48 protein-coding genes (1 of these 48 cut by a window edge) are annotated in these 57,671 nt (G+C 66.0%); 27 read left to right on the forward strand and 21 right to left on the reverse strand.

Features of this window, described 5'->3' with window-relative positions; genetic code table 11:
• Positions 1–60 precede the first annotated feature (60 nt).
• The 5 genes from DZC52_RS08885 to DZC52_RS08905 all read left to right on the forward strand — a co-directional run bounded on the left by DZC52_RS08885 (position 61) and on the right by DZC52_RS08905 (position 4,212).
• On the forward strand, positions 61–621 hold the full coding sequence (locus DZC52_RS08885) for a MarR family winged helix-turn-helix transcriptional regulator (RefSeq protein WP_116650784.1): 561 nt from the start codon (positions 61–63) through the stop codon (positions 619–621).
• Between the two features lie 43 nt (positions 622–664).
• The gene (locus DZC52_RS08890; RefSeq protein ID WP_116650785.1) at positions 665–1,864 is read left to right on the forward strand and encodes an aspartate kinase; all 1,200 of its coding nucleotides are present in this window, start codon (positions 665–667) and stop codon (positions 1,862–1,864) included.
• Positions 1,854–2,360, forward strand: coding sequence for a diaminobutyrate acetyltransferase (gene ectA / locus DZC52_RS08895; protein ID WP_116650786.1), 507 nt, complete (start codon positions 1,854–1,856; stop codon positions 2,358–2,360). Before DZC52_RS08890 ends, ectA begins: the two co-directional genes overlap by 11 nt.
• Positions 2,361–2,394: 34 nt before the next feature.
• Positions 2,395–3,681: a diaminobutyrate--2-oxoglutarate transaminase gene (gene ectB / locus DZC52_RS08900; RefSeq protein WP_116650787.1), complete on the forward strand. Its 1,287-nt coding sequence runs from the start codon at positions 2,395–2,397 to the stop codon at positions 3,679–3,681.
• Between the two features lie 138 nt (positions 3,682–3,819).
• The gene (locus DZC52_RS08905; protein ID WP_116650788.1) at positions 3,820–4,212 is read left to right on the forward strand and encodes an ectoine synthase; all 393 of its coding nucleotides are present in this window, start codon (positions 3,820–3,822) and stop codon (positions 4,210–4,212) included.
• A 173-nt stretch (positions 4,213–4,385) separates the two neighbouring features.
• On the opposite strand, the gene alkB is transcribed toward DZC52_RS08905, so the two are convergent.
• Positions 4,386–5,054, reverse strand: a complete 669-nt coding sequence (gene alkB / locus DZC52_RS08910; RefSeq protein ID WP_245960793.1) for a DNA oxidative demethylase AlkB — start codon at positions 5,052–5,054, stop codon at positions 4,386–4,388.
• Between alkB and DZC52_RS08915 the strand changes: the two genes are divergently transcribed.
• Complete coding sequence (locus DZC52_RS08915; RefSeq protein WP_116650790.1) at positions 5,053–6,081, forward strand: serine hydrolase domain-containing protein; 1,029 nt, start codon at positions 5,053–5,055, stop codon at positions 6,079–6,081. The two genes, alkB and DZC52_RS08915, sit on opposite strands and share 2 nt — an antisense overlap.
• 15 nt (positions 6,082–6,096) lie before the next feature.
• Here DZC52_RS08915 and hemF read toward each other — a convergent pair whose 3' ends face one another.
• From hemF to DZC52_RS08940, 5 genes are all read right to left on the reverse strand, one after another.
• Complete coding sequence (gene hemF / locus DZC52_RS08920) at positions 6,097–7,008, reverse strand: oxygen-dependent coproporphyrinogen oxidase (RefSeq protein WP_116650791.1); 912 nt, start codon at positions 7,006–7,008, stop codon at positions 6,097–6,099.
• A gap of 85 nt (positions 7,009–7,093) precedes the next feature.
• Positions 7,094–9,517 (reverse strand): DNA topoisomerase I, encoded by a 2,424-nt coding sequence (locus tag DZC52_RS08925; RefSeq protein WP_116650792.1) that lies wholly within the window; start codon positions 9,515–9,517, stop codon positions 7,094–7,096.
• A 224-nt stretch (positions 9,518–9,741) separates the two neighbouring features.
• Positions 9,742–10,218, reverse strand: a complete 477-nt coding sequence (locus tag DZC52_RS08930; RefSeq protein WP_116650793.1) for a Smg family protein — start codon at positions 10,216–10,218, stop codon at positions 9,742–9,744.
• A 12-nt stretch (positions 10,219–10,230) separates the two neighbouring features.
• Complete coding sequence (gene dprA, locus DZC52_RS08935) at positions 10,231–11,379, reverse strand: DNA-processing protein DprA (RefSeq protein WP_245960794.1); 1,149 nt, start codon at positions 11,377–11,379, stop codon at positions 10,231–10,233.
• Between the two features lie 10 nt (positions 11,380–11,389).
• A complete protein-coding gene (locus DZC52_RS08940) occupies positions 11,390–12,580 on the reverse strand; it encodes a LysM peptidoglycan-binding domain-containing protein (protein ID WP_181918863.1) in 1,191 nt (396 codons plus the stop codon).
• Between the two features lie 102 nt (positions 12,581–12,682).
• Here DZC52_RS08940 and def point away from each other — a divergent pair, with 102 nt between their 5' ends.
• The 9 genes from def to DZC52_RS08985 all read left to right on the forward strand — a co-directional run bounded on the left by def (position 12,683) and on the right by DZC52_RS08985 (position 22,757).
• On the forward strand, positions 12,683–13,198 hold the full coding sequence (gene def, locus DZC52_RS08945; RefSeq protein ID WP_116650796.1) for a peptide deformylase: 516 nt from the start codon (positions 12,683–12,685) through the stop codon (positions 13,196–13,198).
• Positions 13,199–13,213: 15 nt separating this feature from the next.
• Entirely contained in the window at positions 13,214–14,131 is a 918-nt protein-coding gene (gene fmt / locus DZC52_RS08950) for a methionyl-tRNA formyltransferase (RefSeq protein ID WP_116650797.1), read from the forward strand.
• A 54-nt stretch (positions 14,132–14,185) separates the two neighbouring features.
• The gene (rsmB, locus tag DZC52_RS08955) at positions 14,186–15,469 is read left to right on the forward strand and encodes a 16S rRNA (cytosine(967)-C(5))-methyltransferase RsmB (protein WP_245960795.1); all 1,284 of its coding nucleotides are present in this window, start codon (positions 14,186–14,188) and stop codon (positions 15,467–15,469) included.
• Positions 15,429–15,980: a DUF4390 domain-containing protein gene (locus DZC52_RS08960; protein ID WP_181918864.1), complete on the forward strand. Its 552-nt coding sequence runs from the start codon at positions 15,429–15,431 to the stop codon at positions 15,978–15,980. The genes rsmB and DZC52_RS08960 overlap by 41 nt, the downstream gene beginning before the upstream one ends.
• Positions 15,970–18,102, forward strand: a complete 2,133-nt coding sequence (locus DZC52_RS08965; RefSeq protein WP_116650800.1) for a sensor histidine kinase — start codon at positions 15,970–15,972, stop codon at positions 18,100–18,102. The genes DZC52_RS08960 and DZC52_RS08965 overlap by 11 nt, the downstream gene beginning before the upstream one ends.
• Before the next feature lie 54 nt (positions 18,103–18,156).
• Positions 18,157–19,506: a sigma-54-dependent transcriptional regulator gene (locus DZC52_RS08970; RefSeq protein WP_116650801.1), complete on the forward strand. Its 1,350-nt coding sequence runs from the start codon at positions 18,157–18,159 to the stop codon at positions 19,504–19,506.
• Between the two features lie 27 nt (positions 19,507–19,533).
• Positions 19,534–20,910: a Trk system potassium transporter TrkA gene (gene trkA / locus DZC52_RS08975; protein ID WP_116650802.1), complete on the forward strand. Its 1,377-nt coding sequence runs from the start codon at positions 19,534–19,536 to the stop codon at positions 20,908–20,910.
• A 10-nt stretch (positions 20,911–20,920) separates the two neighbouring features.
• Entirely contained in the window at positions 20,921–22,375 is a 1,455-nt protein-coding gene (locus DZC52_RS08980; RefSeq protein WP_116650803.1) for a TrkH family potassium uptake protein, read from the forward strand.
• A gap of 76 nt (positions 22,376–22,451) precedes the next feature.
• A complete protein-coding gene (locus tag DZC52_RS08985) occupies positions 22,452–22,757 on the forward strand; it encodes a tetratricopeptide repeat protein (RefSeq protein ID WP_116650804.1) in 306 nt (101 codons plus the stop codon).
• Between the two features lie 13 nt (positions 22,758–22,770).
• Here DZC52_RS08985 and DZC52_RS08990 read toward each other — a convergent pair whose 3' ends face one another.
• The gene (locus tag DZC52_RS08990; protein ID WP_116650805.1) at positions 22,771–23,667 is read right to left on the reverse strand and encodes a lysophospholipid acyltransferase family protein; all 897 of its coding nucleotides are present in this window, start codon (positions 23,665–23,667) and stop codon (positions 22,771–22,773) included.
• A gap of 127 nt (positions 23,668–23,794) precedes the next feature.
• Here DZC52_RS08990 and DZC52_RS08995 point away from each other — a divergent pair, with 127 nt between their 5' ends.
• Together DZC52_RS08995 and dtd are read left to right on the forward strand one after the other, a co-directional pair.
• The gene (locus DZC52_RS08995) at positions 23,795–24,406 is read left to right on the forward strand and encodes a hypothetical protein (protein WP_116650806.1); all 612 of its coding nucleotides are present in this window, start codon (positions 23,795–23,797) and stop codon (positions 24,404–24,406) included.
• A 25-nt stretch (positions 24,407–24,431) separates the two neighbouring features.
• Positions 24,432–24,872, forward strand: coding sequence for a D-aminoacyl-tRNA deacylase (gene dtd / locus DZC52_RS09000; protein ID WP_116650807.1), 441 nt, complete (start codon positions 24,432–24,434; stop codon positions 24,870–24,872).
• 10 nt (positions 24,873–24,882) lie between these two features.
• Here the strand turns inward: dtd and DZC52_RS09005 are convergent, their stop codons facing one another.
• From DZC52_RS09005 to DZC52_RS09030, 6 genes are all read right to left on the reverse strand, one after another.
• A complete protein-coding gene (locus tag DZC52_RS09005; RefSeq protein WP_116650808.1) occupies positions 24,883–25,254 on the reverse strand; it encodes a DUF4156 domain-containing protein in 372 nt (123 codons plus the stop codon).
• A gap of 101 nt (positions 25,255–25,355) precedes the next feature.
• Positions 25,356–26,723 (reverse strand): nitrogen regulation protein NR(I), encoded by a 1,368-nt coding sequence (gene ntrC, locus DZC52_RS09010; protein WP_116650809.1) that lies wholly within the window; start codon positions 26,721–26,723, stop codon positions 25,356–25,358.
• Positions 26,716–27,762 (reverse strand): two-component system sensor histidine kinase NtrB, encoded by a 1,047-nt coding sequence (locus tag DZC52_RS09015; protein ID WP_116650810.1) that lies wholly within the window; start codon positions 27,760–27,762, stop codon positions 26,716–26,718. Before DZC52_RS09015 ends, ntrC begins: the two co-directional genes overlap by 8 nt.
• Entirely contained in the window at positions 27,763–28,269 is a 507-nt protein-coding gene (locus DZC52_RS09020) for a DUF4124 domain-containing protein (protein WP_116650811.1), read from the reverse strand.
• 133 nt (positions 28,270–28,402) lie between these two features.
• Positions 28,403–29,812, reverse strand: a complete 1,410-nt coding sequence (gene glnA / locus DZC52_RS09025) for a type I glutamate--ammonia ligase (protein WP_116650812.1) — start codon at positions 29,810–29,812, stop codon at positions 28,403–28,405.
• A gap of 162 nt (positions 29,813–29,974) precedes the next feature.
• The gene (locus DZC52_RS09030; RefSeq protein WP_116650813.1) at positions 29,975–30,604 is read right to left on the reverse strand and encodes a YbhB/YbcL family Raf kinase inhibitor-like protein; all 630 of its coding nucleotides are present in this window, start codon (positions 30,602–30,604) and stop codon (positions 29,975–29,977) included.
• A 77-nt stretch (positions 30,605–30,681) separates the two neighbouring features.
• Between DZC52_RS09030 and DZC52_RS09035 the strand changes: the two genes are divergently transcribed.
• Positions 30,682–33,222 carry a M14 family zinc carboxypeptidase gene (locus tag DZC52_RS09035; RefSeq protein WP_116650814.1) on the forward strand — a complete coding sequence of 847 codons (2,541 nt, stop codon included), beginning with the start codon at positions 30,682–30,684 and terminating at the stop codon, positions 33,220–33,222.
• Positions 33,223–33,241: 19 nt separating this feature from the next.
• Here the strand turns inward: DZC52_RS09035 and DZC52_RS09040 are convergent, their stop codons facing one another.
• Both DZC52_RS09040 and hemN read right to left on the reverse strand, forming a co-directional pair.
• Entirely contained in the window at positions 33,242–34,003 is a 762-nt protein-coding gene (locus DZC52_RS09040; protein WP_116650815.1) for a helix-turn-helix domain-containing protein, read from the reverse strand.
• An 8-nt stretch (positions 34,004–34,011) separates the two neighbouring features.
• Positions 34,012–35,406 (reverse strand): oxygen-independent coproporphyrinogen III oxidase, encoded by a 1,395-nt coding sequence (gene hemN / locus DZC52_RS09045; RefSeq protein ID WP_116650816.1) that lies wholly within the window; start codon positions 35,404–35,406, stop codon positions 34,012–34,014.
• Positions 35,407–35,583: 177 nt separating this feature from the next.
• Between hemN and DZC52_RS09050 the strand changes: the two genes are divergently transcribed.
• From DZC52_RS09050 to DZC52_RS09090, 9 genes are all read left to right on the forward strand, one after another.
• A complete protein-coding gene (locus tag DZC52_RS09050) occupies positions 35,584–38,070 on the forward strand; it encodes an alpha/beta hydrolase family protein (protein WP_116650817.1) in 2,487 nt (828 codons plus the stop codon).
• A 538-nt stretch (positions 38,071–38,608) separates the two neighbouring features.
• On the forward strand, positions 38,609–39,862 hold the full coding sequence (locus DZC52_RS09055) for an efflux RND transporter periplasmic adaptor subunit (RefSeq protein ID WP_116650818.1): 1,254 nt from the start codon (positions 38,609–38,611) through the stop codon (positions 39,860–39,862).
• Positions 39,863–40,022: 160 nt separating this feature from the next.
• Positions 40,023–40,802: an ABC transporter ATP-binding protein gene (locus DZC52_RS09060; protein WP_116650819.1), complete on the forward strand. Its 780-nt coding sequence runs from the start codon at positions 40,023–40,025 to the stop codon at positions 40,800–40,802.
• A 75-nt stretch (positions 40,803–40,877) separates the two neighbouring features.
• A complete protein-coding gene (locus DZC52_RS09065; protein WP_116650820.1) occupies positions 40,878–43,316 on the forward strand; it encodes an ABC transporter permease in 2,439 nt (812 codons plus the stop codon).
• A 37-nt stretch (positions 43,317–43,353) separates the two neighbouring features.
• Positions 43,354–45,750 (forward strand): ABC transporter permease, encoded by a 2,397-nt coding sequence (locus tag DZC52_RS09070; RefSeq protein WP_116650821.1) that lies wholly within the window; start codon positions 43,354–43,356, stop codon positions 45,748–45,750.
• Positions 45,743–48,121, forward strand: coding sequence for an ABC transporter permease (locus DZC52_RS09075; protein ID WP_116650822.1), 2,379 nt, complete (start codon positions 45,743–45,745; stop codon positions 48,119–48,121). The genes DZC52_RS09070 and DZC52_RS09075 overlap by 8 nt, the downstream gene beginning before the upstream one ends.
• Before the next feature lie 91 nt (positions 48,122–48,212).
• Complete coding sequence (locus DZC52_RS09080; protein WP_116650823.1) at positions 48,213–48,911, forward strand: ABC transporter ATP-binding protein; 699 nt, start codon at positions 48,213–48,215, stop codon at positions 48,909–48,911.
• A 37-nt stretch (positions 48,912–48,948) separates the two neighbouring features.
• On the forward strand, positions 48,949–50,325 hold the full coding sequence (locus DZC52_RS09085; RefSeq protein ID WP_116650824.1) for a sigma-54-dependent transcriptional regulator: 1,377 nt from the start codon (positions 48,949–48,951) through the stop codon (positions 50,323–50,325).
• Positions 50,326–50,367: 42 nt separating this feature from the next.
• Positions 50,368–51,690 carry a sensor histidine kinase gene (locus tag DZC52_RS09090; RefSeq protein WP_220338320.1) on the forward strand — a complete coding sequence of 441 codons (1,323 nt, stop codon included), beginning with the start codon at positions 50,368–50,370 and terminating at the stop codon, positions 51,688–51,690.
• 149 nt (positions 51,691–51,839) lie between these two features.
• On the opposite strand, the gene DZC52_RS09095 is transcribed toward DZC52_RS09090, so the two are convergent.
• The 6 genes from DZC52_RS09095 to DZC52_RS09120 all read right to left on the reverse strand — a co-directional run.
• On the reverse strand, positions 51,840–52,550 hold the full coding sequence (locus DZC52_RS09095; RefSeq protein ID WP_116650825.1) for a sulfite exporter TauE/SafE family protein: 711 nt from the start codon (positions 52,548–52,550) through the stop codon (positions 51,840–51,842).
• Positions 52,551–52,671: 121 nt separating this feature from the next.
• Positions 52,672–52,944, reverse strand: coding sequence for a cbb3-type cytochrome oxidase assembly protein CcoS (gene ccoS / locus DZC52_RS09100; RefSeq protein ID WP_116650826.1), 273 nt, complete (start codon positions 52,942–52,944; stop codon positions 52,672–52,674).
• Between the two features lie 59 nt (positions 52,945–53,003).
• A complete protein-coding gene (locus tag DZC52_RS09105) occupies positions 53,004–55,514 on the reverse strand; it encodes a heavy metal translocating P-type ATPase (RefSeq protein ID WP_147307646.1) in 2,511 nt (836 codons plus the stop codon).
• Positions 55,511–56,029, reverse strand: coding sequence for a FixH family protein (locus DZC52_RS09110; protein WP_181918865.1), 519 nt, complete (start codon positions 56,027–56,029; stop codon positions 55,511–55,513). Before DZC52_RS09110 ends, DZC52_RS09105 begins: the two co-directional genes overlap by 4 nt.
• Before the next feature lie 4 nt (positions 56,030–56,033).
• Entirely contained in the window at positions 56,034–57,428 is a 1,395-nt protein-coding gene (gene ccoG / locus DZC52_RS09115) for a cytochrome c oxidase accessory protein CcoG (protein ID WP_116650829.1), read from the reverse strand.
• Positions 57,428–57,671, reverse strand: the 3' portion of a protein-coding gene (locus DZC52_RS09120; RefSeq protein ID WP_116650830.1) for a hypothetical protein. 38 nt of this gene lie beyond the right edge of the window; only the last 244 of its 282 coding nucleotides appear in the window; its start codon lies off the right edge, out of view — the gene reads right to left on this strand; its stop codon occupies positions 57,428–57,430. The genes ccoG and DZC52_RS09120 overlap by 1 nt, the downstream gene beginning before the upstream one ends.

A 57,671-nucleotide genomic window follows, 5' to 3' on the forward strand; every position in this document is an offset into this window, starting at 1 on the left:
TTTAGTTTCTACCCAAATCTTTAGCCACAAAGTAATTTTTTGCCATATAATTAGCCGCAAATGAGATCGAACGAACCCGAAAACACCGCTGCCAACGGCTCCCATCCGTCCCTGAAGACGGCGACGGACGGACCGCTGGTCAATGAACCCGACGACCCCCGCGTGATGGGCGTGGTGCGGAACTTCCGCGTGGCCGTGCGGGCCGTCCAGGCGCACTCGGCCTGGGTGGAACGCCAGTGCGGCCTCAGCGCGGCCCAGTTGTGGGCCCTGTGGGAAGTCGAGCGCAAGCCCGGCATGAGCGTCTCGGAAATTGCCCGGCGCCTGTCGATCAAGCCGGCGACCGCCAGCAACCTGCTCGACAAGGTCGAAGGCAAGAGCCTGTTGCGTCGTTCGCGCCAGGGTCCCGACCAGCGCGTGGTGCAGTTGTTCGTGACCGACGAAGGCGCCAAGTTGCTCGCCACGGCCCCGTTGCCGGCCCAGGGCGCGCTGCTCGATGCGCTCACGCGCCTGCGGGAAGCAGAACTCGACGAGCTCAGCCAGGGGCTGGAAGCCCTGGTCGACATCCTCCACACCAAGGACGAGGGGTCGGCCCTGTCGCCCATGCATCCTGGCAAGAGCTGAAACAGAACAGACACTTACACTCAAATATAAAGACGTTGGAAAGATGGATATCATCGTTCAAAAATATGGCGGATCCTCGCTCGCGGAAGACGGACAACTGCGGGCCGTGGCCCAACGCGTGGCTCGCTGCCGTGAAGAAGGCAAGGCCGTCGTGGTCGTGGTTTCGGCGCGCGGCAAGACCACCAGCCAGTTGCTGGCTCGAGCCGGCAAGCTGAACTCCAATCCGGAGCACCGCGAACTCGACATGCTGCTGGCCGCCGGTGAGCAGGCCTCGGCGTCGATGCTGAGCCTGGCGCTGCACGACCTGGGTCACGAAGCCGTTTCGCTGACCGGTCCCCAGGCCGGGGTCAAGACCTGTGACGCGCACATGAACGCGCGCATCAAGACGGTCGATCCCGAGCGCATGCTCGAGACCCTCGAAGAGGGCAAGATCGTGGTCGTGGCCGGTTTCCAGGGCGAGAGCCCGGAAGGCGACATCACCACGCTGGGCCGCGGCGGCTCCGATACCACTGCCGTCGCCCTGGCCGCGGCGGTCGGCGCCGGGCGCTGCGAAATCTACTCCGACGTCGACGGCGTCTACACGGCCGACCCGCGCAAGGTGCCCGACGCCACGCGCCTGAGCATGATCAGCCTGGCCGAGATGAAGACCCTGGCGCATCACGGTGCCGGCGTGCTCAACGAGCGTGCCATCGACTACGCCATCGAGCACGGCGTCACCATCGTCTGCCGCAAAGCGCACGGCGAGGGCGGTGAAACGATCGTCCGCGCCGAGCCGGGCCTCGGTCGCTCGCGCATCGTCGGCGTGGCCTGCCACGACGAGTTGCTGCAGGTCGAGTTCGACGAGTCGGCCGACCACGAAAACCTGCACGAGCGTCTCGACGACCTCGACATCTTCGTGCCGGAACTGGCCGAAGGCGAGTCGGGACGCTACCTGATCTCGATCGGCCAGCTTGCCGACGACGAAGGCCTGGCCAACTCGATCCGCGAGGAATTCGAAAAGGGCGTGGTCGTGGGCGGCCCCATCGCAAGCGTTTCCGCCGTCGGCTACAAGGCCGGCAGTGAGGAAGGCGCCGAGGACATTGCGCGGAAAGAACTCGAATCGGAAGGTATCGCCGTCCACGAGGTCATGCGCTTCGAACACGCTGTGACCTGCCTGATCGACTGCAATGCCGTCGAGCGCGCCATGCAGATCTTCCACGATCGATTCGAGATCACCGACACCGAGGTGGCCGATGTCGCCTGAAGGCGCACAAGCCGTCGCTGAACCGGTGTTTCGCAAGGCGCGCCCCGAAGACGGGGCCCGCATGTACGAACTGGTCAAGGAGATGGGCGGTCTGGAACTGAACACCGCCTACTTCTATGTGCTTTTCTGCATCGACTTCGCCGACACCTGCGTGGTGGCCGAGGTCGAGGGCAAGCTGGCCGGCTTCGTGCTGGGACACCGCCCGCCCGAACGCCCGGACGCGGTATTCGTCTGGCAGGTGGGCGTGGCACCGTTCATGCGCAAGCAGGGCATGGCTCGGCGCCTGCTCGAGGCATTCCTGGAGCAGAACCCGGATGCCCGCTGGCTCGAAGCGTCGGTGACGCCGAGCAACACGGCTTCGCGAAAGCTGTTTCGCTCGGTGGCACGAGACCACGGCGTGAACTGCGAGGTCGGCGACTTCATGCTGGCCGAGCACTTCCCCGACGGACACGAGCCGGAGGAACTGTTCCGCATCGGCCCGTTCGAAAAAAGCTGAACCGAATTCAATCCGAAAGTTAGTGAGTAAAGACATGAGTCATCATCTTGAAACCATCAATCGACTCGAATCGGAAGTGCGCTCTTACGTGCGCAACTTTCCGGCCGTGTTCACGCACTCGCGTGGCGCGCGCCTGATCGCCGAAGACGGTACCGAGTACATCGACTTCTTCGCTGGTGCGGGCGTGCTCAACTATGGCCACAACAACCCGGACATCAAGGCTGCGCTGATGGATTACCTCGCCGAGGATCGCATCGTGCACAGCCTGGACATGGCCAGTGCCGCACGGGCCGAGTTTCTCGAGCGCTTCGAGGAAGTCATCCTCAAGCCGCGCGGCATGGACTACAAGGTCCAGTTCCCGGGGCCGACGGGTACCAACGCCGTCGAAACTGCCCTGAAGCTGGCCCGCAAGGTCACCGGCCGCCAGAACGTGATTTCGTTCACCAACGGCTTCCACGGCATGACCCTGGGTTCGCTGTCGGTCACGGGTAACGCCATGAAGCGCGCCGGCGCCGGCGTACCGCTGTCCAATGCCTCACACATGCCGTTCGACGGCTACCTCGAGCAGGGCAGCGACACCAGCCTGGAGCTGCTCGAGCACATATTCGACGATGAAGGCTCAGGCGTGGACAAGCCGGCCGCCGTCATTCTCGAGACCGTACAGGCCGAGGGTGGCGTGAACGTGGCACGCATGGAGTGGCTCAAGAAGCTCGCCGACATCTGCGAGGCGCATGACGTCCTGTTGATCGTTGACGATATCCAGGTCGGTTGCGGCCGTACCGGTCCGTTCTTCAGTTTCGAGGCGGCCGGCATCAAGCCCGATATCATCTGCCTGTCGAAGTCGCTCAGCGGCTTTGGCCTTCCGTTCGCCGTCACGCTGTTCAAGCCCGAGCACGACCAGTGGTCGCCGGGCGAGCACAACGGCACGTTCCGCGGTCACAACCTCGCCTTCGTGACGGCCACCAAGGCGCTGGACTACTGGACCAACGACGAGCTGACCAAGGACGTCGAGCGCAAGACCGCCATCATCGAGTCGCGCCTGGGGGCGCTGGCCGAGCGCATTCCGGTCGAGGCCACCTTGCGCGGCCGCGGCTTCATCCAGGGCATCGCCTTCGACGACGTCGAGTTGGCCGGAAAGGCATCGGCCGAGTGCTTCAAGCTCGGCCTGGTGATCGAGACCGCCGGTATCGATGACCAGGTGCTCAAGCTGCTGCCGCCGCTGACCATCTCCGATGAAGACCTGGAGAAGGGTCTGAGTATCATCGAAGAAGCGGTGACCAAGGTAGCGAACGACGCTTCCCCGGACCGTAAGGTCGCCTGATCGAGCCTGGCTCGGGGCGGCCAGCGCCACTCCGGGTCTCAAGGGCTTCCGAAAACCGTAGTCGCGTCCGGGTCACCCGGCGCGACTTCTTTTTGTGATCCACAACCCACCCGGGTTCCAATACCAGGAGAGATCAGAATGATCGTCAAGAAATTGCAGGACATCATCGGAACCGACGACGACGTCGACACCGAAGGCTGGAACAGCCGCCGCTTGCTGCTCAAGGACGCCGGCATGGGCTATTCGGTGCACGACACCGTCATCAAGGAAGGCGCCGAACTGCACATGCACTACAAGAATCATCTCGAAGCCGTCTACCTCATCGAGGGCAAGGGCGAGATCGAGACGGTCGAAGACGGCAAGGTCTACGACCTGGAGGCCTTCACCATCTACGCCCTGGACCAGCACGACAAGCACATCCTGCGCGCCAACAAGGGCTCGCACATGCGCATGGTCTGCGTGTTCAACCCGCCGGTTTCCGGCCGCGAAGTCCACGGCGAAGACGGCGCCTATCCGGCCGACCTCGACTGAGTCGAACCGGCATTGCCATGCCCGGTCCATGTTGCAAGAAATTGAGCATGGTAGTTCTCGCAACGGCGCAATGGCGCAAAGGTCGCAAAGGTTATTCCTTTTCCTAGCGCCCATTGCGCCTTCGCGCCATTGCGAGAAACTTTGCGGCCTCAGAGACTTTCTGAAGTGCTGCTCTAACCGGCCTTGCGGAAGGTCAGGTTGATGCGCTGGGCGCCCATCAGCGGGTGTTCGCCTTCGGGCAGCGGCAGGATGCCGTGGTAGCGCAACCGGTCCGGGCCGCCCCAGACCAGCACGTCGCCGTGTTCGAGCAATAGCCGGTCCGGTTTGTCCTTGCGGCGGAAGCCACCCCAGAGAAACGTCGCCGGCAGGCCCAGCGAGAAGGACACCACCGGATGTGAATAGTCCTGCTCGTCCTTGTCCTGGTGCAGCGACAGCTTGGCGCCGGGACGATAGCGGTTGATCAGGCAGGCGTCCGGCCGGTAGCCGGGGAAACCGGCTTCTTCGGCCGCCTCGCCGGCCAGCTCCGAGAAGAGTTCGGGCATCGGTGGCCAGGGGCGGTCGCTGTCCGGATCGGTCTCGGTGTATCGATAGCCCTTGCGGTCGGTCATCCAGCCGAGATCCCCGCAAGAGGTCATCGATACCGACATCCGGTGCCCGCCCGGGGTCACGAGGTGGCGAAACGGCGCTTCGCGGTCGATGTCCCGGATAGCCTCGATGATGGCTTCGGCGTACTCATTCAGTCGGCCATGGAACAAGACCGCGCCCTCGGAGAATCGCTCGGCCGAACCCTCCGGCGCAGCGTTGTCAAAAAGTTGACCCGAGAAGGACATGCTTTGACTCATGAATGACGACAGGCACGACTGCAAGCCGAACATCGCCCGGCTTGCCGCCGCAATTCTCATTGTAGCGCTGTGCGCGGCCGCGCCGCTTCACGCCACTGCGTTCACGCCGGAGCAGCGGCGGGCCATCGTCGAACAGGCCGACGCGCTGCCGCGGCTCTACAGCCTGCTGGTGCTCCACGAAGGCGAGCCGGTAATCGAGCATGTGCGGACCGGTCCGGACCTCGACTCTCCGGCCAGCCTCAAGTCCCTGTCCAAGACCATCCTGTCGGCCCTGGCGGGCATCGCCATCGAACGCGGCATCGTCGAGGGGCCCGACCAGCCGCTGGTCGAATTGCTGGGCGATCGGGTGCCCCGGGCGGTCGACCCGCAGGTAGGCGAGATCACCCTGGGCCACGCGCTGGCGCTCCAGACCGGCCTGCGCAGCACCTCGGGGCGCTACTACGGCGCCTGGGTTCAGAGCGAGAACTGGGTCGCCCATGCCCTGACCCGGCCGATGGTCGACGAGCCCGGCGGCGAGATGATCTATTCGACCGGCTCGACGCACCTGGCCGGAGCCGCCCTGGTGGAAGCCAGTGGAAGCTCCCTGCTGAAGCTGGCCCGCGACTGGCTTGGCGAACCCCTCGACTTGCGCATTCCCGACTGGATGCGCGATCCCCAGGGCATTCACTTCGGCGGCAACCAGATGCGCATGAGCCCGCGCGCACTGGCCCGATTCGGCGAAGCCTACCGACTCGGCGGCACCGTAGACGGCAAACGGGTCGTTCCGGAATCCTGGATCGAGGCGTCCTGGACGCCGAGGGGGCGCTCGCCGTGGAGCAACGATCTCTACGGCTACGGCTGGTTCATCGACCGGCTCTCAGGCGTGAAGGCCTACTACGGGCGAGGCTATGGCGGCCAGGCGCTGTTCGTCGTCCCGGACGCGGCGCTGACCATCGTGGTGATCTCCGATCCCTCGCCGCCTTCTTACGGCGGGTATTTCGATCGCATCAAGCGGTTGGCGGCGAGTATTGTCGAGACGGCCGGGTAAGGCCGCTGGCGCGGCCTACACCCACTCCCGCGCCTGCAGGTACTCGGCCAGCCGAGACTCGGGCGAACCGGGTTCGGGTTGCCAGTCGTAGCGCCAGTGCGCCACGGCCGGCAGGCTCATCAGGATGGATTCGGTTCGCCCGCCCGACTGCAGGCCGAAAAGGGTGCCGCGGTCGTATACCAGGTTGAACTCGACGTAACGACCGCGGCGGTAGCGCTGGAAGTCGATCTCGCGTTCGCCGTAGTCGTGGTCTTTCCTTTTCTCGACGATGGGCCGGTAGGCGGCGAGGTAGCCGTCGCCGACCGCGCGCATGTAGGCGAAGCAGGTCTCGAAGTCCCAGGCATTGAGGTCGTCGAAGAACAGGCCACCGATGCCGCGCGTTTCGGCGCGGTGTTTGAGGTAGAAATACTCGTCGCACCAGCGCTTGTGCTCGGCATAGACCGTGTCGCCGAAGGGTGCGCACAGGTCGCGGGCGGTCTCGTGCCAGAAGCGACAGTCCTCCTCGAAGGGGTAGTAGGGCGTCAGATCGAAGCCCCCGCCGAACCACCACACCGGCGGCTCGCCTTCCTTTTCGGCGATGAAGAAGCGCACGTTGGCGTGACTGGTCGGCACATACGGATTGACCGGGTGCATCACGACCGACACGCCCAGAGCCTGGAAGCTGCGGCCGGCGAGTTCGGGGCGACGAGCGCTGGCCGCTGCCGGCAGTTCAGTACCGTGGACATGCGAAAAATTGACGCCGCCCTTTTCGAAGACCGCCCCGTCCTGGATCACCCGCGTGCGACCGCCGCCGCCTTCGGGGCGATCCCAGGCGTCTTCGTGAAAGCGCGCGCGGCCGTCGCTTGCCTCGAACGCGCCGCAAAGCCGGTCCTGCAGATCGAGGAGGTATGTCGCGACGTCTTCGACGCTGGATTCGGTGTAGGTCATTTCAGGTGGCGAACACGCGTCGTGCAGTGTGAACAGGGCCGATTCGTCGTCCGTCGGGGATGCGACCCCGACCTACGCGACCCGATCAGGCCGAAGCCTTCTTCTTCGAGGCCTTCTTTTTCTTCTTCTTCGAGGCCTTTTTCTTGCCGGCCTTCTTCTTTGCGGCTTTCTTCTTCGAGGCCTTCTTCTTGCCCGCCGCCTTCTTGCTGCCGGCCTTTTTCTTGCCGAATTTGCCGCGGCGGCCCTTGGGCGGCGCCTCGGCGAGCATTTTCTGGCACTCCTCCAGGGTCAGTTTCTCGGGCTCCTGGTCCTTCGGCACGCTGGCGTTGCGCTTGCCGTCGGTCACGAACGGCCCGTAGCGGCCCTTGAGGACCTGGATGCCCTCGTCGGAAAACTCCTGGATGATGCGCTCTTTCATGCGCTGCTTGTGCTCGGCCACCAGCTCCAGGGCCTGCTCGAGGGTGATGTCGTGGGGATCGTGTTCCTTGAGCGAGACGAAGTTGCGCTGGCCGTATCTCACGTAGGGACCGAAGCGGCCGATGTTGGCCTGCACCGGTTCGCCTTCGGGCGTCTCGCCGAGGTTGCGCGGAAGCTTGAACAGCTCCAGCGCTTCGGCGAGGGTGATCTTGTCCATCTTCTGGCCGGGTCGCAAGCCGGCGAACTGCGGCTTTTCCTCGTCCTCGGCCGCGCCGATCTGGGCGAATGGGCCGTAGCGGCCCAGGCGCACGATCACCGGCTTGCCGGTCTTGGGATCGGTGCCGAGCTCACGCGCCTGCTGGGCTTCCTTGCGGCTGACCGTCTCGTCCTTCTCCTTGACCCGGTCGATGAACGGCTGCCAGAACTCCTCGAGCAGGGGGACCCAGTCGTGCTCGCCGCGCGAGATGGCGTCGAGCTCGTCCTCGAGACGGGCGGTAAAGTCGTAGTCGACGTAGCGGTCGAAGTGCTGCGACAGGAACTTGGCCACCACCAGGCCGGTGGAGGTCGGGATGAAGCGGCGATTGTCGAGCTCGACGTACTCGCGATCCTTGAGCGTCTGAATGATCGAGGCATAGGTTGAAGGTCGGCCAATGCCGTACTCTTCCAGCGCCTTGACCAGACTGGCTTCGGAGTAGCGCGGCGGCGGCTCCGTGAAATGCTGTTCGGGCCGAATCGCGATCAGAGGGATCTCGTCGCCCTCGTTGATCTCGGGCAGGCGCGTGTCCTGCTCGGCGCGGGAATCGCGGTAGACCTTCAGGAAGCCCGGTTCGATCAGGGTCGAGCCCGAAGCGCGGAAGGTGGTGTCGCCGACGTCGAATTCGGCGCTGACCGTGTCGTAGACGGCCGGAATCATCTGGCTGGCCACCGCCCGGTTCCAGATCAGCTCGTAGAGGCGATACTGGTCGTCGCTGAGGTGATTCCTGAGCTTGATCGGTGTGAGCTTCGCCGAGGTTGGCCGGATGGCCTCATGGGCCTCCTGCGCGTTCTTCGACTTCGACTGGTAGAAGTTCGGCTTTTCCGGGGCCAGATTCTTTCCGAATTCGGAAGCGATGGTCTGGCGGATCTCGTTGATCGCCTCGCCGGCCAGCGAGACCGAGTCGGTTCGCATGTAGGTGATCAGGCCCTGGTTGCCGCTGCCGGTGTCGATGCCCTCGTAGAGCTGCTGGGCGATGCGCATGGTGCGCTGCGTGGTGAAGCGCAGGCGCCGAGCGGCTTCCTGCTGCAGCGTGGAGGTGATGAACGGCGGCTGCGGGCGGCGCCGGCGCTGGCTCTTCTTGACCCGCGCGACCTTGAAGCGCCCGCTGGCGGCTTCCTCGATCTGTTGTTTGAGTTCTGTGGCCCGGGTCTCGTTGTTGATGTCGAACTGCTCGAGTTTGTTGCCGTCGAGCTTGACCAGGTTGGCACCGAAGGCGTCGTCCTCGTTCTCGCCCAGGTCGGCCTCGATGGTCCAGTACTCCTGCGGGTCGAACTTCTCGATCTCTTCCTCGCGCTCGACGATCATGCGCAGCGCGGGCGACTGAACCCGACCGGCCGACAGGCCCCGGCGCACCTTCTTCCACAGCAGCGGCGAGAGATTGAAGCCCACCAGGTAGTCCAGGGCCCGGCGCGCCTGCTGGGCGTCGACCAGGGAATCGGCGAGATCGCGCGGCTCCTCGAGCGCCTTCTTGATGGCCCGTTCGGTAATCTCGGAGAACACCACGCGCTTGACGGGTTTGCCGGAGTTGACGCCGCGTTCCTTGAGGATCTCGGCAATATGCCAGGAGATCGCCTCACCCTCGCGGTCGAGGTCGGTCGCGAGATAGACCGCGTCGGCCTTCCTGGCCTCGGCGACGATCTTGTCGACGTGCTTCTTGTTGCGCTCGATGATGTCGTAGCGCATGGCGAAGCCGTGTTCCGGGTCGACCGCGCCCTCCTTGGGCACCAGGTCGCGCACGTGCCCGTAGGAGGCCAGTACCATGAAGTCGGGCCCCAGGTACTTGTTGATGGTGGTCGCCTTGGCCGGCGATTCGACAATCAGCAGATTTTTTGACATGCAAGCTTGTCTGGTTGTGCTGCGGGCACGAGTGCTAACGGCAGCAGCGTGATGGCGAAGCGTCTTCGCCGCAGGGTTTCGTGAATCGTAAACCGTGAATCGTCAATGAGCGAACCGCGCCCTCACAGTACCTTTCCATTCACGATTCACGATTTGCCATTTACGAAAGGCTTAACGAAGGCAATTCGTCAGGGGAGATTCTCCGGCCTTTCCGGCCGGCACCCTCAATGCCGGTATTCTCCCTCCTCGTCGAACATGAGGTCTTCCATCCAGGCGTAATTCGCTTCCTGGCCGGGCTGGTTGAACAGAACCATCAGGATCACCCACTTGACGTCTTCGAGGCTGATGTCCTCGGTCTCCAGTGCGGCGAGCCGGTCGATCACCATTTCCCGCCGCAGCGGGTCGAGCACCCCGACATTCTCAAGGTACAGGATGAACCCGCGGGCGTTGACGTCCAGTCGCCGGCTCTCGTCATCCGTGAACACACGAATGGGATTGCTCTCGTGGCCGCCGAGCTCCGGCAGCTTGCGCTGCTCGGCCAGCCCGTCGAGCCAGTTGAACGCGCGATCGATCTCGCCGCTGGAAAAGCCGGCTTCCTCGAGGCTCTCGCTGAGCGACTCGCGGTCGGGCTCCTCTTCCGGTTCGTCGTAGATGTAGTTCTCGAACAGGTACATCAGCAGGTCGAGCACGTTTTCCTTCATTCAGTTCCTTCCTCAGGCGTTGCGACTGTAGCGTCCTCCGGCGTGAGCGCTGACCTTCCCGTCCAGTTCCAGCATCAGCAACATCGAGGATACCGCCGCGGGCGTCAATTGTGAACGCTCGATGATCCGGTCGAACGGGGTGGGGTCGAATCCGACCGCTTGGAGCAGTTGCTCGTATTCGGGGTCACTCTCCATATGCGGTGATTCGCCCGATTCCTCAAGTCCGGCCGGCGAACCCGTCGGCCGGGGCTCGAGCAGATTCTCTATTTCGCCTGCCAGTTCGCGCGCCAGCGGGGCCAGATCCTCGACCACCTCGCCGGCGGTTTCGACCAGCCGGGCCCCGTCCCGGATCAGCCGATGGCAGCCGCGGGAGAGGGGATTGTGCACCGAGCCCGGGATCGCGAAGACTTCCCGCCCCTGCTCGTTGGCCAGTCGGGCGGTGATCAGCGAACCGCTCTTGATCCCGGCTTCGACCACGAGGACGCCCAGGCTCATTCCCGAGATGATGCGGTTGCGTGCGGGGAAATTGCCCTTGAGCGGGCCGATCCCCGGCGGAAACTGGCTCACCAGCGCCCCCGAGCGCGCGATGCGGCCGGCCAGGTCGCGATGGCGGGCGGGGTAGACCTGGTCCAGGCCGGTGCCCGCCACGGCGATCGTGGCGCCGCCGGCGTCCAGGCAACCGGCGTGCGCCATGCCGTCGACGCCTTCGGCCAGGCCGCTGGTGATCACGAACCCGGCGCGGGCCAGGGTCTTGGCGAACGAACGGGCGTGATCCAGGCCGCCGCTGGTCGCGTTGCGGCTACCCACGATGGCGATCTGTGGAGCGACCAGTGTGTCGGGTTCGCCTGCCACGAACAGGGCGACGGGGGCATCGGGAATGCGCTTGAGCAGTGGCGGGTAGAGCGCGTCGTCGCGGGTGATCAGCCAGCGACGCTCACCCGAAAGCCACTCCAGGCAGCGCGCCAGCCGCTCCTCGTCGGGCCGACGCAGTTGCTCGATGTGCCGGTCCGAAAGCCCGCAATTGCGCAGCGTTCGATCGTCGGCGCCGTGCCATTCGATGGGGCTGGCGAAGCGTTCCTCGAGGCCCGCGATGCGTTTCGGGCCGAGCCCGTCAACGAGGACGAGGCTCAGCCACTCCCGGGCTTGCTCCGGAGCGGGCACGGCCCGCCGGTCAGAGGCTTCGGTCGGGGTGCGCGAGGACGTCGTCGACCTGGATGGTGTTACCGCTGCCCTCGAGTACGATGGCATAGCTGACGTGCTCGAACGGGCGGAAGACCATGATCCGGCCGGCGAATTCGTCGGGCAGGTCCACGTAGCGCTTTTCCGGCTCGCGGAAAGCGGCACGACTCATCAGCGGGTAGCGCTCGTCGCGAATGGTCTCGCCGGGCCGGAACGCCGAGAAGGTATGGCCGGCCTGAATACCCTGCGCCGTGCCGAGATTGATCGCCACGACCTGGTAGTGACCCGCGCCGTAGCTGCTGCCGGTGATCGCGATCACGCGGCCGTCCTCGGGGATCTCGTCCAAAGCCCGCGGGTGGAAGGAGGCGTCGTAGACGTGATCGTGGACGGGCAGGACGAAGTCGCCCTCCATGGTTTCGCGGCGTCCGGAAAGGATTTCGACGATGGCCGGATCACCGGTCCTGACCACGCGGCCGCGCGCGGTTTCCCACAGCTCGTACCCGATCACCGGGTAGTTGTAGCGGTCGATCTGGCCGATGGTCGACTTCCACAGGGCACTGGCCGGGCGCAGTTCGGCGCGCACCTGGCCCTCTCGTTCGATCATCTTCTTGTTGATGCGCGCGTCGCTGTTCGGGTTGGCGCTTCGATCCTCGAACATGTAGTTGACCCGGGCCAGGACAACCTCGTCGCCGGTTTGGGCGCCGTCGAGGCCGCGCACGTAGGTGCGGTCGCCCGGGCCCGCGAGCACGCGCTGTTCGTTGTTGGCGATGACGTAGGGCAGTTGCTCGTACTCTTCGGCCGAGACGATGCGCGGCGCGTCCAGGAAGGTCTCCACGGCATCGAGCGGAATGGTCGAAATCGGACCGTCGATCGCTTCGCGTCTTACGTCGGGCGAGAGACGGCGTACCGAATCGTTGACCATCAGGCGTGGTTCGCCGTCGATGAAGACCAGCGAAATCACGTCGCCCGGATAGATCAGGTGCGGATTCTCGATTTGCGGGTTGGCGTCCCAGATCGCCGGCCATTGCCACGGCCGGGTCAGGAAACGACCAGCGATGTCCCAGAGCGTGTCCCCCTCCTGCACGACATACTCACGCGGATGATCCTCGCGCAGTTCCACGTCCTGAGCCTGTACAGTGAACGCCGCCAGTACAATAGCGGTCAGAAATACTAAGCGTTTCACGGAGCGACTCCCTCCAGCAATGCCCACAGGCTTGATTTTTCGCAGACTATCATAAACATTACCATTGCAAAACGCACGTTTAAGCGGTTTTCTTAAATTCTCATGTCAAAACTCAAGATTCTCGAATATCCCGATCCGCGCCTCCGGCACGTCGCCCGGCCTGTGGATTCCGTAGGCGAGCGCGAGCGCAAGCTGGCCGAAGACATGCTCGAGACCATGTACGACGCCCGCGGAATCGGGCTGGCCGCCACGCAGGTGGCCGAGGACATCCGCGTCGTCGTCATGGATCTCAGCGAGGAGCGGAACGAGCCGCGGGTGTTCATCAACCCGGAGATCATCGACCGAAGCGGGAGCCAGTCCTACGAGGAGGGCTGCCTGTCGGTGCCGGGCTTCTACGCCGAGGTCACGCGTGCCGACAAGGTGAGTGTCCGCGCCCTCGACATCGACGGCAAGCCCTACGAGCTCGACGCCGACGGCCTGCTGGCGGTGTGCATCCAGCACGAGATCGATCATCTCGACGGCAAGATGTTCATCGACTACCTCTCGCCGCTCAAGCGCCGCATGATCGGCAAGAAGCTGCGCAAGCAGCAGAACAGCCGCGAAAAAGCCACGGCTTGACCGGCCGGAGCGGATATGCGAATCGTTTTTGCCGGCACGCCGGCGTTCGCGGTGCCGGCGTTGCGGGCGCTGGTCGAAGACCCGAAACGGCGCCCGGTGGCCGTGCTCACGCAGCCCGACCGCGGCGCCGGTCGCGGGCGCCAGGTGCGTTTCGGGCCGGTCAAGCAGCTGGCCGTCGATGCCGGAATCGACGTGCTGCAACCGCGCTCCCTGAAGAATGAAGAAGCTCAGGCCGAGCTGGCCGGGTACCGACCCGACCTGCTGGTGACCGCCGCCTACGGCCTGCTCCTCCCACCCGATGTGCTCGAGATGCCGGCTCACGGTTGCTGGAACCTCCATGCCTCCCTGCTGCCGCGCTGGCGCGGCGCGAGCCCCATCAATCAGGCGATTCTCGCCGGCGACGAGGAGACGGGCATTTCCCTGATGCAGATGGACGCCGGACTCGATACCGGCCCCGTGATCCTTCGGCGCGCCACGTCGATCGGACCCGAAGAGACGGCCGGGGAACTGCACGACCGGCTGGCAGAGATGGCCGGGGAGATTCTGGTCGAAGGCCTGGATTGCCTTGACGACGGCAGCCTGCCGACCGCCCGGTCGCAGGACGAGGCTCTGGCCACCCATGCGCCGCTGATCGACAAGGGCGATGCACGGCTCGACTGGAACCGTCCGGCCGAAGAACTCGCCCGGATGGTTCGCGCCTACCACCCCTGGCCGATCGCTTTCGGCGAGATCGAGGGCAATACCTGGCGGATTCACCGCGCCCGGGCCGGAGAGGGCAGCGCTCCCCCCGGCGAAGTGCTGGACGATCGCGCCCCGGAGGTGCTGGCCGTGGGCTGCGGCCGGGGCGTGCTCGAGATTCTCGAGCTGCAGGGACCCGGCCGCAAGCCGGTGGGCGCACGCGATTGGTTCAATGCGCGGCGCGGCCGGCGCTAGGCCGGCTGCCGGGACGGTGCGTTCATGACTCGTGACGGTTCGGAGCCGAGGGCTGTGGCAGCACAGGCCGCGCAGGCGGTACTCGACCGCGGGCGCGCCCTGGACACCGTTCTGCCGGCGCTGCTCGAAGGCCTTGGTGATTCGCGCGATCGGTCGCTGGCCCGGCGCCTGGCCAGCGGTGCGCTGCGCGACTGGCCGGCGCTGGACTGGCTTGTCGGCGCGCTGGTCGACAAGCCGCTCAAGGGCCGGAATCGCCAGCTGCACTTCCTGTTGGCCGTGGCGCTGCACGAATTGCGCGACGGTCGTGAGCCCGACCACGCGATCGTCCACGCCGCGGTGGCCGCCGCGCGTTGCCTGCGGGGGCAGCGCCTGACCGGGCTGGTCAACGGTGTGCTCAGGGCGTTCGGACGCCGGCGCGGTGAACTGCTGGCGTCCCTGCCCGACACGCCCGTTCTCCGATTCGGCTATCCCGGCTGGCTGATCAAGCGGGTCGAGTCCGACTACGGCGACGCCGCGCCGGGGATCCTGGCGGCCGGCAACGAGCCCCCGCCGTTGTGGCTGCGCGTCAACCGGCGACGCATCGCGCGCGACGATTACCGTGAGCTTCTGGAGCGGGCCGGAATCGAGGCGGATGCGCCTGCCGGTTTCCCCGATGCGCTTCGGCTGGCCGAGCGCGCCGCGATCAGCGCCCTGCCGGGGTTCGAAGACGGCCTCGTTTCCGTCCAGGACGGGGCCGCGCAGTTCGCCGCCGACTACCTCGACCTCCGCGACGGCCAGCGAGTGCTCGACGCCTGTGCTGCGCCCGGCGGCAAGACGGCTCATATCCTCGAAAGACGCGATGTGGGTCTGACGGCGCTGGATATCGACGGCGAGCGACTGTCCCGGGTCGGCAACGGCCTCGAGCGCCTCGGCCTGGACGCCCGGCTGGTCGCGGGTGATGCCGCGCGCCCCGATGACTGGTGGGACGGGAAGCGCTTCGACCGAATCCTGGTCGACGCGCCGTGTTCGGCCACCGGCGTCATCCGGCGGCACCCCGACATCCGCTGGTTGCGCCGCGACGAGGACATCGACCGGCTCGCCGCCCTTCAGGGCACGATCCTCGACGCCTTGTGGCCGCTGCTCGAGCCGGGCGGTATCCTTGTGTACGCGACCTGTTCGCTCTTGAGGGTCGAAAACGACGAACAGGCCCGTGCCTTTCTGGAGCGCCATGCAGATGCCCGCGGAATCGACAATACCGACATGCCCGGTCGGCCGGCCCGGCCGGGCCGCCAGATTCTGCCTGGCGAGCATGGCTGCGATGGTTTTTATTACTTTGCCGCTCGCCGCTTGCCGGAGTGAGCGCGAGGGCGACTGGCAGGTCGACTTCATCGAACCGCGACTGGTCTGGACTCGGGAAGGGCTGGATTTCGTCGCCGGGGTCGATCTCGATCCCAGTCCGGCCATGCTGGAGGCCCTCGACCGTGGCGTGAGCGTGACTTTCCTCATCGCCCTGCGCGCTTCGTCCGGCCAGGTCTGGTTACCGGGCCTGGACGAGCGCCGACGCCATCGGTTCCGGATCAGCTACCTGCCGCTGAGCCGTCACTACCAGCTCGTTGATCTGCACAACGGCACGCGTTCGACGTATCCGCGGCTGAATATGCTCGTCCGGTCGCTGCGCGAGGCGCGTTCGTGGCGTATTCCGCTCGCGCCCGGTGAAGCGGTTTCGGTCGTGCGCGCGCGCATCCAGCTCGACCGTACGCGCCTGCCTTCGCCGATGCGCTTGCCGACCTGGTTCGAGCCGCAATGGCATCTGGTCAGCGAATGGCGGGAACTGATCCCGCCGTCGCGGGAGACGGCCGATGATCGGTAGAAGGGGGCGACTGCGCATCCTGCGCGCGATTCCCATCGCCGCCGTCCTGGTCCTGCTGCTCTCGGCCCTGTACCTGGTCTCGACCGTCGAGCAGGAAGCCACCCAGCTCGGCCGCCTGGCGCAGTGGATCTTCGCGCTGACCGGCGTGGCCGTGCTGGTGCTGCTGGGCGTGATCGTCGGTCGGGCCGTGCGCCTGTTCCGGCGCCTCAGGAGCGATGAGCCGGGCGCTCGCCTGACAGCCAGACTGGTGGCGGTTTTCGTGGCGCTGACCCTGCCGCCGGTGGTCATCCTCTATCTGTTCGCCATCCAGTTCCTCAGCGACACCATCGACGGCTGGATGGACACCCGTGCCGAGCAGGCCCTGGCCGACTCGATCGAGCTCGGGCAGATGTTCCTCGAGCTCCGCACCCGCGACGTGCGCGACGAAATCGGCCGCCTGGCCGAGCAGCTCGATACCGGCGACGAGGATCGCATGTTCCGCCAGCTGCTCCGGCACGTCTCCAGCGCCGGGCCGACCGACCTCTCGGTGGTCGACGCCTCCGGCTCCTCGACGGTCAGTGCCAGCATCGATCCGGGCCGGATCCTGCCCGAGCGCCCGGGCGATTTCGCCCTGAGCCAGGCGCTGCAGGACGAAGAGTACGCGGCGGCCGAGCCGACCGAGAACGGCATCCGCATCCGGGTACTGCACAGCCTGGGCAGCCGGACCCTGGGCGGCGACACCCTCCTGCTGCAGGCGATCTATCCCCTGCCCGAGGAATTCAGTGAACTGGCCGGGCGCATCGAGTCGGCGTATCACCGCTACCAGAACGTGGCCTATCTCCGCGTCAGGCTGCAGCAGAGCCTGGTGCTCATTCTTTCGCTGGTGCTGCTGCTGACCGTCCTGCTGGCCATGCTGCTGGCCTTCAACGCCGCGCGCCGCCTGACCCAGCCGATCCGGGAACTGGCCCAGGCCACCGAGGAACTCGCCGCGGGCCGTTTCCCGGGTGACCTGGAAGTCACCAGCCGCGACGAGCTGGGGTTTCTTGTGCGCTCATTCAACACGATGACGCGCGAGCTCGCCAGCAGCCGGCAGCAGCTCGAAGCCCAGCGCCGTTATCTGGAAATCGTGCTCGGCCGCCTGTCGGCCGGGGTGCTCGCCATCGACGGCGACGATCGCATCAGCGCCTTCAACGACTCGGCTTCGCGCATTCTCGGCCTGGATGCCGCCGTCGACAGCGGGCGCAAGCTCTCGGAACTGGCCGGGCAGCGTCCCCAGCTCGCGCCGCTGGTCGACTTGATCGTCGAGCGCCACGCCGCGCCGGGCGCCGACTGGCGCCAGGAGATCAAGCTCGGCACCTCCGAGCAGCCCCTGGTGCTGGTCTGCCGCGGATCGGACCTGCCGGCCGAAACCGGCGGCCACGTGGTGGTCTTCGACGACGTCACGGTGCTCGACCAGGCGCAGCGAGAAGCCGCCTGGGCCGAGGTGGCGCGGCGCCTGGCTCACGAGGTCAAGAACCCCCTGACCCCGATCCAGCTCGCGGCCGAGCGCTTGGCCTGGAAGCTCGAACCCGCCCTGGAGGCCGATCAGCGCGATCTGCTCAAGCGCGCGACCACGACCATTCGCGCCCAGGTCGACGCCCTTCGCCGCCTGGTCGACAACTTCGGCGACTACGCGCGTCCGGCACGGCTCAAGGCCGAACGGGTCGATCCGAGGCGAATCATCAACGAAGTCGTGGATCTCTACGCCAGCGGCAACATGCCCATCCACTTCGACGTCAGCGCGCCCGCCTCGCCGCTGTCGCTGACCGCCGATCCCGGCCAGCTCAGGCAGCTGTTGATCAACCTGGTGCGAAACTCCCAGGAAGCTCACCCCGAGGGCCAACCACGGATCGCCATCGAGCTGGCGGCCATGATCCGCCAGGGCAGTGATGGGGTCGAGTTGGTATTGCGCGACGACGGTCCCGGATTTTCCACCGACGTGCTGGCGCGCATTTTCGAGCCCTACGTCACGACCAAGCCGCGCGGTTCGGGCCTCGGGCTGGCGATCGTGCGGCGCATCGTCGAGGATCACGGCGGCAGCATATCGGTCGCCAATGCCGAGGGTGGCGGTGCAGAGGTCCGGATCTGGCTTCCCGGCGGGTGATCGCTTGCTTGCTGGGGTATCCTCTCCTACCCCAATTGGTGCGAAAATGAATCAATGAGCAGTGCGCGCATCCTGATCGTCGACGACGAGCCGGACATCCGCGAGATGATCGGCGAGATCCTCCGAGACGAGGGCCATGAGATCACCGACGCCGGCAATGCCGCCGAGGCGCGCGAGCGCTTGCGCGAAGCCGCGCCGGACCTGATCCTGCTCGACGTGTGGATGCCCGACACCGACGGCATCAGCCTGCTGCGCGAATGGCGCGACGCGGGCGTGCTCAAGTGTCCCGTGGTCATGATTTCCGGCCACGGCTCGGTCGAGACCGCCGTCGAGGCGACGCGCCTGGGCGCCTTCGACTTCATCGAGAAGCCCGTGTCGATGGCGCGGCTGATGGTCACCATCGAGAACGCGCTGGAGGCCGGACGGCTCAAGCGCGAGAACGAAGGGCTCAAGCGCAACCAGCCGGCCGTGCTCGAGCCGCTGGGGCGTTCGGCCGTGGTGCAGCAACTGCGACAGCGGCTCGAGCGCGTGGCCCAACACGAGGCCCCGGTACTGATTGCCGGCGAGCCGGGTGTGGGCAAGCAGGAAGCCGCCCGCTGGATCCACGCCCATTCACCGCGCAGCGAGGGGCCCTTCGTCAGTGCCGCCACGCGCGTGGACAGCGCGTCCTTCAAGACCATGCTGCTCGGCGAGGACGGCGCGGAGGGCCTGCTCGCCGAAGCGCAGGGCGGCGTGTTGTTCATCGACGATGTGTCGCGCCTCGATCGGGGCGCGCAGACGGTGCTGCTGAAGGTCCTCGAGTCCGGGCGGCTCGATCCCGAGCAGAGCGACAGCTCGGCGCTCGACCTGCGACTGATCGCAGGCACCAGCCAGCCGCTGGAGAAGCTGGTGCGCGACGGGAGCTTCGACGAGTCCCTGTTCTACCAGCTCAATGTCCTGCCGCTGGAGATTCCGCCGCTGCGCGAGCGCCAGGAAGACGTCCCCGACCTGGTGCGTTTCTATGCCGAGTACTATCCGGGCCGCGACGGCACGCCCTACCGGCATTTTCCCGTCGCCGTGCAGAACCGGCTTCGCCAGTATCACTGGCCCGGCAATCTCAGAGAACTGCGCAACCTCGTGCAGCGCCTGCTGATCCTCGGCGGTGGCGAGGAGGTGACCGTCGCCGAGGTCGAAGAGGCCCTGGCGCAGTCCGACACCGGCGAGACCGTCGGCGACCGCAAGATGCCGGCGCTCTACAATATGCCCCTGCGCGAGGCCCGCGAGGAATTCGAGCGCCAGTACCTGACCTTCAAGCTCCAGTCCGTCGAGGGCAGCGTGGGCAAACTGGCCGAAATCGTCGAGATGGAACGAACCCATCTCTATCGCAAACTCAAACAGCTGGGTATCGATCCCAAGCAGTTCTAGGACCGCAGCCGCGAGGGGAGTCGGTTCATGCAGATCATCATTCTCGGCGCAGGGCAGGTGGGGACCGGCATGGCCCGCAGCCTGTCGGCCGAGGACTTCGACATCACCGTGGTCGACACCGATCCCGAGCGCCTGCGCGAGCTGCAGGAAAAGCTCGATATCCGCACGGTGCTGGGCCACGCCGCCCATCCCGAAACGCTGATCCGCGCCGGCATCGAGGATGCCGACCTGCTGATCGCGCTGACCAATTCCGACGAGACCAACATGGTCGCCTGCCAGGTGGCCTACTCGCTGTTCAATACGCCGACCAAGGTCGCGCGCGTTCGGGCCAGCGACTACCTGGCGCACCCGGAGCTGTTCAATCGCGAGAACACGCCCATTGACGTACTGATCAGTCCCGAAGGCCTGGTCACGGACCATATCCAGCGACTGATCGACTATCCGGGCGCCCTGCAGGTGCTCGATTTCGCGGACGGCCGGGCGCAGCTGGTCGGCACGCGGGCCTTTCACGACGGCCCCCTGGTCGGGCACGAACTGCGCGCGCTGCGCGACAAGCTGCCCAGCGGCGTCGACGCGCGCGTGGCCGCCATCTTCCGCAACGACGAGCCCATCATTCCCGAGGGCGACACCGTCATCGAGGTCGACGACACGGTCTTCTTCCTGGCCGCGCGCAACGACATCCCGGTGGTGATGCGCGAACTGCGGCGAATGAGCGAACCCGGTCATCGCATCCTGCTCGCCGGCGGCGGCAACATCGGCGCCAGCCTGGCGCGGCGGTTGGAGCGCAGCCACCACGTCAAGCTCATCGAGCGCGACCCGGTGCGCGCCGAGCGCATTGCCGAGGATCTGGACACCGCGATCGTGCTGGTCGGCGATTGCGCCGACGAGGACCTGCTGCACGAGGAGGGCATCGACGAGACGGACGTCTACTGCGCGCTGACCAACGACGACGAGGCCAACATCCTCTCGTCGATGCTGGCCAAGCGCATGGGCGCCGACAAGGTCATCACCCTGATCAATCGTCCGGCCTACGTCGACCTCGTCGAGTCCGACCGCATCGACGTGGCGGTCAGTCCCCAGCAGGTCACCATCGGCGCGTTGCTGACGCACATCCGCAAGGGGCACATGGTGCGAGTGCATTCGCTGCGGCGCGGCGCGGCCGAGGCCATCGAAGCGGTTGCCCACGGCACGCCCGGCCAGTCGAAGGTGGTCGGCAAGCGAATCGAGGAGATCGACCTGCCGCCGGCCACGACCATCGGCGGCATCATCCGCGGTGAAGAGGTCATCATCGCGCACCACGACGTCGTCATCGAAACCGACGATCACGTCGTCCTGTTCGTGGCCGACCAGCGTTCCATTCGTCGCGTGGAGCGCCTGTTCGCCGTCGAAGCCGTTTTCGTCTAGCGTCGGCGTCATGCAGTTTCGCGCCTACGCACCGGTCCAGCGCATTGTGGGAGTCCTTCTGGTTTTCCTGAGCCTGGGCTTCGTGCCGCCGCTGCTGTTCGCCCTGTTCAGCCATGACGGAACCTTCAGCGCATTCGCGGTGAGCTTGCTCGTGGTCGCCGTATCCGGAATAGCGCTCTATCTGCCGGTCCGGCGCTCCCACCGTGACCTCAGGATTCGTGACGGCTTCCTGGTGGTCGTGGCCTGCTGGGCCGCCGTCTGCCTGGCCGGCGCGGTTCCCTTCGTGCTGGCGATCGACGCCAGCATCCCCGATGCGGTGTTCGAATCCACCTCCGGGCTGACCACGACCGGCGCCACGGTTTTCACCGGTCTCGACGACATGCCGATTTCCATTCTCTGGTATCGGCAACAGCTGCAGTGGATGGGCGGTTTGGGAATCATCGTGCTGGCCGTGGCCATCCTGCCGATGCTGCGCATCGGCGGCATGCAGGTCTACAAGGCCGAGGTCACCGGGCCGGTCAAGGAAAGCCGGCTGACGCCGCGCATTGCAGAGACCGCCAAGGCGCTCTGGCTGATCTACATCGGCCTCACCGTGCTTTGCGCGGCCGCCTACTGGGCTGCCGGGATGTCCCTGTTCGACGCTGTCGGGCACAGTTTCTCGACCATCGCCACGGCGGGCTTCTCCACGCACGACGCTTCGATCGGCTACTTCGACAGCGCGCTGATCGACTGGCTGGCGGTGTTCTTCATCCTGGTCGCCAGCCTCAACTTCGGCCTGCACTACCTGGCCTTGCGCCGCGCAACCGCTCAGGTCTACCTGCGCGATCCGGAACTGAAGCTCTTCGTGCTGCTGCTGCTGATCATCTCCGCGGCGGCGACGCTCCTGTTGTGGCAGCTCGACGTCTATCCCTCTTTCTGGGAGTCGCTGCGGCACGCGGTTTTCCAGTCGATCTCGTACATGACCACAACCGGCTTCGCCACGGCCGAGGTCTACAACTGGCCGGGCACCCTGCCGCTGTTGCTTTTGTTGATCAGTGCTTTCGGCGGCTGCGCCGGGGCGACCACCGGCGGCTTCAAGATCATCCGCGTCTACCTGCTCACCAAGCAGGGCATCCGGGAGCTCAAGCGACTCATCCACCCGCGTTCGGTCGTGCCGCTCAAGCTCGGCGGCCGCACGCTCAACCAGGAGGTGGCCAACGCCGTCTGGGGCTTCGTCTCGCTCTATATCCTGTGCGTGGTGGTGCTCACCCTGATCGTCTCCGGCATCGAGGCCGATCTCGTCACGGCCGTGTCGATCGTGTTTTCATCGCTCAACAACCTCGGCCCGGCGCTGGGCCAGGCCGGCGCCAACTATGGCGGCCTGGCCGACGCCACCAAGTGGATCATGAGCTTCGCCATGCTGCTCGGCCGCCTCGAGATCTTCACCATCCTGGTCCTGCTCACGCCGACCTACTGGAAGCATTGAATTGACGTTGACTCGTTCGCTGGTTGGCTGGTTAGCTAGTTCAGCAAGCCAACGAGCCAACGAGTCAACAAACGAAATGAATCCTGAAGCCATCGAAAAAATGATCGAAGACGGCCGCGATTCCTACGAGTCGCGGCTGGCGGCCGGGCAGGCGCGGCTGAAGGCCGGTGATGTGCCCGAAGCCATCGCGCACCTGGAAAAGGCCACCGGCCATGCGCCCGAGCACACCATGGCCTGGCAGGAGCTCGGCAAGGCCCTCAACGAGGCGGGTCAGCCCGAGGCCGCCCGCAAGGCCTGGGAAAAGGGGTTGGAGGCCGCGCAGGCCAACGGCGACAAGCAGGCCGAAAAGGTGATGACCGTCTTTCTCAAGCGCCTGGGCTGATCGACCGCACCGGTCACTTCCCCTTTTTGCTCGGGTAGGGCGAGGGTCGCTCGCCCGGCTGGCGGCTGAAGCGCTTGTAGCTCCACAGGTACTGGGCCGGGTTGCGCCGGATCTCCTCCTCGAGCCAGCGGTGCATCACGGCCATGCCCGTGGCCGGGTCGTCGTCGGCGATCGCCGGGTCGGCCGGTTCGAAGCGCAGGCGCCAGCCGCTGCCGGCCGGCAGCCGCTCGGCGCTGGTGAACACCACCGCGCAGCCGGTTCGGCGCGCCAGGCGATTGACGAGGGTCATGGTCAGTGCGGGGCGGCCGAAGAAGTCGACGAAGACGCCTTCGCCCTGCTTGGGTTGCTGGTCGGCCAGCAGGCCGATGAGCTCGCCGCGCTTGAGGCCGGCCATCAGGTGGCGCATGGCGGGGCTGCCGCTGGCGACCAGCCGGGCGCCGAAGCGCTGACGGCTGTCGGTTACGCGCCGGTCGAACCCGGGCTGGCGCGGTGCCTTGTAGAGGGCGGTGATGGGGCCCTGAAGGGAAAGCCACAGCGGCAGCATTTCCCAGTTGCCGAAATGCGCCCCCACGATCAGTACGCCCTTGCCGCGTTCGGCCGACTGGCGCACCTCATCCCAGCCTTCGACTTCGCGTACGTGACGCTGCAGCCGGTCGCCCGGCCAGTACCACACCGCGCCCGATTCCAGCACCAGGCGCATCATTTCCACGAGATGCCGGCGATAGAGCTTCTCGCGCTCGGGCTCGCCGGCCTCCGGGAAACAGATCGACAGGTTGGTACGCACCACATCGTGGCCGCGCCAGGGCGTGAAGCGCGCAATCCAGGCCATCGGTACCGCCAGCCGGTGAAGCAGGGGCAGGGGCAGCCAGGACAAGAGGTGCAGCAGGGCGACGGCGAGGCGTTCGATCATCGTGGATCCGGATTCACTCGAGCTCGGAGATTCGTGTGGGCGCAGGGTGGTCGCGCCGGTTTGCCGACCTGGCTGCGCTGGTGTAGTTTAGCTTCCGGGAAAGGGGCTAAGGCAGAGGAGCGTATTCATGAAGATTCTACTGTTTGCTGCGGCGGTGTTGGCGGGTGTTCATTGCCATTCGTCGGCAAGCGCCCAGGGTGGTGACGCGTGGCCCGGTGGCTTTGCCGGTCACCTGGAGCCGGCAGAACTCGTCTGGGGCATCGTGTCCAGCGGGCAACCGCTGCATCGCGGCCTGGCGGTGGACTTCAAGTTGACGCTGATCGAGGAAGGGCAGATGCTGGTGGAGGAGGACGCCATGCAGGGTCTGCCATACGACGAGACCGGGGAAGAGCGGCGGGCGAATCGCAGCTCGGCGGAGATCGAGATGCCCTACAACCTATCCGAGGCGGCGCAGAGAGATCCGGCGGGATTCGAAGCCTTCGTCGATTCGATCGCTTCCCGGCTTGAGCGCTTTCGAGCCGTCGGCGAGCCCGGCCTCGCGGCCGAAGCCACCTGCTCCGGACTCCGTCCGGGTGCCGAGTGGACGGCTCGCGCGACCGATGCCCGCTGCGAGCACACGCGGGTGCTGACCTATCGCTGCACGGTCACCGAGACGGACGGCCAGAGCCGGGGTATCTGGCTGCGCACGGCGTCCCGGGAAGAATCCGGGGCGGGCGATCTCGCTTCCCATTGCGGGTGATTCCGCCGGCAAGTCGGGCTGCGACATGATCGGACTGATCCAGCGCGTCAGCGAAGCCTCCGTGACCATCGGGGGCGAAACCGCGGGCCGCATCGGCCCCGGGCTGCTGGTGCTGGCGGGGTTCCGCCGGGGCGATCGGGCCGAGCGCATTCCGCGCTTCGTCGAAAGGCTCCTCAACTATCGCGTCTTCGCCGACGGCGAGGGCCGCATGAACGTCAGCCTGCGCGATGCCGGCGGTGGCCTGTTGCTCGTGCCGCAGTTCACCCTGGCCGCCGACACCGACTCGGGCAACCGGCCCAGCTTCACGCCGGCCGCCCCACCGGCCGAGGGCGAGGCCTTGTTCGCCGAACTGGTCGAGCAGGTGGAGCGGGAATGGCCGGACAGCGCCTTCGGCCGTTTCGGCGCGGACATGCAGGTGGCCCTGGTCAACGACGGGCCGGTGACGTTCTGGATCGAGGTGGACTGAGCCGACGTCCTCAATCCCGGCAGGCGGTGATCGCCAGGCCACGAAGATCGATGTGGCTGTAGTCCCCTTCGGCGTTGGTCGACAGGCGGCGCTGGGTGACCACCACCGCGTCGGCGCCCAGGGCGGCGGCCTCCCCGCGCAGGTTGGCCTCGGAGTGTTCCAGGCTCGCCGTCATCGCCCACTCCTTGCTCTGACCCGAGACCGGATTGTGGCCGTCGGTTACCCGGACCCTGCCGAGCACTTCATGGGGGCAGTCGGGCACGCTGCGGAGCATCTCGATGCCGGCATGGCGTTCTTCCGGTGGCGTCGTGGCGCAGCCGGCCAGGAAGCACAGAAACGACGCTGCGATCAGGCTGGGGGTCTTCTTGTTCGGTCCGGGCATGGGCGAATGGCGTCTGTCATGGATGGTTGCGGCACGATCGGCCAGCTTAGCGGAATCCCCAGCGGCAACCAAGCGCTCGCCTCTCTCTGGCGCCGCGCGCATCAACTCTTGAGCATTCGCGCGAGTGTATTGCGGCTGATGCCCAGTCGCCGGGCGGCTTCGGACTGGTTGCCATCGCAGGCGGCTACCGCGGTGCGCGCCAGGGTAGTCTCGAACTGCGCCTGGAAGCGGGCGTGCAGGTCATCTTCGTTGCCGGCGAGTCGACGGCGCAACTCGCTCTCCATGCCGCGTGTCCATGAGCGATCGGCGTCCCCGCCGGGGCGGGACTCGCGGTATTCGTCGGGCAGGTCGTCGATGCCGATGACTTCACCCGGGGCCAGTGCGGCCATTGACTGGCAGAGGTGGCGCAGCTCGCGCACATTGCCCGGCCAGGGCAGGGCGGCCAGGTGCCCGATCAGGGACTCGTCGGCGCTGCGCTCGGGCAGGTTGAACTCGCGTGCGGCCTGGCGCAGGAAGTGATCGGTCAGTGCGGGGATGTCTTCGCGTCGATCACGCAGCGGCGGAACCTTCAGCTCGATGACCTTGAGGCGGTGGTAGAGGTCGGCCCGGAAGCGGCCTTTGCGCACCAGTTCGCCCAGATCGCGGTGGGTGGCCGTGAGCACGCGAACGTCGGTTCGGATCAGGTCGTGGCCGCCCAGACGGTAGTACTCGCCTTCGGCCAGCACCCGCAGCAGGCGGGTCTGGAGCTTGAGCGGCATGTCGCCGATCTCGTCGAGGAAGAGCGTGCCACCCTCGGCCTGTTCGAATCGTCCCGGCCGGCGTCCTTCCGCGCCGGTGAAGGCGCCCTTCTCGTGCCCGAAGAGTTCGGACTCCAGCAGGTCCTCGGGGATGGCCGCGGTGTTGATGGCCACGAAGGGCTTGCTGGCGCGCGGGGAGTGGCGGTGCAGGGCGCGCGCGACCAGTTCCTTGCCGGTGCCCGTCTCGCCGGTGATCAGCACCGGCACGTCACTGGCCGACAGTCGGCCGATCATGCGCACCAGGTGCTGGAAGGCCGGCGAAGCGCCGATCAGTTCCTCTTCCTTCCCGGCCGTATCCGCGCGGCCGGGGGCGCGCCTCAGCGCCTTGGCAACGAGGCGGCCGACCTCGTCGAGGTCGAACGGCTTGGCCAGGAATTCGAAGGCGCCGCCGCGGAAGGCGCGCACGGCCGAATCCAGGTCGGAATAGGCGGTCATCACGATGACCGGCAGGTCTTCCAGCCGTTCGCGCAGTCGCTGCATCAGGTCGAGACCGCTTTCGCCGTCGAGCCGGACGTCGGCGATCACCAGGTCGGGCGGGCCTTCTTCGAGCGCGGCCTCCAGGCTGGCGCCGTCGGAAAAGCTCCTCGCGCGCATTTGCTGGCTGTCGAAGTACTCTTCCAGCACGTAGCGGATAGCGGGATCGTCGTCGATGATCCAGATCTCGTCAGCCATCGGCGCTCTCCCCCGTCGCTTGACCGTCGTCCCCGGACACCGCCGGGTCCAGCGGCAGGCGCACGCGAAAGCGGCTCCCGGCCTCCAGCGGCACGTACTCGACCAGGCCGCCGTGGGCGCGGGCGATCTGCTGGACGATGGCCAGGCCGAAGCCGCTGCCCTGATCGCGGCCGGAAACCAGCGGCAGGAACAGCTTCTCTCGCAGGGCTTCGGGCACGCCGTGCCCGTCGTCGTCGACGTCGATGCGGGCGGCATGACCGCCGGGTCGATCCATCAGCGGTGACCCGTGCTCGATCCGTGTCGTGAGGCGAACAACGCCCGCGCCGGCCTGGGCGGCGTTGCGCAGGAGGTTGAGAAAAAGCTGGTGCACCTGGCCTTCGTCGGCTGCCAGTTCCGGAATGCTGGGGTCGAAGTCACGTTCGACGCGCAGCCCGCCGTGCTGTTCGGCCGCTACGAGTTCGGCCGTCTGTGCGAGTACGCGGTGCAGGTTGACCGGTGCGGTGCGGCGCTCACCGTTTCCGGCAAAGCGCTCGATCAGGGCGGTGATCCTGTCGACCTCGCGCTGGATCATGGCGGCGTGCCGGCTGCTGGTTTCGTCGCTGCCCCGGGCCGCGATCAATTGGGCGGCGCCGCGCACGCCCGCCAGGGGGTTGCGCAGTTCGTGCGCCAGGCGGCGGGTCATCAGCGACAGCGCCTGCTGGCGATCGGCCCGGTCGGCCATCTCGCGCTGTCGCACCCGCTCGGCGACCGGGTGCAGCTCGATCAGGACCGATTCACCGCTGGGATGCAGGTAGGCGTCCACGACACTGCCAGCCTCCTCGAGCAGGGCCTCGGGCGCGTACAGGGAGCGCCCCTGGCCGTTGACCTGCCGGACCCATTCTCCGAGGGCCGGCGAGATCTGGTGGATCGGGCAACGGCCCAGGCTGGCGCCGGGCGGGGCGAGCAGGGCGTTGGCCGAGCGGTTGAACCACTCGATGCGCCCGTCGGCGGCGACCCGGACCAGGCCGGTAGCCAGTTCGTCCGGATCGAAGTGCCGCATTCAGCCGCCGTCGGCGGCCACCGTCGTGAAGGTGACCGGATCGGTGGTGCCCAGCACGCGTCCCGAGGGCGTCTCCAGGCGGGCGAACAGGCGATGCTCGCCCGGTTCCGGTGCCGGGATGCTGGCATCGAGGGAGCGCACGGGGGCGAGTTCGGTGCCGTCGAGCACCAGCACGATTTGCGCCGTCGGGGGCACTTCGATGGCGATGCCCATCGCGACTTCCAGGTTGCCGCCCTGCGGGGTGAAAACCGCGCCTTCGGCGGGCTGTTCGATGCGGAAATTCATCGACGGGGGGGCGGCGTCGGCCAGCGGGTTTTCGCCCGTTTCGTCCAGGTCGCCCTCGAGCACGTTGAGCTCGGGCAATTCCATCGGCTCGGCGTCGTCGCTGGGCTTCTGGTCGGTGTAGGTCACGTTGCCGTTCTCGTCCACGACACGATAGATTTCCTGGGCGAGCAGTGGCGAAACCGCCAGGACGAGGGTGATGAGCAGAATAGTCAAGGATTTCATCAGCTTGATACCGCAGTAGTTCGACTACTTCGCATTCTAAGCCACACCGCGGGCTGAAATCGCCGGAAAACGTAGCGAGCGGGCGCCTGACGGTGTCCGGCAGGCGCGCGCGCAGCAGTTTTGCAGCGATTTCTCAGTTCGAGTAGTACATGTCGAACTCGACCGGGTGGGTCGACATGCGGAAGCGCGTGACTTCCTTCATCTTCAGGTCGATGTAGGCGTCGATCAGGTCGTCGGAGAACACGTCGCCGGCCTTGAGGAAATCGCGGTCGTTGTCGAGCGCTTCCAGCGCCTGGTCGAGGGCGTGGCACACGCGCGGAATGTCGCGCTCTTCTTCCGGCGGCAGGTCGTAGAGGTCCTTGTCCATCGGCGGGCCCGGGTCGATCTTGTTGATCACCCCGTCGAGACCGGCCATGAGCATGGCGGCGAAGGTGAGATACGGATTGCCGGCGGCGTCACCGAAGCGGATCTCGATGCGGCGCGCCTTGTCGGTGCCGACCCAGGGCACCCGGCAGGAAGCCGAGCGGTTGCGGGCCGAGTAGGCCAGCAGCACCGGTGCCTCGAAACCCGGCACCAGGCGCTTGTAGCTGTTGGTGGTCGAGTTGGCGAAGGCGTTGATGGCGCGGGCGTGCTTGAAGATGCCGCCGATGTAGTGCAGGGCGGTCTCGCTCAAGCCCCCGTAGCCGTCGCCTGCGAACATGTTCTTGCCGCCCTTGGAAAAGCTCTGGTGGACGTGCATCCCCGAACCGTTGTCGCCGACCAGGGGCTTGGGCATGAAGGTGGCGGTACGGCCGTGACGATGCGCCACGTTGTGGATGACGTACTTGGTGACCAGCAGTTCGTCGGCCTTGCGCACCAGGGTGTTGAAGCGCGTGCCGATTTCGCACTGCCCGGCGGTGCCGACCTCGTGGTGATGCACCTCGACCGGAATACCGCAGGCCTCGAGCGTCAGGCACATCAGGCTTCTCAGATCGGCCAGGCCGTCGACCGGCGGTACCGGGAAGTAGCCGCCTTTCACGCGCGGGCGGTGGCCGTAGTTGCCGTCGTCGTATTCCTTGTGCGTGTTCCAGGCGGCCTCCTCGGAGTCGATCGAGAAGGAGGAGCCGGAAATGTCGTTCTTCCAGCGCACGTCGTCGAACACGAAGAACTCGGGTTCCGGGCCGAAATAGGCTTCGTCGGCCAGGCCGGTCGACTGCAGGAAGGCTTCGGCTCGCTTGGCCAGCGAGCGCGGGCAGCGCACGTATCCCTGCATGGTGTCGGGCTCGAGGATGTCGCAGGTGATGTTGAGCGTCGGGTATTCGGCGAACGGGTCCATGTAGGCCGCGTCGGTGTCGGGCATCAGTACCATGTCGGATTCGCTGATCCCCTTCCAGCCGATGATCGACGAGCCGTCGAACATCTTGCCTTCCTCGAACAGCTCTTCGTCGACGGCATGTGCCGGGATGGTGACGTGCTGTTCCTTGCCCAGTGTGTCGGAAAAGCGCAGATCGACGAACTGGATTTCCTCGTCGGCGATTCGCTTGATGATGTCTTTAGCGGCCATGTCGGCTTGCTACCTCTTCGGATGTGAAAGTGAAGGATCGGCTTCGTTTATGCACGCGCCGTGCCAGTCACCGGGGCCCGCCGTTGCGGGGTTGCCAGAAGCGTCGCTGTTCAATATTTGAGCGCGTACGGCGCGAATTGTTCAATTCCTGATCTCTGCACGTCAGCCGGAGACGGCCGGATTGAGCGTGTAGGTTCCCGTAATGCTCGCCTGGTCGAGCACGTGGCCCTGGATCGCCTCGACCACATCGTGGCCGGTGAAATCCCCGCCCAGGTCGAGCCGGTCGACGTCGAGCGCATAAACGGTGAATACGTAATGGTGCAGGCGCTCGTCGTTCCAGGGCGGGCAGGGGCCGTCGTAGCCGAAGTATTTGCCGGCCATCTCTTCGGCGCCGGCCAGAAAGTTCGTGTAGTCGTTGAGCCCCTGGCGTGCGCCGTCCGGGCCGGGCGGGCTCTGCTTGCCCTTGAGCGTGACGCCGTCGCTGCAAGCGCCGGTGGCCAGCTCGGTCACATCAGGCGTGATGTCGACCATGGCCCAGTGGCAGAAGTCGACGCGGTCCATGTCGGCGGGCAGGGTCTTGCCTTCCTGGTTGACGTCGTCGGCCTCGGACGGCACGTCGGGGTCCATGCACACGAGCGCGAACGAGCGCGTGCCCTCGGGGGCGCCGGACCAGGCCAGGTGCGGGCTCAGGTTGTCGGATAGCGCCATGTGCGATTCGGCATCCGGCCTGCCGAAGGCAAAGCGGGGATCGATGCTCGCTCCTTCGGAAATATCGCGGGATTGAAGCTGCATTTGAACTCCTTCTCGGACTGAAGATTCCGTGTCGTTTAAGCTTACCAGCCTCACTTGAAGACTGTGCTTTCGCCTTGATGACAAAGAAGCTCCTGATTCCGTTCCTTTTCGTGCTGCCGCTACCGGCGCTGGCCGCTCCCGGCTTGCCGGACGAGCTGGCGGTGGACGAGTCCGTCCCCACGCCGTTTGAAGTGCTCGGATTCGAGCCGGGCGAGCGCCATCCGCGCCACGACCAGATCGTGACCTACCTGCGGGAGCTGGCGGAAAGCTCCGACCGCGTCGTGCTGGAGGAAATCGGCCGCAGCCATGGCGGGCGCCCGCAACTGCTGCTGACCTTCGCCAGCCCCGAGCGTCTGGCCGGGATCGACGAGATCCGTTCGGGTCGGCGCGAGGCCGCGCGCCAGGGTGAAGGTCCGCCGGTGATCTGGATGGGCTACTCCGTGCACGGCAACGAAGCCTCCGGCGCCAGCGCGGCACTGGTCATGGCCTGGTATCTCGCCGCCGGACAGGACGAGCGCGTGACGCGCTGGCTCGACGAAATGGTCCTGGTCATGGAACCCGCCATCAATCCCGACGGCATCGATCGCTTCGCGCACTGGGTGAACATGCACCGCGGCAATCACCCCTCGGCCGACCCGGATGATCGCGAACACGCGGAGGGCTGGCCCGACGGTCGCACCAACTACTACTGGTTCGACCTCAATCGCGACTGGCTGCCGGTGGTTCACCCGGTCTCGCAGAACCGGCTGCGCCACTACCACCAATGGCGACCGCACGTCATTACCGACCACCACGAGATGGGGCGCAACAGCACCTTCTTCTTCCAGCCCGGCATTCCCGAGCGCGCCAACCCGCTGATCTTCGACGCCAACCAGGAGTTGACCGGCGCGATCGCCGAGTTCCACGGCCGTGCCCTCGACGCCGCGGGCGAACCGTTCTACGCGCGCGAGTCCTTCGACGACTTCTATATCGGCAAGGGCTCGACCTATCCCGATGTCACCGGCGGAATCGGCATCCTGTTCGAGCAGGGTTCCAGCCGCGGGGCGGTCCAGGAGAGCGACTACGGGCTCAAGCGATTCGAGGAAACGGTCGCCAACCAGGTCCGCACGAGCATTTCGACGCTGGACGGGGCGCTTGCTCATGCCGACGACCTGGTGGCCTACCAGCGCGACTTCTTCGAGAACTTGCGCGAGCGCGCCGGCGACTGGGACCAGGCCGGCTGGCTGCTTGGCGACGGCGGCGACCCGGCGCGGGCGCATGCGCTGATCGGCATGCTGCTCAATCACGACGTCCTCGTCCATCCCGTCGACGAGACGGTCGAAATCGGCGACCAATCCTACGCGGCAGGTTCAGCCTGGGCCATTCCGGCCGACCAGGACGCCTACCTGTTGCTGAAGTCCGTTTTCGAGGCGGTCACCGAGATGGACGTCGAGACCTTCTACGACGTATCGGCCTGGCCGATGGCCGAGGCGCACGACCTGCCGCTGACGACCGTGCGCCGTCTGCCTTCGGTCGGCGATGGCCTTACCGAAGCGCCGGTCCGAGAGCCGGCGGCGGTGCAAGCGGATGCCCTGGCCTGGATCGTCCCCTGGAACCAGTATCGCGCCGATGCGCTGCTGGCCGACCTGCTCGATGCGGGCTATCGCGTCCAGGTCGCGACCGAGCCGATGACGGCGAGGACCCCGGACGGTGAGCGCGCCTTCGGGCGCGGCAGCCTGGTGATTCACTCCGGCATCCAGCCCGACCGGCTCGATCCGGTCGGTCCCATGCTGGCCGAACTGTCCGGGCAGCACGGCGTCGACGTCATCGCTGCCGGGCAGGGCATGGCGGTCGACGGTGTCGACCTGGGCTCGCCTTCGGTGCCGGTGCTCGAGCCGGTCAGTGCTGCCGTCCTCACCGGCCACGGCGTGAGCGCCTACGCCGCCGGCGCGGTCTGGCACTGGTTCGATACCCGGCTGGCGCAGCCGGTCGCGCAACTCGATGCTGCGCGGCTGCGCGGCGGCGACCTGGAGGAGCACACGCACCTGATCGTTCCGCCGGGCCGCTACGGTTCGTTCGATGATTCGGTCAAGTCGGCGATCGTCGATTTCGTCGAGGGCGGCGGAACCCTGGTGGCCTTCGGTGGCGCCGCCCGGGCGGCCGAGTCCCTGGATCTGGGCTGGGACCTGGTCGAGGAAAGCGAGGAGGAAGAAGCCGCCGGCCCCGAGCGCAAGGCCTACGGCGACTACCGGCAGGACTATGCCCGCGAAATGATCGGCGGCACGGCCCTGCGCGTCGACCTGGACCGGACCCATCCCCTGGCCTGGGGTTACGCCGATGACAACCTGGTGCTCTTCCGCCAGGGCGCTCATCGCCTCAGGCCCGTCGACAACGCCTACGCGCAGGTCGGCGTCTACGCCGACGATCCGCTGGCGGCCGGCTACCTGTCTGCGACCAATCGGGAAGAACTGTCCGGCACGCCGGCGATCAGCGTCAGCCGCCACGGTTCGGGCCGGGTGGTTCGCATCGCCGACGAGCCGCTTTTCCGGGGCTACTGGCGCGGCGGCGAGAAGCTGTTCGCCAACGCCCTGTTCTTCAGCCAGTTGGTATCGGCCACGCGGTTGCCCTACGAGGAATAGGGCGCCTCGGTCATCCCGGTCAGCCGGCTGCCCGTTGCGGCCGGCTGCTCTCATCGAGATGCGCCAGTTCGCTCAGCGCCCGGCGATCGACGATGCGCACGTTCTTGCCGCGCACGTGGATGACGCCGTCGCGCTGCAGGGCCGAGAGCGTGCGCGAGACCGTCTCGATGGTCAGGCCCAGATAGTTGGCGATGTCGCGGCGGTCCATCGACAGGCGAAACAGGTCCGGGTCGAGCCCGCGACGCTCGAGGCGCCGCGACAGGCTGAGCAGGAACAGGGCCACGCGGGTCCTCGCGTCCAGCCGGCCCACGACCAGCAGCAGCCGGCGCGCCTCGGCCATTTCCTCGGCCAGCAGGCGCAGCATGACCTGGTTGAGCCGGGGGCTTTCGCCCAGCATCTTGTTGAAGTCATTGACCGGGATTTCGCACAGGCGGCATTCCTCCAGCGCGACGGCCGAGCCGGCGTGTTCACCGGTGGAGAAAGCGTCGAGGCCGATGACGTCGCCGGGCAGGTAGAAGCCGGTGACCAGCTCGTCGCCCTCGCGCGAGACCTGGTAGGCCTTGATCGATCCCGATCGCAGCACGGCCAGCTGGCGGGCCGACTGACCCCCATGGTGCAGGTGGGCGCTGCGGTGTACGCCCTGCCGGCGGCGAATCACGCCGTTGAGGCGTTCGCGCTCGTCCGGGTTGATGTCCTGGGCGAAGCACAGGCTGAACAGCACGCAGTCGTTGCAGGAGTGCTCCTGGCCCGCCAGGTCGGTGCCTTCGCTGTTCGGGGGCATCACGTCTCCTAGACGATGCGCGAGAATCGGCCGCGCGACTGGCCGGCCGGCGCCAGGTAGGCGTCGAAGACCTTGGCAATGGCGCGCAGGAAGAGCAGGCCGTTGGCGGTGACCTCGAAGCCTTCCTCGTCGAATTCGATCAGACCGTCGTCGGCCAGCGGCTGCAGCCGCTCGATCTCGTCGGCAAAGTAGCGCCGGAAGACGAGCTGGTAGTCGCGCTCGATGTCGCGATAGACGAGCTGCCCGCTGCACATGATGCGCTCGATGATGTCGCCGCGCAGGCGGTCGTCTGTGTTGCGGGTCAGGCCGCGGGCGGTCGGCAGCCGTCCCTCGATCAGGGAAACGACCCAGTCTTCGAGCTTGCGGTGGTTTTGCGCGAAACTGTCGCCGACCTGGCTGATGGCGCTGGGACCGAAGCTGATCAGGTCCAGTCCGCCGTGGGTCGAGTAACCCTGGAAGTTGCGCACCATGGTGCCGTTTCGCTTGGCCTTGACCAGGGAGTCTTCCGGCCGGGCGAAGTGGTCCATGCCGATGAACTCGTAACCGGCGTCGAGCAGGCGCGAGAGCGTGTTGCGGAACACCGCAAGCTTGGTCGCCGGCGTCGGCATCTGCTCGATGTCGATCTGGCGCTGGGCCTTGAACAGGTGCGGCAGGTGGGCGTAGTTGAACAGCGAAATGCGGTCGGGGTTCATGCTGATGATCGATTCGACCGTGCGCGAGAAGCCCGTGGTGGTCTGCATCGGCAGGCCGTAGATCAGGTCCACGCTGATCGAGTCGAAGCCCACGCCGCGCGCCGCGCCGATGACCGAGCCGACCATGGCGGTGTCGTGCACGCGGTTGACCGCCTCCTGCACGTCCGGGTCGAGGTCCTGCACGCCCACCGAAATGCGGTTGAAGCCGATGTTCCTCAATTCGCGGATGCCGGCCGGGTCGATGGTGCGCGGGTCGATTTCCAGGCCCAGCTCGGCGTCGGCGGCGAAGTGGAAGTGCGTTCGCAGCAGGGCCATGAGCTGGCGGATCTGGTCGGTGCGCAGGAAGGTCGGCGTACCGCCGCCGAGGTGCAGCTGGCGAACCGGCCGGTCGCGGTCGAAGCGCGGGGCGACCAGTCTGAGCTCCTTTTCCAGGTTGACCAGGAATTCCTGGCCGGCCGTGGTCGAGCGCGTGATCACGCGATTGCAGGCGCAGTAGAAGCACGGGCTGGTGCAGAAGGGCACGTGCACGTAGATCGACAGGTCGGCCGGGATCGGCAGTCGGTTGCTTTCGGCAATGGCGGCGTCGAAGTCGGCCGGGCCGAAGTCCTCGCTGAACTGCACGGCGGTGGGGTAGGAGGTGTAGCGGGGACCCTCGCCGCCGTATTTCTCGATCAGCTCGGCATCGAAGTTGGGGCGCATCAATTCGGACATGGTGTTTCTGCCGCAAGCGGTTGCATTGAATCTGGGCGCAAGATTAGTCCCGATGTGAAGGGGCCGACTTGACCATCGTCAAAAAGGTCCAATTCCCCCGGAAGGAGCGGTTGCTTTCGCACGCCGCGCTTCTGGTACATTCGATCGCTGCATCCAAACCGATTTCGGAGTCCGCTTGTGATTCGTTCCTGCCTGCTTGCGTTCACGCTCCTGCTGCTCTTGCCCTCCCCGGCCTCGCTGGCGGAAGAAGACAAACCTGAACCGATGGCCGTCGACGAAGTCCTCGCGCTCGGCCCCCTGCCGATCGCTGCCGATTTGATGGAGAAAGCCGGCCATGCCGACGGGCTGCGTCGTGCCCTGGTCGGCCAGCTCGGCGAGGGCGAACTGCCCCGACCCGGCCGCTCGGTCAGCGCGTTCGGCCGGGACAGCGAGTGGCGCTCGGTGTCGCCCGCGGCCCTGGCGTCGGAGCGGACGCTGCAACTGCTGTGGTTCCAGCTCGAGGCCGAGCGCTTCGTGCGAGGACACCTCACGGTCGAGGGGCTTCGCAACGCTGTCGTCTACGTCGACGGCAAGAAAGTCGACGGCGGCGCGGAGGGGCACGCGCTGGATCTGCGCAACGGCAGCCACGAGGTCTGGGTCGTTCACGAGGGCGCCGCCGAGGACGGCGAGCCCGCGCTGGCCTGGCAGGGTCGTTCGGACATCGACCGCGTGGGTGCGCATACGCGTCCCCAGCGTCGCGTGTCGGCCCAGCGCCTGACCAACGCCGAGACGGTCGGTGACCTGGCCATCTCGCCGGACGGGCGCTACCTGGCGCTGGCTTACGAGCGGCGCGACGAGCCGGCCGACGCCGACATCCGCCGACTCGAGATCCGCGACTTGCAGACCGACCGAATCGTGCGCCAGTGGACGGCCGACCGGCCGGCCGCGCTGGCCTGGAGCCCCGACGGCTCGAAGCTGGCCGTCCAGACCGGCGACAGCCTGTGGCTGCACGATCGCGAGACCGGCCAGGCCCGCGCCCTGCTGCTCGAGCACGAGGGCATCGGTGCCTGGCGCTGGCACCCGGACTCCGACTCTATCCTGTTCGGCTGGACCAGGAAGGACGAGACCGAGACCGACAAGCGCCGCCGCCTGCGTGCGCTCGAGGACCGCTGGGCCGGCTTTCGCGATCTCAGCCAGCTCTACCAGGTCGACGTGGCCAGCGGCATCGTTCGCGCGCTGACGGCCGAAGAGCGCTCGGTGAGCCTCCACGATGTCGTCGACGGACGGGCGCTGCTTTCCCAGTACGTGGTCGACTACAGCGAGCCGCCGCACAGCATGACCCGCGTGTTCGAGCTCGACCTGGAAGACGGCGAGCAGCGCGACATCGCCCGCCTGCGCTCGTTCAACGCCATCCGCTATGCCGACGACGGCTACTGGCTGCTGGCCGGCCCGGCGCTGTCGATCGGCGATGGCGACGTCACGCCGGAGGGCGTCATTCCCAACGACTACGACACGCAGCTCTACCACCTGTCCGTCGACGGCACCGAGGCGATCAGCTTCAGCCGCGACTTCGACCCGGCCTTCAGCGGCATCGAGCGCCTGGCCGACGGCAACCTGCTCCTGAGCGCCGTCAGCGGCGAGGAGTCGGTGCTGGTCTATTTCGACCGCGACGCGGAGCGCCTTCGCGTGGTCGACAGCGGCCTGAGCGTCGTCGAGTCCTTCGTCGCCTCGCGCACCTCGCCGCCGACAGTCGTTGCGCGCGGCACCGACGCCGACGCCCCCCAGCGCGTGCATCGCGTGGGCCTCGACGGCGACAACGAGGTGCTGGTCGATACCCGCGAATCGGCCTATGCCGACGTGGTGCTCGGCGAAGTCCGCGACTGGTCCTTCACCAACGCCGAGGGCGTCGAGATCGACGGGCGCTACTACCTGCCGCCGGACTTCGATGCCGAAGGCGACTACCCGCTGATCGTCTACTACTACGGCGGAACGGTTCCCGTGAATCGCCAGTTCACCGGCCGCTATCCCTTCAACCTCTGGGCCGCCCACGGCTACGTGATCTACGTCGTCCAGCCGCGCGGCGCCATCGGCTACGGCCAGGATTTCTCTGCCCGGCACGTCAACGCCTGGGGTGACTACGCGGCCGACGACATCATCGAGGGCACGCGCCAGTTCGTCGCCGCTCACGACTTCGTCAGCGAGGAGCGCATCGGCAACATCGGCGCCAGCTACGGCGGTTTCATGACCATGTACCTGGCCACGAAGACCGACCTTTTCGCCGCCTCGATCTCGCACGCCGGCATCAGCGCGCTGACCAGCTACTGGGGCGAAGGCTGGTGGGGGTACGGCTATTCGGGCGTGGCCAGTCGGGGCAGCTTCCCCTGGAACAATCGCGAGCTCTACGTCGAGCACAGCCCGGTCTACAACGCCGACAAGGTCACCACGCCCATGCTGCTGCTCCACGGCGAAGCTGATACCAACGTACCGGTCGGCGAGAGCGACAACATGTTCACCGCGCTCAAGCTGCTCGGCCGCGAAGTCGAGATGGTCGAGTTCCCCGGCCAGGATCACTGGATCCTCGACCGTGAACAGCGCTACGTGTGGTGGGACAGCATCCTCGCCTGGTACGACCGCTGGCTCAAGGACGAACCCGAATGGTGGCAAAACCTGTATCCGGAGTCGTAGATGTCGTGTATTGACTCACGCAGAGCCGCGGGGATCGCGGAGTCCGCAGAGAAGAGCAAAACCATTAAAACGCAAAGACGCGAAGACGCAAAGTAAAAGGCATAACCTATAACCACGGAAGGCACGGAATGGCACGGAAAGGATTGCCAAGAGAATTCTTAATTCCGTGCGGTTCCGCGTCTTCCGTGGTTTCAATGTTCTTGGTTTTTTCTTCGCGTCTTTGCGTCTTTGCGTTTCAAAGATTTCGATTTTGACTTTCTCTGCGCACGCTCAGACCTCCGCGGCTCTGCGAGAGACTCAATTCCAGGGCGTTCCTGGAGACACACTCGACGAGGAACTGCATCCGGGGATGATCGAGCGTGGTCGGTCGCCTGGTTCGGGCGCGAGTGTTCGGAATCGGGATTGTGCATCCCACAAGCGAACAATTCCGCGTGGGCGGGCGACGCCTTCATCGGGCAAGGCGCCCTGATAGCGCCTGATCTATCAATGAGTTAACGCTCCGGTCGCGGTTTGGCACGCCGCGTGCTTATGGGTGTGCATGGATATCGCACGCCCCGAACTCAAACACCGCAAGCGCGTCAAGCGCCTGATCTGGATCGCCGCCGGCCTCGTCGCCCTGGTGATCGTTGCCGTGGCCCTGGCCTCGCTCGAGCCTGCCGCGCCGAGCGTGGATCGCGCTGCCGTCTGGACGGACACCGTCGAGCGCGGCGAAATGCTGCGCCAGGTGCGCGGTCCCGGCGTGCTGGTGCCGCGGGAAATCCGCTGGGTGGCTGCCACGACCGAGGCTCGCGTCGACCGGGTTCTCGCCAAGCCGGGCGCAATCGTCGAGCCGGACACCATCCTCGTCGAGATGAGTAACCCCGAGTTGGCGCAGCAGGTGCGCGAGGCCAACTCCGAATTGGTTGCCGCCGAAGCGGACTATGCCGCCCTGGAGGTGCGCCTGCAAAGCCAGGTGCTCGATCAGCGCGCGACCATGGCCCAGGTGCGTTCGGATGCGCGTGGTGCCCGACTGCAGGCCGAGGCCGAAGCCCAGCTGGTCGAGCAGGGCATCCTGCCGCGCATCCAGTACCAGCGCTCGCTACTCGATGCCGACCAGCTCGAGGAGCGACTGGCGATCGAGGAGGAGCGTTCGGCCCAGTTCAGGGATTCGGTCGAGGCCCAGCTTCGTGCCGCCCGGGCCCGTATCGACCAGCTCGAGAACGTCGTGGAGTTGCGCCGGCAGCAGCTGGGCAACCTCACCGTACGCGCCGGCATCAACGGCGTGCTGCAGGAGCTCAGCGTCGAGGAAGGGCAGCGCCTGACGCCGGGGCAGAACATCGCCCGCGTGGCGCGGCCCGACACCCTGATCGCCGAGCTGCGTATCGCCGAAACCCAGGCCAAGGATGTGCAGCTCGAGCAATCGGTGGAAGTCGATACGCGCAACGGCGTGGTCGCCGGCCGGGTGATGCGCATCGATCCGCGCGTGGCCAACGGCACCGTCCAGGTCGACGTGGAGCTGACCGGTGAACTGCCGCCGGGCGCGCGGCCCGACCTGTCGGTCGACGGCACGATCCTGATCGAGAAACTGGAAGACGTGCTCTTCGTCGGCCGGCCGGCCTATGGCCAGCCCGAGAGCACGGTGCGCCTGTTCCGTGTCGATCCACAGACGCAGACCGCCGTCCGTGTGCCGGTGGAACTCGGCCGCAGCTCGGTCAACGTTATCGAGGTGCGACAGGGCCTGCAGGTCGGCGACACCGTGATCCTGTCCGACACGTCCGCCTGGGACGAATACGACCGGATTCGCCTGGAATGAGGCCGCGCCGATGTCGCTCTCCCTTCTCATCGATGTCTACGGCTGCCTTAACTGCCTGGCGGCGCACGCCTGGGCCCTGGCGATACCGGTGGTGCTTGGCGCCATCCGCCAGCGCAGGTGAGCGAAGTCCGATTCTCTTTCTACGTATGGAACGCATGACATGAACGACACCCAACGACCCCTGATCCAGCTTTCCGAAGTGACCAAGGTCTTCCTGACCGACGAGGTCGAGACCCACGCCCTTGGCGGCGTTCACCTCGAGGTCGGCGAAGGCGAGTACGTCTCGATCTCCGGACCGTCGGGTTGCGGCAAGTCGACGCTGCTGTCCATCCTGGGCCTGCTCGACACGCCCACAGGCGGCCGCTACGAGCTCAATGGCACGCCGGTGGAAAGCCTCAGTGCCGCCGACCGCGCCCATGTGCGCAATCGCGAGATCGGGTTCATCTTTCAGGCCTTCAACCTCATCGGCGACCTCAGTGTCTTCGAAAACGTCGAGCTTCCGCTGACCTACCGCGACGGCATCGGCAAGGCCGAGCGAAAACAGCGGGTGGTCGAAGCCCTGGAGCGCGTCGGCATGGCCCATCGCCTGAGACACTATCCCGCGCAGCTCTCCGGCGGCCAGCAGCAGCGCGTGGCCGTGGCCCGTGCCCTGGTCGGCAAGCCCTCGATCCTGCTCGCCGACGAGCCCACGGGCAACCTCGACTCGCGCAATGGCGAAGCGGTGATGGCGCTGCTCGACGAGCTCCATCGCGGCGGCGCGACGATCTGCATGGTCACCCACGACCCGCGCTACGCCGAGTTCGCCGAGCGCAAGATCCACCTCTTCGACGGACGGGTCGTCGACGAGGAAACGCTCAACCGCCTGCGCGCCGAGGAAGAACAGCGCATCGAGGAGCAGATCGCCTCGCGCAAACCGGCCGCGGCCGATTCGGCGCCCTGACGCTCCCCGTGAGTTTCCCTGCTTCTCCCAACCGCCGCAGCCCACGGCCTGTACGCCGCTGACAGGAGCACTCGCATGCACATCCTCCACGACTTCAAGTTCGCAAAACGGCAGATCGCCAAGCGGCCGGGTTTCGCCGCTGCGGTCATCCTGACCCTGGCGCTGGGCATCGGCGCCAACAGCGCGATATTCAGCATGATCAACGGCCTCATGCTCAAGCCCTTGCCCTACCCGGAAGGGGAGCAGCTGGTAGCCGTCTATAACACCTATCCGAAGATGGGCTTGCCGAACGCGGGCGTTTCGGTTCCGGATTACATCGATCGGCGCGACCGTACCGAAGTCTTCCAGTCGACGGCGATGTACACCTGGAACGGCATGAACCTGACCGGCGAGGGCAATCCCGAGCGTCTGCTCGCGTTGCGGACCACGCCTTCGCTTTTTGAGGTGCTGCGCATAAAGCCCATGTTGGGCAGAACCCTCGGCGAGGAGCACGCCGAGATCGGCAACGACCGGGCCGTCGTGCTGAGTCACGGCCTGTGGCAGGCGGCCTTCGGCGCCCGCGAGGGCATCGTGGGTGAAGACATCCGGCTCAACGGCGAGCCGTACGAGGTCGTGGGCGTGATGCCGGCGGGCTTCGTGTTTCCCAACCAGAATGTGCAGCTCTGGATGCCGTTCGCTTTCACGCCGCAACAGATGAGCGACGAGGAGCGGGGACGGGAGTTCTCGAACATGATCGCTCGCCTCAAGCCCGGCGCCTCGACCGAGCAGGCCCAGCAGCAGGTCGACCGCATCCACGAGATCAATCGCGAACGCGCGCCCGCCGGTGTCGCGGAGTTCTGGGCCAACTCCGGCTTCGGCGGGCGCGTGGTCAACTACCGGGAGGAACTGATCGGCGAACTGCGTGGTCCGCTTTGGCTGCTTCAGGTGGCGGTGGCCTTTGTGCTGCTTATCGCTTGCGCAAACGTCGCCAACCTGATGCTGGCCCGCGTGACCGCGCGACGCCGCGAATTGTCCGTTCGCAAGGCCATGGGGGCGGCCTCGCGACGAATCGTTGCACAGATTCTGTGCGAGAGCGGCTTGCTCGCCCTACTCGGCGGCTTCGCCGGACTGCTGGTGGCCTGGTACGGACTCGAACTGCTCACCCTGGCGGGCCTGGGGTCGACGAATGAACTGTTCGATATCCGCCTCGACGGTACGGTCTTTGCCTTCGCCCTCGGCATCGCGATGACCACGGGGGTGCTGTTCGGCGTTGTGCCGGCACTGGCGGCCGTTCGCGGCAACACCGCCGAGGTGCTCAAGGAGGGCGGTCGCAGCGCCAGCAGCGGGCGCGGCGCACAGCTTACGCGCTCGACCCTGGTGGTCGCACAGGTGGCCATCGCTGCGATGCTGCTGGTCGGCTCCGGGCTGTTGATTCGCAGCTTCATGGAGCTACAGGGCACGGATGCCGGCTTCAATCCCGAAGGCGTGCTGACCGCCGGGCTGTCCCTGCCCGACAACCCCTACGATGATCCGGCCGCGATGCGCGATTTCCACGATCGCCTCGTGGCGCGGCTGGAGGCCATTCCCGGTGTCGTCGCCGCCGGCATGACCAACGTCGCGCCCTTCGAGGGGGGTAACTCCCAGTCGTCCTACAGCATCGAGGGCTACGAGCCCGGGCCGGGCGAGAACTCGCCGCACGGCATGGTGCGCCGGGCCGATAGCGGCTATTTCGAGGCCATGGAGATTCCGGTGCTGAGCGGACGCGCGTTCACGCCCGAGGACGGACCCGACAATCCGGTCGCTGTCATCGACGAGATCCTGGCACGTCGCTACTTCCCCGACGAGAACCCGATCGGCCGTCGAATCGGATTCGACGACGAAGAGAATCCCGAGTGGTTCACCGTCGTCGGCGTGGTCGGCACGGTCAAGCACTCCGGCCTCGACGAGCAGGTCAGCAAGGAAACCTACTATCTGCCCATTCGCAACGCCGCCGTCGGCAGCCCCACCCTTGTGCTGCGCACGGCCATGCCCCCGGCCGGCCTGATCGATCCCCTGCGGGAAGCCGTGCGCGAAATCGATCCGCAGCTGCCGCTGACGCGCATCCGCACGATGGAAGAGATGATCGACGTCTCGTTGCAGACGCGCCGCGCGCCCATGCTTCTGCTGATGGTCTTTGCCGGTGTTGCCCTGGCGCTGTCGGCCATTGGCATTTACGGCGTGCTGGCTTATTCGGTCAGCCAGCGAACCGGCGAACTGGGCGTGCGCATGGCACTGGGTGCTCGGATCGGCGACATCCTGCAGCTGGTGATGCGACAGGGCGGGCGCCTGGTCGCGATCGGATTGGCTCTCGGGCTGGTCGCCGCACTGGCCCTGACCGGAATGATCTCCTCGCAGCTCTACGGCGTGAGTCGTTTCGATCCCTTCGTACTGATTGGCGTTGTCGTGTTCCTCGGGTTGATCGCGGCCCTGGCCTGCCTGATTCCCGCCTGGCGTGCGGCCTGCGTCAATCCGATCGAAGCCCTTCGCTACGAGTGATCGAAGCGCCGCGGCAGAACCTCTAAAAGGATATCCCATGACCCATTTTTTCGCCGACCTTCGCTACGCCGCTCGCCAGCTGATGCGACAACCCGGCTTCACGCTTGTGGCCCTCCTGACCCTGGCGCTGGGCATCGGCGCCAACACGGCAATGTTCAGCGTGGTCAACGGCACCATGCTCGCGCCGCTTCCCTATCCTGATGCGGGACGCCTGGTTCGCGTCTGGGAGACCACGCCCGAAGGTCACCGCTTTTCCGTGTCCGAGCCCAATTTCCTCGATTTCCACGACCGCTCTGAGCAGTTCGAGTCGCTGGCGGCGATGAAGGATGTGTCGTTGACCTTCGTCGACGGCGGCCAGGCTGCACGCATCCCCGGTTTAGCGGTTTCGCGCGAATTCTTCTCAGTGCTGGGGCACTCGCCCATCGCCGGCCGAGAATTCACGAGTGAAGAGGACCAGCCGGGTTCGGCGGCGGATGTCGTCGTACTCGGACACGATCTGTGGCAGCGCCGTTTCGGGGGCGATCGCGACCTCGTTGGGCGGACGATCCGAGTCGAGGGTCGGGCCCGCACGGTTGTCGGGGTCATGGGGCCGGACTTCGGCCTGCTCGACAGCGAATACTGGGTTCCCCTGGCGGCCGATCCGGCCTCCGACCGAGGCGACCACTGGCTGGCCATGATCGGCCGCTTGCGTCCACGTGCGACCCTGCAACAGGCCGAAGCCGAACTGCAGCGCATCGCGGAGGGTATCGGGCTGCAACATCCGACCCTGGCTGGCTGGGGCGTCGAGATGATGCCCTTTTCCCGCTGGCTGGTTCGCGACTCGTTCCGGACCACGGCCGTGCTGCTGCTCGGGGCCGTGGCATTCGTGCTGTTGATGGCCTGCGTGAACCTGGCCAATCTCGTCTTTGCCCGGGCCAGCCGCCGGCAGGGTGAACTCGGCCTGCGGCTGGCGCTGGGGGCGGGGCGTGGCCGGCTGGTCCGGCAGCTGCTGGTCGAGGCCGTGCTCCTTTGCGGGCTCGGCCTCGGGCTGGGCATCGCGCTGGCCTACTGGGGAGTTTTAGCGCTGCAGGCTTTCGGTTCGGGTTTCATTCCGCGCCTGGAGTCGGTGCGCATCGACGGCACTGTCATGGCCTTTGCCGTCGGCATCGGCCTGGTCACGGTCGTGCTGTTCGGTCTGCTGCCGGCGCTTCGAATCTCCGGACTGGATCTCAATGCGACCCTGCGTCAGGGCGGGCGCACGGGTGAGCGCGGCGACCAGCGCCGCGTACGCGATGCGCTGGTGGTCGTGCAGATCGCGATGGCCATGCTGCTGCTCGTCGGCGCCGGGCTGCTCCTGCGAAGTTTCTGGCAGTTGCAGTCCACTGATCCCGGCTTCGACGCCGGGAACGTCGTCTACGCCGAGATCCAGCTCGGCGATGATTACGCCGAACCCTGGCAGAAAGTCGTGTTCTTTCGGGAGTTGATTGCTGACCTCTCATCCCGGCCGGGCATTGCCTCGGCCGGTGCGACGGTCATCACGCCGTTCAGTGGCTCGAACCTGATGAACGACGTCACGCCCGTCGACCGGGCCGAGTCGATCGGTGCGCAGGGGTTCATGCAGGCCGCCTGGCGCACGGCTACGCCCGATGCTTTCGAAACCCTGGGCCTGCCGCTGATCGAGGGTCGCTTATACGACTACACCGATCGCTGGGACGGTCCCCGAGTGGCCGTCATCACCCGCACCATGGCCGAACGAATGTGGCCGGACCGGCCGGCGGTGGGGCAGGAGTTCTATTGGGGCAGCAACACCGGCGAACCGCTGCGGGTGATCGGCGTGGTCGACGACCTCCGGGACGTCGAGATGAGCAGTGATGTGCAGCCGGTGATGTTCCTACCCTACCATCACATGCCCTGGCCCAAGATGACGCTGCTCGTTCGCGGCAGCGGGCAGGTGGATTCCATCGCCCGGCTGGTCCAGAGCCGGGTGCGCGCGCTGGACGAGTCTCTGCCGGTTCCGGCTGTGGCTTCCCTGCAAGACCAGGTGGCGTCGGTCGCTGCCGGTCCGCGTTTCAGAACCTTCCTGATGGCGTCGTTCGCCTGCCTGGCCCTGCTGCTGGCTGCGGTCGGCATCTACGGCGTGATGGCCTACAACGTCAGCCAGCGCACGCGCGAAGTCGGCCTGCGCATGGCGCTTGGAGCTGCTCCGGCTTCGATCTCCGGCATGCTGCTTCGGCGCGGCGCCGTACTGACGATCCTCGGCACGCTCATCGGCCTGCTCGGTGCGTGGGCTATCACTCGCCTGATCCAGGGGGTGCTGTTCGCAACCGAACCACTCGACCCGGCCGCGACCGCGACCGCTGCTTTCGTGCTGGCGCTCACCGCGCTGACGGCGTGCTGGTTGCCGGCGCGGCGGGCTGCGCGCATCCATCCCACGGAGGCCCTTCGCCATGAATGACATTCGTCAGGCGTTTCGTCAGCTCGTCTCCCGGCCCGGTTTTACGGCCATCGTGGTTGTGACCTTCGCGCTGGGTATCGGGGCGACAACCGCTATCTTCAGCATGGTCAATTCCGCTTTGATTGCTTCATTGCCTTACTCGCAGCCCGACCAGCTGGTCCGCGTGTTCGAGCAGCGTCCCGATGGAGGTCGCAACACGGTATCCGGCGGTGCTTTCAAAGACTGGAGAGAGTTCAATACGACGTTCGAATCCCTGGCTGTTTTCGACAATGCGCGCATGAACCTCACCGGTGCAGGTACGCCGGAGCGCCTGGCGGGCTTGTATGTCTCCTCTGAATTCCTGTCCGTCCTGCGCGTGCAGCCCGCGATCGGCCGCGACTTTTCACCGGATGCCGACACAGCCGGCGGCAGCAATCAGGTCGTCATACTCACGCATCGATTCTGGCAGCAACGCTTCAGCGGGAACGAGGATGCCATCGGTCAGGCCATGCTGCTCGATCAGACGCCCTATACGATCATTGGGGTGCTGCCGCCGGGTGCCCTATTGCACGACGAAGCGAACTTCCTGGTTCCGATGGTGATCACCGACGACCCGGACCTCTGGGGGCGCGAGGGGCATTGGCGCGATGTCATCGGTCGAATTCGTCCGGATGTGACCATCGACCAGGCGCAATCGGATCTGCGAACCATCAAGCAGCGGCTCGGCGCCGAATACCCATCATTCAAGCAGGATTGGAGTGTCATCCTGTTCACGGCGCAGGAAATCCACACCGGCAACGTGCGAATGACGATGTTCATTCTCTTCGGCACTGCGCTCTTCGTTCTGCTGATTGCCTGCGCCAACGTTACTAACCTGTTTCTGGCGCGCGGTGCCTCGCGCGCTCGTGAAATGGCGGTGCGCTCCGCACTCGGGGCCAGTACTTCACGGATCGTGAGGCAATGGCTGGTTGAAAGCATCCTGATTGCTTTGCTGGGGTGTGCGGCCGGACTGTTTGTGGCCGTATTTGCGATCAAGCTGTTGACGCAGATGGTCGCCGACGCGCTTCCCCAGGTTTTGCAGCCACACCTGGATACTGGGGTGTTGGTATTCTCGGTGATCCTTGCATGCGGTTGCGGGGTTCTTTCCGGAATACTGCCAGCGCTGCGGGCCAGTCGGTGCAATCTCTCGGGCAGCCTTCGAGAAGGCGAACGCGGCTCGGTCGGGAGAGACAGAAGACGCTCGCAATCGGCGCTTCTGTTCTCGCAATTCGCGCTCACGCTGGTGCTGCTGATCGGTGCGGGCTTGCTGCTGCGCAGCTTCACCCTGTTGTCGGAAGTCGACCCCGGCTTCGAACCTCGCCAGTCGTTCGCGTTCGACTTGTCGCTTCCCGAAGCGAAGTATCCGGATCCGGAAAGCCGGCTTCGGATCGTCGATGAACTGATCACGCGCATCGAGACCATACCGGGCGTTGAATACGCCGGGGTGACGTCCTACGTGCCGCTCAGCAATCGTGGTGCCACGGAGTACTTGAGTCGCGCTGACCGGCCATTCAGTTCCGACTATGTGGTCGGGTACGAAGCCGTCGATCGAGATTATTTCGCCGCCCTGGGGGTCGAGTTGATGCGGGGTCGCCTCATCACCGACGCCGAGAACCGGGTCGGCGCACCGCGAGTGCTGATGATCAATAGTCGTGTGGCCCGAGATTTGTACCCGGACGAGAACCCGATCGGCAAGCAACTGAGATTCTTCGATCGACCCTGGGAAATTGTTGGTGTGGTCGAACCGGTTCGGCATACGGCCGTGCATATCGAGCCACCACCCAGGATCTATTCTGCGCATGTGCATTCACCCTGGTCCACCAGTATCGTTGTGCGCACGGCTTTGCCCCCGACCGGCCTCATCGAGACCGTCAGACAGACGGTGCTGGACGTCGACCCCGATCAGCCGATTGCCAATGTACGAACAATGGAGCAGGCTGTTGGCGAATCTCTGTCCCGGCACCGAACAGTGCTCATACTCTTGGGCTCCTTCGCCGGCGTTGCCATCGTCCTTGCCTGTGTGGGTATCTATGGTGTGATGTCTTACACCATGAGCCAGAGCCAGCGTGAATTCGGAATCCGTACGGCTCTGGGTGCTACAAGCCGGGATATGGTGCGAATGGTCATCACGAGAGGCATGAAGCCGGCGCTCCTGGGAATACTGACAGGCGCCGCCATCGCCCTGCTCCTGACAGGGTTGGCGGAATCCATGCTCTTCGAGATTCACGCTCGAGATCCGCTTGTGTTTGGTGTCGCAACTGCCGGTTTGGCCATCATGGCCACGCTGTCGGTCTGGATTCCTGCGCGCCGCGCCTCCAGGGCCGATCCGGCGACGACTCTTCGCGATGAATGACCTGTCGCCAATCCGGAGATTCCCATGCAACTGAAAACATTGATCGGCGAAAGACGGCCTGCCTTTGTTGGCGCCATGCCGGTAGGGCGCCATGAGCTTCGTTAGTCCGCGCACTCTCCTTCGCCTTCGCGGACTGGAGAAGTCCGTGCCGCACCAGGGCGGGCGGCTCTGGCTGCTCCGTCAGATCGACCTGGACGTGGGCGAGGGCGAGTTCCTGAGCATTGTTGGGCCCTCGGGGTCGGGCAAGACAACCCTACTCAATATCCTCGGCCTGTTCGACAGTGAATTCCGAGGCGAGTACGAGTTCGCCGGCCGCCCGGTCGGAGCGATGAAGTCCGCGCAGCGCCAAAAGCTGGCGCGCGACTTCATCGGCTACGTCTTCCAGCAGTACCATTTGCTCGAGGACCTGACCGTGGCCGAGAACCTCGAAGTTCCCCTGAGCTATCGCGAACTGCCGCGCAGCGAGCGCAAGGCGCGGGTGGCCGACATGCTCGACCGCTTCGGTATCGTCGGCAAGAAAGGTCTTTACCCGAGCCAGCTCTCCGGCGGGCAGCAGCAGCTGGTGGCCGTGGCCCGGGCTGTGATCGGGCGACCGGCGGTAATCCTCGCCGACGAGCCGACCGGCGCGCTGCACTCGAGCCAGGGCGAGATGATCATGGACCTGTTCGCCGAACTGAACGCCGAGGGCATCACCGTGATCCAGGTGACCCATAACGAGGTCAACGCCCGTCGCGGCCATCGCAGCATCGAGCTGTTCGACGGCTGGATGGAAGCGGTCGGGGCGGCCTGATGGTGGTAGCATTCCGGCAGTCTTCCGGTTCTTGGCCATGAGTCGATCCAGCCCTTCGCCCGCCCGCATTCTCGTGGTCGACGATCAGCGCGACGTGCTCGAGGCGCTGCGCTTGCTGCTCAAGGGCGAGGGGTTCCTTGTCGACCTGGTCAACTCGCCGGCCGCGGCGCTCGAAGCGCTGCAACACGACGACTTCGACGCCGTCATTGCCGATCTCAACTACACCCGCGACACCACATCAGGGGAGGAGGGGCTCGAGCTCGTCGAATGTATCCAGTCCCTGGATTCCCGGTTGCCGGTGATCGTGATGACGGCCTGGGCGACCATCGGCGTGGCGGTCGAGGCCATGCGCCGCGGTGCACGGGATTTCATCGAGAAGCCCTGGGACAACCATCGGCTGCTGTCGGTGCTCAACACGCAGGTGGAACTCGGTTGTGCACTGCGCCGCTCCGACCGCCTGGCGGCCGAAAACGATCTTCTCCGCCAGGCCGGAGACGAGGGCTTCATCGCCGACTCGCCGGCCATGCAGGAGGTCGTGCGCTTGATACACCGCGTCGCCCCGGCAGACGTGGCGGTGCTGATCACCGGCGAACCCGGGACGGGCAAGGGTGTCGTTGCGCGCAAGATCGAACAACTCTCCAAGCGTCACGGCAAGCCGTTCATTTCGGTCAACATGGGGAGCGTGCCCGAGGCCGTGTTCGAGAGCGAAATGTTCGGGCACGTCAAGGGTGCTTTCACGGACGCCAGCCAGAACCGGACCGGCCGGTTCGAACTTGCCGACGGCGGGACGCTGTTTCTCGACGAGATCGGCAACGTACCGGCGAGCCAGCAGGCCAAGCTGCTTCGCGTTCTCGAAACCGGGGAGTACGAACCGGTCGGTTCCTCGCGCACCCAGCGTGCCGATGTGCGACTGATCAGTGCCACCAATGCCGATCTCGATGAGATGGTCCGGGCGGGAGAGTTTCGCAAGGATCTATTCTTCCGCGTCAACACGGTCGAGATTCCCCTGCCGCCGCTTCGCGAGCGCCGTGAGGACATCCTGCCGCTGGCCCGGCACGCATTGGCGCAACTGGCCTCACGATACGGCGGATCGCCCGAAGGCTTCGAGCGCTGCGCGCTGGAAGCCATGCAAGCCTATGCCTGGCCCGGCAACGTCCGTGAACTCCTTCACGTGATCGAACGGGCCGTGTTGCTCAGCAAGGGCCCGCGGATCGCCGCGGAAGATCTTCGCCTGGATCATGCGCCCGCGCCCGCAACGAGCCTGGAGCACATGACACTCGACGACGCCGAGCGCGTCTTGATACGCAATGCGCTCCACCGCACAGGGGGCAACGTCAATCAGGCGGCCGAAGACCTCGGCGTGAGCCGCAGTGCCCTGTATCGCCGAATCGAAAAGTACGGCCTGCTGAAGTAGTCTTGGATTCATACGCTCGGTGACCTCCCGCAGGCAGCCAATGTGAAGGAAGACAGACGTATTCCGTTCGAGCTTCGGCTCCTGGTGCTTTGCCTGGCCGGCGGACTGCCTGCCCTGCTTGGCCTCGGCCTGGTGCTCGCGTCGGGCGATTTCGCGCCCGATCTTTCCATCGCCCTGGTGTCGGCGGCTTCGCTCGCCTGGCTCGTCTTCGGCTTCGCCGCTCGCCGCTTCGTCATCTATCACCTGCAGACTCTTTCCAACTTGCTGGAAGCTCTGCGCGAAGGGGACTATTCCTTGCGCGGTCGCCGGGCCCGATACAAGGATTCGCTGGGCGAAGTCATGCGCGAAGTCAACCAGCTCAGCGAAACGCTCCGCGCCGAGCGACTGGGTGCCCGCGAAGCCAGCGCGCTCCTGATGAAGGTGGTCGACGCCGTCGATATCGCGGTTCTCGCCTTCGACGGGCGCAAGAGACTGCGGCTGGTCAATCCCGCCGGCGAGCGTCTGCTCGGGCGCTCCGAATCCGCATTGCGCGACCAGACCGCTGCCGCGCTGTCACTCGAGTCCCTGCTGGAGGGTCCGGAGCGGCAGACGATACAACACCGCTTTGCAGCCGGTAGCGGTCGGTGGGAAGTGCGAATTTCCCGTTTCCGGGAGGGGGGTATTCCGCACTACCTTCTGGTCGTAACCGACCTCAGCCGGGCTCTGCGCGAGGAGGAACGAAAGGCCTGGCAGCGCCTGATTCGAGTGATCGGTCATGAACTCAACAACTCGCTGGCGCCGATCAAGTCCATGAGCGGGACCCTGCAAAAACTGCTTTCCCGAGAGCCGTTGCCGGAAGACTGGCGTGAGGACACGGCGCGCGGACTGGACGTAATTGGCAATCGTGCCGATTCACTCGGCCGCTTCATGACCGCCTACAGCATGCTTGCGCGCCTGCCGTCGCCGAGAAGAAGCAAGGTCGATCTGCGCCCCCTGGTCGAACGAGTCGCCGCGCTCGATCAGCGAGTCCCGGTATTGTGCAGGGGTGAATCGCTGTCGATCCACGTCGACCGAGACCAGATCGAACAGATGCTCATCAACCTGGTCAAGAACGCCGTGGATGCTGCCGAGCAAACGGGGGGTGAAGTTCGAGTGGAGTGGCGAAGCGAGGGAGACGGCGTTCGGATCTCGGTGATCGACTCCGGGCCGGGGATTTCCAACCCGGACAACCTGTTCGTGCCTTTCTTTACCACCAAGCCCGAAGGGACGGGTGTGGGCCTGGTGCTGTGCCAGCAGATCGTCGAGGCCCACGGCGGCGTGCTGACGCTGGTCAATCGAGACGACGCGCGGGGTTGCGTGGCGACGGTTGAACTGCCGGTGTCGTGAAGGGGGAGGGGTCAGGATTCAGGGGCCCGACGACCAGGATGGCGACGTCACACATAGCTCACGCGTGTCCGGACCCGCTACATCGCCCGTCGCCGATGCGACCGCGACTTACGCGGGCATGGCGAAATCGTCGGGGACGCGGCCCCGACCTACGAAACACACTCGACGAGGAACTGCATCCAGGGATGGTCGATGGCGTGTGATAACCACGGGCCGGCGGCGATCAGCACGCCGGTAGTTGCCAGCAGGGCAGCGGCCGTCCAGCGCAGGCCGGGGCGGTTGATGGCCGAGCGGAATTTGAGCATCACGAGCCCGCCGCCCAGCAATAGCGGCACGGTACCCACGCCGAAGGCCAGGATCATGGCGGTGGTGGCCAGCGGGTCGGCGAGCATGACGGCGGTGGCCACCACCGTGTAGAGCAGGCCGCAGGGCAGCAGGCCCCACAGCAGGCCCAGGCCGATGGCGTTGTCCAGGGATTCGACCGGCAGGAACTTCGAGAAAACGGGCATCATGCGCCGGGTCAGCGGCGCGGCGAGTTGCCCGGTGAGATCGCGAAAGCGGCTGGGCAGGGCGATGTAGACCGCCATGAGCACGATGATGCCGCCCAGGGCCCAGCGCATGACCTGCGGGGCGGCCTCGGGCACGGCGGCGGCCGGCAGCATGCCCAGGCCGGTGGCGAGCAGGCCGATGGCGAGATAACTCGAAACGCGCCCCAGGTGAAAGCCGATCGCCAGCCCACCGCGGCCCGAGGGAATCTGCGCGTGCAGCAATCCCACGATCCCGCCGCACATACCCAGACAGTGCGTCGACCCGAACAGCCCGGCCAGCAGGCCGGTCAACAGCGCGGTTTCAACGTTCATTGATCGGAGTCAGTAGAGCGCACTGGCAAAAAACCTTTAAAACGCAAAGACGCAAAGACGCGAAGGAAAACACGAAAAAGTAATCATTTATCGCACGGAATGGATAAAGCACTGCGAAACGCTAGTCTTCTTGATTCTCTATTCCCGATTCTGGGTTCAATCCTTTCTTTCTTTGCGTCTTTGCGTTTTCAAGGTCTTGGTGTTCCGTGTTCTCGTCTTGCGCAGCGCCTTGATTCACTCGCCTATCTGAAGGCTTTTCATCTTCATCCAGGATGTCCAGCGCCGGGGTGTCGAGGTCGTCGAACTGGTCGTTGCGGATCGCCCAGAAGAAGGCACCGATGGCCAGGAGCATCAGCAGGACCGACAGCGGGATGAGGACGTAGATGATGTTCATGGCTCGACGCTAACGGGCGGGTGATGGGAACGCAACGTTGGGTTTCCGGGTTCCGGGTTTCAGGTTTCAGGTTTCAGGTTTCCTTCCGCCGTGCTCAAGCCTCGACTACGGGCTTGGCCGGACCTTGTGTCAGCTCGCTCTCCGGTCCGCGTCGCGCTCCGAGTGGGGAGCCGGCCGGCGCGGCGGCCGTTGGCTACGACCAGGAGGCTCGAGACCGACATGCCGATCGCTGCCGCCCAGGGCGGGATGAAGCCGGTCGCGGCCAGGGGCAGGGCCAGCAGGTTGTAGGCGAAGGCCCAGGCCAGGTTCTGGCGCACGACGCCGACGACGCGCGGGGCCAGCTCGAACGCTCGGCTGACGCGGCCCAGTCCCCGTCCGGTGACGACCAGGTCGGCCTGGGTGCGGGCGATGTCGGCCCCCTCGGCCAGGGCCAGCGACACGTCGGCGCCGGCCAGGACCGGGGCGTCGTTGATGCCGTCTCCGACCATCGCGACCAGTGCGCCTTCGGCCTGCAGGCGTCGCACCAGCTCGAGCTTGTCCGCCGGCTGGAGGTCGCCCTGGTATTGCTCGATGCCGAGTCGTTCGGCCATCCTGGCCACGTTCTCGGTCCGGTCGCCGGAGGCGAGCAGGACCTCGATCCCGCGCGCCCGGAGTTGCGCGACCAACTCCCCCGCGCCCTGGCGCAGCGGGCTGTCGATGCGCAGCCAGCCCAGCACCCGGGCATCGTCGGCCAGGGCGATCCACTGGCCCTCGCCGGGCGGCGCGAGTTCGTGACCGAGCTTTTCGGCGATCCAGGCCGGTTTGCCCAATGCCAGGCGGCGGTCGCTGATGGCGCCTTGCACGCCGGCGGCCATCACCGCCTCGGCGTCCTCGACCGGTCCGCCGTCGTCGAAATCCTCGAAGGCGGTGGCCACCGGGTGGCGGCTGACGCGTTCCAGGCGAGCCGCCAGTCGGAGCGCTTCGTCGCGAGTCAGTTCGGGATCCTCGATGCGGACGTCGGCCACGCTCATTTCCGGCTGCGTGAGCGTGCCGGTCTTGTCGAGCACCACGTGCGTGATGCGCGGCAGCTTCTCGAGCACGTCGCTGCCGGTGGTGAGAATGCCCAGCCTGGCGAAGCCGCGCGCAGCCGAAGCCAGCGCCACCGGCGTGCCCAGAGCCAGGGCGCAGGGGCAGGAAACCACCAGCACGGCGATGACCACCGGCAGCATGTGGGCGGGATCGATCTGCGACCAGGCCAGGGCCGTGAACGCCGCGCCGGTCAGCACGAAGGCGACGAACCAGCCGGCGATGCGGTCGGCGACCTGCGCCAGGCGCGGCTTGTGGCCGCGGGCCTGTTCGAGCAGCTGCACGATGCCGGCAAGCACGGTGGATTGGCCCACCTCCGCGACCTCCACCACCAGTTGGCCGTCGCGCACCATCGAACCGGCCAGCACCGACTCTTCGCGGCCCCGCCGGCGCGGGTTCGACTCCCCCGAAAGCAGGGATTCGTCGACCATGGCCCGGCCGTCGACGATGCGACCGTCAGCCGGCACGGTCTCGCCGGCGCTGACCTGGATACGGTCCCCCGCCTCGAGCTCGACCAGCGCGACCGGCTCGGGCGTGCCGTCTGCTGCGAGACGGCGAGCGGCCGCCGGCAGGGATCGCGCCAGCGCCGAGTGGATCGAGCCGGCGCGTTGGCGCGTGACCAGCACCGCGTAGCGGCCCAGCAGCAGGAAGAAGATGAACATCACCACCGAGTCGAAGTAGGCTTCGCCGGCGTCGAGCAGGGTGGTGACGATACTGGCCGTCAAGGCCAGGAGCATGGCGGCGGCGACCGGCACGTCCATGCCCATGCGGCGTTGCTTGAGCGTGCGCCAGGCCGATTCGTAGAAGATCCTTCCGGAATACAGGGCCACCGGCACGGCGACCAGCATGCTGATGAGCTGGAAGAAGCGTTCGCTGGTCGGGTCGATGTCCTGGAAAGCGCCGATGTAGCCCGCCAGGGCGTAGCTCATGACCTGCACCATGCCCAGGCCGGCGACCACAATAGCCTTGAGCAGGCGTCGGCGCTCCGTGCGATCACGCTGCTCGCCGGCCAGGGGCGAGTCGAGATGCGGCCGGTAGCCGAGCGCCGCCAGGCGCGTGGCGATCTCGCTCAATGGCGTTCGTGCGGGATCGAAATGCAGTCGGGCGCGGCCGTCGCCGATATCGACCTGGATTTCGGCCACGCCGTCGAGTTCGCCGACGAATCGCTTGATCAGCCAGGAACAGGCAGCGCAGTGCACGTTCTCGAGCACCAGGGTGATCTGCGCGAGCCCGTCGCAGTCGCTGCGCGCGTAGTGGCGCAGAATGGCGTCGCGATCCCAGGCGCTGTAGTCTTCGGGGCTGGCGGCGGCCTCCGGGCGCTCGGGCAGGGCGTCGCGAAAGTCGTAGTAGCGGTCGAGTCCGGCCTGGTCGATCAGGGTGGCCACGGCCTGGCAGCCGTGGCAGCACATCGGACGGGGCTTGCCGCCGATGGTGGCCTGCAGGTCGACGCCGCGGGGCACCGGCTCGCCGCAGTGCCAGCACGCCGTCGACGCCGTCTGGCTCACAGTTTCTCCGGATCGAGCCCGATCTGGCCGGCGACTTCGCCGGAGAATCGCCCCGCCAGCCACCAGGTCTGCTGCAGGTCGCTGAGAATGACGCGGGCGCGTTCGGGCGGCTGGATGCTGCCCATCTGGACCTGCCAGCGGTCGGCGTCGATGCGACGCGCCACGGCGGAAACGTCACGACCCGCGTCGGTGGGATGCTGGAAGCGCAGCAGCAACTGGTCGGGAAGTTCTTCGAGTTGGTCCGCGCCGAGGACCAGTTCGGCCAGATTGTCGTCCACGGAGAGCAGGGCACTCAGCCCGAGGCTCGCGGCCCGGTCGGCGCGTTCGCGCGTGTCGACGAGCACCTTGCCCAGCGGCTGGTAGTCGCCGGTGACCATCTGGGGCGCGTTGTTGATGCCGATGACCAGTACGCTGGTGCCGGAGGCAACGCCCATGCCGAGAATTCCGAGAAAGAACCAGACCCAGAATTCGCGGTACCAGGGGCGTGCTTCGATGTCGTTCATTTCAAGTTCCATTGAATCACTCCAGGGCGCGCGCCGGGATGAAGAACCGAGTTTCGGTTTCGTTGAGTATATTGCCCGCCGCATCCGTGGCGATGATCGTGATCTCGTGCATGCCCACCCGGGCCCGGTCGATCGGCATGCCGATCGTCAGGGGCTGGTTGGCCACCTCCGAGGGCGCGATGATCACCGAGTCGGTCGGATCGATGATTCGCAGCCCCGACAGCGCCTCGCTTTCAACGCCGATGCTCACCGACAGGTCGCGATCGGTTCGATTGGACAGCTTGAGCGTGTAGGGGTTCTCGAGCGTCTGCTCGGTCACGCGGTGCAGCGCCGTGCGGTCGCGCAGCACGTCGACGAGTAATGGGTCGCGGCCGGTCAGGACCAGGCCGACCAGCGTGGCCAGGGCGAGCAGCGCGGCCAGGTAGATGAAGATGCGCGGCCGGAGAATGCGCGTCGGCTTGCCGGCCATGGCGTTTTCGGTGGTGTAGCGAATCAGGCCGCGCGGATAGCCCATGCGATCCATCACGTCGTCGCAAACGTCGATGCAGGCCGCGCAGGCGATGCACTCGATCTGCAGGCCGTCGCGGATATCGATGCCGGTCGGGCAGACCTGCACGCAGCCCAGGCAGTCGATGCAGTCGCCCAGGCCCAGTTCGGCACGGTCGGCGCTCTTCTTGCGCGGCCCGCGCGGTTCACCTCGGTTGACGTCGTAGGAAATGACCAGCGAGTCGTCGTCGAACATCGCCGATTGGAAGCGCGCGTACGGACACATGTACTTGCAGACCTGCTCGCGCAGGTAGCCGGCGTTGCCATAGGTGGCGAAGGCGTAGAAGAACAGCCAGAAGGTTTCCCAGCCGCCGAGGTTGAACTCGACCAGTCTCAGGCCGAGATCGCGAATGGGAACGAAGAACCCGACGAAAGTGAAGCCCGTCCAGAGCGCGAAGGTGATCCAGAGGAACTGCTTGGCCGACTTGCGGGCGATCTTTTCCTTGTTCCAGGGGCCCTGGTCGAGCTTCATGCGCTTGTTGCGGCGACCCTCGGTGACCCGCTCCATCCACAGGAACACCTCGGTCCAGACCGTTTGCGGACAGGCGTAGCCGCACCAGAGTCTGCCGGCCAGGGCGGTAAAGAAGAAAAGCGTCAGCGCGGCCATCGCCAGCAGCAGCGAAAGGATGATCAAATCCTGCGGCCACAGCGTGATGCCGAAGATGTGGAACTGTCGGTTGACCAGGTCGAAGAGGACGATCTGCTGGCCGTTGATGCTGATCCACGGCAGCACGTAGTAGAGGCCCAGCAGCGACCAGGCGGCGATCACGCGCAGGCGGGCGAAACGACCCTTGACCTCGCGCGGATAGACCTTGGGCTGCTTGACGTAAAGCGGAATGGATTCCGTGCTGACGCCGTTGCTCATTACTGCATCCTGCGGTTGAAGCGACTGGCCGGCCGAAGCAGCAGCCAGGTGAAGAGACTGGAGGCGGCCGTGGCCGCCCAGAACAGGAAGAAGCCGATGGTGTAGCCGGCCATTCGGCTCAGTTCGAGTTCGGGAAACGTCATGTCGCGCAGCATCAGCGGGTCGACGATGGCGAAGAACACCATCGTCGCCACGCCGGCGGCGAAGAACGACGGCCAGAGGATGGCCCCCAGGCGCTGGGCC

The organism is Wenzhouxiangella sediminis (genome assembly GCF_003410055.1).
In the GTDB taxonomy this organism is placed as follows: Bacteria; Pseudomonadota; Gammaproteobacteria; order Xanthomonadales; family Wenzhouxiangellaceae; genus Wenzhouxiangella; species Wenzhouxiangella sediminis.

Coding starts and splice junctions, on each gene's coding strand:
- DZC52_RS08885 (WP_116650784.1), top strand. CDS start 61: ATGAGATCGAACGAACCCGAAAACACCGCTGCCAACGGCTCCCATCCG.
- DZC52_RS08890 (WP_116650785.1), top strand. CDS start 665: ATGGATATCATCGTTCAAAAATATGGCGGATCCTCGCTCGCGGAAGAC.
- ectA (WP_116650786.1), top strand. CDS start 1,854: ATGTCGCCTGAAGGCGCACAAGCCGTCGCTGAACCGGTGTTTCGCAAG.
- ectB (WP_116650787.1), top strand. CDS start 2,395: ATGAGTCATCATCTTGAAACCATCAATCGACTCGAATCGGAAGTGCGC.
- DZC52_RS08905 (WP_116650788.1), top strand. CDS start 3,820: ATGATCGTCAAGAAATTGCAGGACATCATCGGAACCGACGACGACGTC.
- DZC52_RS08915 (WP_116650790.1), top strand. CDS start 5,053: ATGAATGACGACAGGCACGACTGCAAGCCGAACATCGCCCGGCTTGCC.
- alkB (WP_245960793.1), bottom strand. CDS start 5,054: ATGAGTCAAAGCATGTCCTTCTCGGGTCAACTTTTTGACAACGCTGCG.
- hemF (WP_116650791.1), bottom strand. CDS start 7,008: ATGACCTACACCGAATCCAGCGTCGAAGACGTCGCGACATACCTCCTC.
- DZC52_RS08925 (WP_116650792.1), bottom strand. CDS start 9,517: ATGTCAAAAAATCTGCTGATTGTCGAATCGCCGGCCAAGGCGACCACC.
- DZC52_RS08930 (WP_116650793.1), bottom strand. CDS start 10,218: ATGAAGGAAAACGTGCTCGACCTGCTGATGTACCTGTTCGAGAACTAC.
- def (WP_116650796.1), top strand. CDS start 12,683: ATGTCAAAACTCAAGATTCTCGAATATCCCGATCCGCGCCTCCGGCAC.
- fmt (WP_116650797.1), top strand. CDS start 13,214: ATGCGAATCGTTTTTGCCGGCACGCCGGCGTTCGCGGTGCCGGCGTTG.
- DZC52_RS08960 (WP_181918864.1), top strand. CDS start 15,429: ATGGTTTTTATTACTTTGCCGCTCGCCGCTTGCCGGAGTGAGCGCGAG.
- DZC52_RS08965 (WP_116650800.1), top strand. CDS start 15,970: ATGATCGGTAGAAGGGGGCGACTGCGCATCCTGCGCGCGATTCCCATC.
- DZC52_RS08970 (WP_116650801.1), top strand. CDS start 18,157: ATGAGCAGTGCGCGCATCCTGATCGTCGACGACGAGCCGGACATCCGC.
- trkA (WP_116650802.1), top strand. CDS start 19,534: ATGCAGATCATCATTCTCGGCGCAGGGCAGGTGGGGACCGGCATGGCC.
- DZC52_RS08980 (WP_116650803.1), top strand. CDS start 20,921: ATGCAGTTTCGCGCCTACGCACCGGTCCAGCGCATTGTGGGAGTCCTT.
- DZC52_RS08985 (WP_116650804.1), top strand. CDS start 22,452: ATGAATCCTGAAGCCATCGAAAAAATGATCGAAGACGGCCGCGATTCC.
- DZC52_RS08990 (WP_116650805.1), bottom strand. CDS start 23,667: ATGATCGAACGCCTCGCCGTCGCCCTGCTGCACCTCTTGTCCTGGCTG.
- DZC52_RS08995 (WP_116650806.1), top strand. CDS start 23,795: ATGAAGATTCTACTGTTTGCTGCGGCGGTGTTGGCGGGTGTTCATTGC.
- dtd (WP_116650807.1), top strand. CDS start 24,432: ATGATCGGACTGATCCAGCGCGTCAGCGAAGCCTCCGTGACCATCGGG.
- DZC52_RS09005 (WP_116650808.1), bottom strand. CDS start 25,254: ATGCCCGGACCGAACAAGAAGACCCCCAGCCTGATCGCAGCGTCGTTT.
- ntrC (WP_116650809.1), bottom strand. CDS start 26,723: ATGGCTGACGAGATCTGGATCATCGACGACGATCCCGCTATCCGCTAC.
- DZC52_RS09015 (WP_116650810.1), bottom strand. CDS start 27,762: ATGCGGCACTTCGATCCGGACGAACTGGCTACCGGCCTGGTCCGGGTC.
- DZC52_RS09020 (WP_116650811.1), bottom strand. CDS start 28,269: ATGAAATCCTTGACTATTCTGCTCATCACCCTCGTCCTGGCGGTTTCG.
- glnA (WP_116650812.1), bottom strand. CDS start 29,812: ATGGCCGCTAAAGACATCATCAAGCGAATCGCCGACGAGGAAATCCAG.
- DZC52_RS09030 (WP_116650813.1), bottom strand. CDS start 30,604: ATGCAGCTTCAATCCCGCGATATTTCCGAAGGAGCGAGCATCGATCCC.
- DZC52_RS09035 (WP_116650814.1), top strand. CDS start 30,682: ATGACAAAGAAGCTCCTGATTCCGTTCCTTTTCGTGCTGCCGCTACCG.
- DZC52_RS09040 (WP_116650815.1), bottom strand. CDS start 34,003: ATGCCCCCGAACAGCGAAGGCACCGACCTGGCGGGCCAGGAGCACTCC.
- hemN (WP_116650816.1), bottom strand. CDS start 35,406: ATGTCCGAATTGATGCGCCCCAACTTCGATGCCGAGCTGATCGAGAAA.
- DZC52_RS09055 (WP_116650818.1), top strand. CDS start 38,609: ATGGATATCGCACGCCCCGAACTCAAACACCGCAAGCGCGTCAAGCGC.
- DZC52_RS09060 (WP_116650819.1), top strand. CDS start 40,023: ATGAACGACACCCAACGACCCCTGATCCAGCTTTCCGAAGTGACCAAG.
- DZC52_RS09065 (WP_116650820.1), top strand. CDS start 40,878: ATGCACATCCTCCACGACTTCAAGTTCGCAAAACGGCAGATCGCCAAG.
- DZC52_RS09070 (WP_116650821.1), top strand. CDS start 43,354: ATGACCCATTTTTTCGCCGACCTTCGCTACGCCGCTCGCCAGCTGATG.
- DZC52_RS09075 (WP_116650822.1), top strand. CDS start 45,743: ATGAATGACATTCGTCAGGCGTTTCGTCAGCTCGTCTCCCGGCCCGGT.
- DZC52_RS09080 (WP_116650823.1), top strand. CDS start 48,213: ATGAGCTTCGTTAGTCCGCGCACTCTCCTTCGCCTTCGCGGACTGGAG.
- DZC52_RS09085 (WP_116650824.1), top strand. CDS start 48,949: ATGAGTCGATCCAGCCCTTCGCCCGCCCGCATTCTCGTGGTCGACGAT.
- DZC52_RS09095 (WP_116650825.1), bottom strand. CDS start 52,550: ATGAACGTTGAAACCGCGCTGTTGACCGGCCTGCTGGCCGGGCTGTTC.
- ccoS (WP_116650826.1), bottom strand. CDS start 52,944: ATGAACATCATCTACGTCCTCATCCCGCTGTCGGTCCTGCTGATGCTC.
- DZC52_RS09110 (WP_181918865.1), bottom strand. CDS start 56,029: ATGGAACTTGAAATGAACGACATCGAAGCACGCCCCTGGTACCGCGAA.
- ccoG (WP_116650829.1), bottom strand. CDS start 57,428: ATGAGCAACGGCGTCAGCACGGAATCCATTCCGCTTTACGTCAAGCAG.